General features: G+C 72.1%; 29 protein-coding genes and 1 pseudogene. 11 read left to right on the top strand and 19 right to left on the bottom strand.

What is annotated here, in order from left to right; genetic code table 11:
- The 3 genes from TsocGM_RS21495 to TsocGM_RS21485 form a co-directional block, all read left to right on the top strand.
- Positions 1–1160, top strand: a 1160-nt coding sequence (locus TsocGM_RS21495; RefSeq protein ID WP_233579085.1) for a glycosyltransferase family 4 protein, incomplete at its 5' end; no start/stop codon positions are given.
- 98 nt (positions 1161–1258) lie between these two features.
- Complete coding sequence (locus TsocGM_RS21490) at positions 1259–1729, top strand: GNAT family N-acetyltransferase (RefSeq protein WP_126727521.1); 471 nt, start codon at positions 1259–1261, stop codon at positions 1727–1729.
- A 334-nt stretch (positions 1730–2063) separates the two neighbouring features.
- Complete coding sequence (locus TsocGM_RS21485) at positions 2064–4766, top strand: PAS domain-containing protein (protein WP_126727520.1); 2703 nt, start codon at positions 2064–2066, stop codon at positions 4764–4766.
- 78 nt (positions 4767–4844) lie between these two features.
- On the opposite strand, the gene TsocGM_RS21480 is transcribed toward TsocGM_RS21485, so the two are convergent.
- From TsocGM_RS21480 to TsocGM_RS21450, 7 genes are all read right to left on the bottom strand, one after another.
- Complete coding sequence (locus TsocGM_RS21480; protein WP_126727519.1) at positions 4845–6527, bottom strand: FAD-dependent oxidoreductase; 1683 nt, start codon at positions 6525–6527, stop codon at positions 4845–4847.
- Positions 6511–8565 (bottom strand): hypothetical protein, encoded by a 2055-nt coding sequence (locus tag TsocGM_RS21475; protein WP_126727518.1) that lies wholly within the window; start codon positions 8563–8565, stop codon positions 6511–6513. The genes TsocGM_RS21480 and TsocGM_RS21475 overlap by 17 nt, the downstream gene beginning before the upstream one ends.
- 102 nt (positions 8566–8667) lie before the next feature.
- A complete protein-coding gene (locus TsocGM_RS21470) occupies positions 8668–9942 on the bottom strand; it encodes a Gfo/Idh/MocA family protein (protein WP_126727517.1) in 1275 nt (424 codons plus the stop codon).
- Between the two features lie 259 nt (positions 9943–10201).
- Positions 10202–10675, bottom strand: a complete 474-nt coding sequence (locus TsocGM_RS21465; protein ID WP_126727516.1) for a phage holin family protein — start codon at positions 10673–10675, stop codon at positions 10202–10204.
- A complete protein-coding gene (locus TsocGM_RS21460; RefSeq protein ID WP_126727515.1) occupies positions 10654–10893 on the bottom strand; it encodes a hypothetical protein in 240 nt (79 codons plus the stop codon). The genes TsocGM_RS21465 and TsocGM_RS21460 overlap by 22 nt, the downstream gene beginning before the upstream one ends.
- Positions 10853–11356: a hypothetical protein gene (locus TsocGM_RS21455; RefSeq protein ID WP_126727514.1), complete on the bottom strand. Its 504-nt coding sequence runs from the start codon at positions 11354–11356 to the stop codon at positions 10853–10855. Before TsocGM_RS21455 ends, TsocGM_RS21460 begins: the two co-directional genes overlap by 41 nt.
- 37 nt (positions 11357–11393) lie before the next feature.
- Positions 11394–11840 (bottom strand): hypothetical protein, encoded by a 447-nt coding sequence (locus TsocGM_RS21450; protein WP_126727513.1) that lies wholly within the window; start codon positions 11838–11840, stop codon positions 11394–11396.
- 441 nt (positions 11841–12281) lie between these two features.
- On the opposite strand from TsocGM_RS21450, the gene TsocGM_RS21445 reads away from it, so the two are divergent.
- From TsocGM_RS21445 to TsocGM_RS21435, 3 genes are all read left to right on the top strand, one after another.
- Complete coding sequence (locus TsocGM_RS21445; protein WP_126727512.1) at positions 12282–12698, top strand: CsbD family protein; 417 nt, start codon at positions 12282–12284, stop codon at positions 12696–12698.
- Between the two features lie 277 nt (positions 12699–12975).
- Positions 12976–13530 (top strand): GNAT family N-acetyltransferase, encoded by a 555-nt coding sequence (locus TsocGM_RS21440; protein WP_126727511.1) that lies wholly within the window; start codon positions 12976–12978, stop codon positions 13528–13530.
- A gap of 761 nt (positions 13531–14291) precedes the next feature.
- A complete protein-coding gene (locus TsocGM_RS21435; RefSeq protein WP_126727510.1) occupies positions 14292–14942 on the top strand; it encodes a hypothetical protein in 651 nt (216 codons plus the stop codon).
- 105 nt (positions 14943–15047) lie between these two features.
- On the opposite strand, the gene TsocGM_RS21430 is transcribed toward TsocGM_RS21435, so the two are convergent.
- Positions 15048–15536: a hypothetical protein gene (locus TsocGM_RS21430; RefSeq protein WP_126727509.1), complete on the bottom strand. Its 489-nt coding sequence runs from the start codon at positions 15534–15536 to the stop codon at positions 15048–15050.
- Between the two features lie 467 nt (positions 15537–16003).
- Between TsocGM_RS21430 and TsocGM_RS21425 the strand changes: the two genes are divergently transcribed.
- A complete protein-coding gene (locus TsocGM_RS21425; RefSeq protein WP_126727508.1) occupies positions 16004–17548 on the top strand; it encodes a rhamnulokinase in 1545 nt (514 codons plus the stop codon).
- 245 nt (positions 17549–17793) lie between these two features.
- On the opposite strand, the gene TsocGM_RS21420 is transcribed toward TsocGM_RS21425, so the two are convergent.
- Positions 17794–19749, bottom strand: coding sequence for an alpha/beta hydrolase family protein (locus TsocGM_RS21420; RefSeq protein WP_126727507.1), 1956 nt, complete (start codon positions 19747–19749; stop codon positions 17794–17796).
- A gap of 673 nt (positions 19750–20422) precedes the next feature.
- On the opposite strand from TsocGM_RS21420, the gene TsocGM_RS21415 reads away from it, so the two are divergent.
- On the top strand, positions 20423–21031 hold the full coding sequence (locus TsocGM_RS21415; RefSeq protein WP_126727506.1) for a hypothetical protein: 609 nt from the start codon (positions 20423–20425) through the stop codon (positions 21029–21031).
- A gap of 63 nt (positions 21032–21094) precedes the next feature.
- Here TsocGM_RS21415 and TsocGM_RS21410 read toward each other — a convergent pair whose 3' ends face one another.
- From TsocGM_RS21410 to surE, 4 genes are all read right to left on the bottom strand, one after another.
- Positions 21095–21655: a hypothetical protein gene (locus tag TsocGM_RS21410; RefSeq protein WP_126727505.1), complete on the bottom strand. Its 561-nt coding sequence runs from the start codon at positions 21653–21655 to the stop codon at positions 21095–21097.
- Between the two features lie 364 nt (positions 21656–22019).
- A complete protein-coding gene (locus tag TsocGM_RS21405) occupies positions 22020–23147 on the bottom strand; it encodes a glycosyltransferase (RefSeq protein ID WP_126727504.1) in 1128 nt (375 codons plus the stop codon).
- 192 nt (positions 23148–23339) lie between these two features.
- A complete protein-coding gene (locus TsocGM_RS21400; RefSeq protein WP_126727503.1) occupies positions 23340–23927 on the bottom strand; it encodes a hypothetical protein in 588 nt (195 codons plus the stop codon).
- An 840-nt stretch (positions 23928–24767) separates the two neighbouring features.
- Positions 24768–25541, bottom strand: a complete 774-nt coding sequence (surE, locus tag TsocGM_RS21395) for a 5'/3'-nucleotidase SurE (RefSeq protein WP_126727502.1) — start codon at positions 25539–25541, stop codon at positions 24768–24770.
- 432 nt (positions 25542–25973) lie between these two features.
- On the opposite strand from surE, the gene TsocGM_RS27720 reads away from it, so the two are divergent.
- A complete protein-coding gene (locus TsocGM_RS27720) occupies positions 25974–27227 on the top strand; it encodes a cytochrome-c peroxidase (protein ID WP_199756861.1) in 1254 nt (417 codons plus the stop codon).
- Positions 27228–27300: 73 nt separating this feature from the next.
- Positions 27301–28242, top strand: coding sequence for a DUF1559 family PulG-like putative transporter (locus TsocGM_RS21385; protein WP_126727501.1), 942 nt, complete (start codon positions 27301–27303; stop codon positions 28240–28242).
- A 29-nt stretch (positions 28243–28271) separates the two neighbouring features.
- Here the strand turns inward: TsocGM_RS21385 and TsocGM_RS27985 are convergent.
- The 5 genes and pseudogenes from TsocGM_RS27985 to TsocGM_RS21360 all read right to left on the bottom strand — a co-directional run.
- Positions 28272–28844: pseudogene (locus TsocGM_RS27985) on the bottom strand (pentapeptide repeat-containing protein); the annotation flags it as partial.
- Positions 28790–30796 carry a vWA domain-containing protein gene (locus tag TsocGM_RS21375; RefSeq protein WP_158633691.1) on the bottom strand — a complete coding sequence of 669 codons (2007 nt, stop codon included), beginning with the start codon at positions 30794–30796 and terminating at the stop codon, positions 28790–28792. The gene TsocGM_RS21375 and the pseudogene TsocGM_RS27985, both read right to left, overlap by 55 nt.
- A 186-nt stretch (positions 30797–30982) precedes the next feature.
- On the bottom strand, positions 30983–32878 hold the full coding sequence (locus tag TsocGM_RS21370) for a vWA domain-containing protein (RefSeq protein ID WP_126727499.1): 1896 nt from the start codon (positions 32876–32878) through the stop codon (positions 30983–30985).
- A 347-nt stretch (positions 32879–33225) separates the two neighbouring features.
- A complete protein-coding gene (locus TsocGM_RS21365; protein ID WP_126727498.1) occupies positions 33226–33960 on the bottom strand; it encodes a hypothetical protein in 735 nt (244 codons plus the stop codon).
- The gene (locus TsocGM_RS21360; protein ID WP_233579083.1) at positions 33957–35828 is read right to left on the bottom strand and encodes an alkaline phosphatase family protein; all 1872 of its coding nucleotides are present in this window, start codon (positions 35826–35828) and stop codon (positions 33957–33959) included. Before TsocGM_RS21360 ends, TsocGM_RS21365 begins: the two co-directional genes overlap by 4 nt.
- Before the next feature lie 479 nt (positions 35829–36307).
- Between TsocGM_RS21360 and TsocGM_RS21355 the strand changes: the two genes are divergently transcribed.
- Positions 36308–38281 carry a sulfatase gene (locus TsocGM_RS21355; protein ID WP_158633690.1) on the top strand — a complete coding sequence of 658 codons (1974 nt, stop codon included), beginning with the start codon at positions 36308–36310 and terminating at the stop codon, positions 38279–38281.
- 10 nt (positions 38282–38291) lie between these two features.
- Here TsocGM_RS21355 and TsocGM_RS21350 read toward each other — a convergent pair whose 3' ends face one another.
- A complete protein-coding gene (locus TsocGM_RS21350; RefSeq protein ID WP_126727496.1) occupies positions 38292–39536 on the bottom strand; it encodes a DUF362 domain-containing protein in 1245 nt (414 codons plus the stop codon).
- Positions 39537–41146 lie beyond the last annotated feature (1610 nt).

Raw genomic sequence — 41146 nt, 5'->3', positions numbered from 1 at the left:
CCCCCCCCCCCCGCCGATCGAGACGACCGATGCGGATCGCCCTCATCTCCCGACGCTATCCCCCCCTAATCGGAGGAGCCGAGAAGGCCCTCAGCTACCTCGCCCCCGCCCTGGCCGAGCTGGGCCACGAGGTCGACGTTCTCACCAGCCGGCCCCCGGGCGCCCTCCTGCCGGAGGTCGAGCCGGTGCCGACGGCGAAGGGCTCTTGCACCGTCCATCGGCTGGCGACCTCCCGCCTGCGGTTCGTCGGGACGTGGCTCTATATGAAGAACCTCCGGCGGTGGCTGGAGGAGCACCCGCCCGAGCTGGCCTACGTGTCGATGCTCAAGCACGACGCCTACGTCGCCGTCGACGCCGGCCGGAGGCTCGGCTTCCCCGTCGTGCTCCGGCCCGAGGGGGCGGGAGAGACGGGGGACCTGGCCTGGCAGTCCTGGGGGAACTTCGGCCGGACGATCGGCGAGCGCACAAGGCAGGCCGACGCGATCGTCGCCATCTCCCGGCCGATCGAGGACGAGCTCCGCTCGGCCGGCTACCCTCGGGAGAAGATCCACCGCCTGCCCAACGGCGTTCCCGTTCCTGATCGCATCTGGCAGCGTCGAGAGGGCTGGCGAGACGCCCCGACCGCCGCCTTCATCGGCCGCCTGGCGCCGGAGAAGGGGCTCGACGCGCTGATCAAGGCCTGGCCGATCGTCCGACGCTCCTTCCCAACCGCCCGGCTGGTGATCCACGGCGAGGGGCCCGAGGGCCCGACCTTGCAGGCCGGCGTGGGCAAGCTCGGCCTCGGCGACGCCATCCGCTTCCCCGGCCCGACGGCCGACCCGATCTCCTCGCTCCGAGAGGCGGACCTGTTCGTCCTCCCTTCCCGGGAGGAAGGCATGAGCATCGCGCTGCTGGAGGCGATGGCGCTGGGCATCCCGGTCGTCGCCTCGTCGATCCCCGGCAACCGTCGGCTCATCTCCGACTTCAAGGAGGGCCGCCTCGCCCCGGTCGACGACCCCGAGGGGATGGCCCGGGTGATCGTCGAGCAGTGGACCGAGTTCGACCGAGCCTTCCACATGTCCCGGGCCGCCCGGAAGAAGGTCGAGGGGACCTACGCCGTCCCCGAGGTCGCCCGGCGGCACGACGAGCTGTTCCGGGCGCTGGTCGCGTCTCGGGGCTGAGCCGGCCCTCGGCCTCCTCTCCCCGCCCGGCCCCCGGCCTCGGGGCGCCACGACGGCAATCCGACTTCGAGACGCCCACTGGGAGAGGGGAGGGGGGGATGGCGGCGGTCGTCGCGATCGAGTGGTCCTGGCGGCGGTTCGAGGCGCTGTCGGCGGGCGAGCTGTACGAGCTGATGGGGCTCCGCCAGCGGGTGTTCGTGCTGGAGCAGCGGTGCGCCTACGTCGACGCCGACGGCCTCGACCCGGTCGCCTGGCACCTGCTGGGGCGTCGAGGCGGCGAGCTGATCGCGGCGGCCCGGGTGTTCGACCGCCGGCCCGGGGGAGACGGCGAGGCGTCCATCGGCCGGGTGGTGGTCGATCGGTCGGCCCGGGGAGCCGGGATCGGCCGGGCGCTGATGGTCGAGGCCATCCGCCGGTGCGGGGACGTGGCACCGGGGCGGGACGTCTTCATCCAGGCGCAAGCACACCTAGAGCGGTTCTACGGCGGGCTCGGGTTCCGAAGACGATCGGGCCCGTACCTGTTCGACGGGATCGTGCACGTGGACATGACCCGGGGGCCGGGCGACTGACGCCCGGTTGCCGGCGTCGACGCGGAGGCGTGCGAGGATGCCCGCACGGCGGGGAGGGAGGCGGGGCGGCTCGGCCGATTCGGGCCAATTGTCCTTGCCGAGGGGAGGGGAGGCCCGTAGGATGGGGCCAATGGTCGTGGATGAGGCCGCGAAGATGTTCCCATGCGAATCGACGTCGGGCCCCCTCGAGCTCAGAACGGTGGAGGGGCCCGTGCGTTGAAGCAAGCCGTCGGCATCGCGTGACGATCGAACGGCGTTCGAGTTCTCGTGGCGGCACCCGGCCGAGGGTCGGGGGGTTGTCGACTCGCTTCGAGGCGGTGCGACGTTGGAGAGCATGCAACAGGCCGAGGCCGGCGGCGTGGCCCTGTCGTCCCGTCGGGGCCCGGTGGGACCGGGGAACGGGATGCCGGGCCTGTGGTGGACCGCCGGGCCGGACGGGGCCGTCGACGCCGTGGGGGGCCGCTGGCGCGACTGGACCGGACAGGATCCCGCGCTGGCCGTCGGCGACGGTTGGCTCGGCGCCATCTCGGCCGAAGACGCCTTGCGCGTCCGATCGGCCTGGAGGGCGGCCGTCGCCTCGGGAGCGCCCTTCCGCGAGCGATTCCGCGTCGGCCCCGGGCCGGATGGCGTCCTCCGGAGGCTGGCGGCCGCCGCCGAGCCCATCCGGGATGACGACGGCCGACCCCTCGGCTGGTCGGCGCTGGCGATCCTCGACCCGGACGCCTCCCCCCTCGCCGGGGCCGGACCGGCCACGGCCACGGCCGGGGACGAGACGAGAGGGGAGGACTTCGCCATCTTCTGGATCGCCTCCCGGGACGGCTTCCGGCTGGCGTCGGTCAGCCCGTCGTGCGAGCGTCTCCTCGGCCGGTCGGTCGCAGAGCTGACCAGCGGGCTCGCCTGCTGGGCGGAGCTGGCCCACCCCGACGACCGCCCCCGGGTGCTCGAAGCCTACGCTCGCCGGGCCTCGGGAGAGGAGGCGGCCGTCTCCTACCGGCTGCTCCGGCCCGACGGCTCCTCCGCCCGGGTGCTCGACCGCGTGCTGCCGGCGCTGACCGAATCCATGGGGGACCCGGCCCGGATCTTCGGCGTGCTCGAGGACGTCGGGCCGGAGCCCGACCTCCCGACGGACGGGCCCTCCTCGCCCGACTCCGAGCGGCTGCTGGAGCTGATCGAGGGGCTGGGGGACCTGTTCCTCGCCGTCGATGGCCAATGGCGCTGCGTCTCGGCCAGCGACCAGGCCTGCGCCGTGCTCGGCCGGGACCGATCGGCGCTGGTCGGCCGAACGCTCTGGGAGGCGGTGCCCGAGCTCGTCAACTCGGTCGGCGAGGAGCTTCTGAGATCGGCCCTGGCCGGGAGGACGGCGGTTGAGTTCGAGCAGTTCCTCGGCCCGTCGGGGCTCTGGTTCGAGTTCCGCTCCTACCCGGTCGCCGACGGGCTGGCCCTGATCGGCCGCGACGTGACCGAGGCGAAGGCCAACCGCCTGGCGCTGCTGGAGGTCGAGGAGCGCTACCGGCTGGCCGCCGAGGCGGTCGTCGGCCTGATCTACGACTGGCGGCTGGAGTCGGGCCTGGTCCACCGCTCTCCCGGCCTGTTCGGCCTGCTGGGAATCCGCCCCGAGGAGGCCGAGCCGACCGACGACTGGTGGCGCGCCCGCATCCACCCCGACGACCTGCCCGAGCTGGACCGCCAGCGGGCCAAGCTGCTGGCCGACCCCCGCCGCCAGCACTACAGCTTCGAGTACCGCGTCCGCCACCGGGACGGCCACGACGTCGACGTCTGGGACAAGGGCTTCTGCGTCCGGGACGCCGGGGGACGCCCCGTCCGCATCGTCGGCAACGCGATCGACATCTCCGAGCGCCGCCGCGCCGAGGAGGCCCTCCGCGAGGCCGACCGCATGAAGGACGAGTTCCTCGGCATGCTCGCCCACGAGCTGCGCAACCCGCTCTCCCCGATCCTCAGCGCCGCCCAGGCCCTCCGCTCCGGCAACAGCGACCCCGGCGGCGAGCTGGTGGCGATCATCGAGCGCCAGGCCCACCACATGGGGAGGCTGGTCGACGACCTGCTGGACATCTCCCGGATCAGCCACGGCCAGCTCCGGGTCGAGCCCCGGCCGATGGACGTCGTCGCGCTGGTCCGCCAGACCCTCGGCACCTTCGCCGAGCTGTTCCGGGACAACGGCCTGACCCTCCAGGCCGACTTGCCCGAGGCTCCCCTGGCCATCTGGGCCGACCCGACCCGGCTGGCCCAGTGCGTCGGCAACCTGCTGCACAACGCCGCCAAGTTCACCGAGCCGGGAGGCGCGGTGACGGTCGTCGTCCGAGCCAGCCCCCAGGACCGAGAGGCGCAGATCATCGTCCAGGACACCGGCATCGGCATCTCCCCGGAGGTCCTGCCGACCCTCTTCCGCACCGACTCGCAGGCCGACCGCAACCCGGGCCGGTCTCGGGGGGGGCTGGGCCTCGGCCTGGCCCTGGTGAAGAACCTCGTCGCGATGCAAGGCGGCCGGGTCGACGTCTTCAGCGCCGGCGAGGGCCAGGGAAGTACCTTCACCCTGCGGCTGCCCCTCCGCCAGGACCTGGCTGACCAGGTCGACCCGATCGTGCCGGAGCAACCCCAACCGGCCGAGCCCCCCGCTCCCCCCCGGGCGCTGCGGCTGCTGGTGGTGGACGACCGCCCCGACATGGCCAAAATCCTCAGCCGGATGCTCCGGGCCGAGGGGCACGAGGTCGCCGAGGCTGGTGACGCCGAGCAGGCCCTGGCCCTCGCCCGCCGCCTCCGCCCCGAGGTGGTCATCTCCGACATCGGCCTGCCCGGCCCCGTCGACGGCTACGGCCTGGCCGAGGCCCTCCGCGCCGACCCCGACACCGCCTCCGCCCTGCTGATCGCCGTCACCGGCTACGCCCGAGCCGACGACCGAGACCGCGCCTTCCGCTCCGGCTTCGACGAGCACCTGACCAAGCCGCTCGACTTCGCCGCCCTCTGCCGCCGGCTGGCGGAGATCTCCCCCCGATCCCCGCTCGCCGGCCGCCGCCACTAACCAAGGCCCCCGAGCCTCCCCTCCTCCGGCCGGGAGCCGCCTCCTCGACCGCATCCCCTCGCGAAGGCGAAGGGGGGCTCAGGAGCCCCGCCACGCCCGACGCCGGATCATCGCCCCTCCGGTCACGGTCTTCACCCGGTTGAAGCCGTGCTGCCGCAGGATCCGCTGCGCCACGTGCGATCGCAGGCCCGTTCGGCAGGAGACGACCGTCTCGGCCGCGGGATCGAGCTCGCCGATCCGGTCGCGCAGATCATCCAGGGGGATGTTGATGACCCGATCGACCCCCGGGAACGGCGCCTCGGCCACCTCCGCCGGCGAGCGGACATCGACGAACTGCGGCACCCCGGCCAGGTCGGCGTCGGGCTCAACAAAGTCGGCCAGGCCGTCCAGCTGGTTGCAGGCGGCGAAGGCGGCCAGATGCACCGGATCCTTGGCGGCGCCAAAGGGGGGGGCGTAGGCCAGGTCCAGCCCGGCCAGGTCGGCCACCGTGCCGCCAAAGTGCAGGGCGGTGGCAATGACGTCGATCCGCTTGTCCACCCCGGCGCCCCCCAGCGCCTGGGCGCCCAGCACCTTGCCCGTCCCCGGCTCGTACACCAGCTTCAGCGTGATCGGCTCGGCCCCCGGGTAATACCCGGCGTGGTTGTTGGAGACGACGACCACGCTGCGGGCCTCCCTCCCCAGCTTCCGCGCGAGGGCCATCGTCAGGCCGGTCATCGCCGCCACGCGGTCGAAGACGCGAACGATCGCCGTGCCGAAGACCTCGGCCATCGGCCTCGCCTTGCCCGAGGCGGCGTGCTCGCCGGCGATCCTCCCGGCGCGGTTGGCGGGGCCGGCCAGGGCGATCCGAAGGGGAGAGCCCGTCGGCCCGTAGGCGTATTCGGCCGCGTCGCCGACGGCGTAGATGTCAGGATCACTTGTCTGCATGAACTCATTCGTTGCGATCCCGCCGCCCGGAGGGGGGCCGATCTTCAGCCCGGCGTCCCGGGCCAGGCCGAGGTTCGGCCGCACGCCGAGCCCGAGGATTACCACCTCGGCCTCCAGTTCGGCGCCGCTGGTGAGCCTCACCCCCCGAGCCCGGCCGTCGGGGCCGGTGAGCACCGCCTCGATGCCGTCCCCCAGGCACAGCGCCACGCCCCGGGACCTCAGGTCGTCTTCGATGGGGCGGACCATCTCCGGGTCGAACAGGGGGAGGATCCGCGGCTGAAGCTCGGCCAGCGCGACGCGGAAGCCTCGGCGGACAAGCTGCTCGACCATCTCCAGGCCGATGTAGCCGGCGCCGACGACGGCGGCGGTCTTCGCCCCGGAGGCCTCGACCGCGGCCTTGATCCGGTCGGAGTCCTCCAGGTTTCGCAGCGTGAAGACGCCCGGGGCGTCGGCGCCGGCGATCGGCGGCACCAGCGGCGAGGCCCCGGGGGCGAGGATCAATCGGTCATACGGCTGGACGTAATCGGCCCCCGAGCCGTGGTCGCGCACGGCGACCGTCTTCGCCTGGCGGTCGATCGAGACGACCTCCTGGCGGGTCCGCACGTCCAGGCGGAAGCGGCGCTCGAGCAGCTGCTTCGGGGCGACGAGCAGCTTGGCCCGATCGGCGATCTCGCCGCCAATGTAGTAGGGCAGGCCGCAGTTGGCGAACGAGACATCCTCGTCCTTCTCGAAGAGGATGATCGTCGCCCGCTCGTCGATCCGCCTCGCCCTGGCCGCCGCCGAGGCCCCGCCGGCCACGCCGCCGACGATCACGATGGTCTTACCCGATGCGTTCATCGCCCTGGACTCCTGCCGAGCCGGCCGTTTCCGCGCCCTTCGCCTCCGAGCGATCGGTGCCGGAGGCCGCCCGCATCCCCCATCGTACCGCCCGGCCCATCCCGAGGGATCCCGCCAGCATCGCCAGGCCCGCCGCCTGCAGCGCCAGGCCCGTCCCCAGCCCGATCGGCGCGATGCGCAGCTCCAGCCTCCCGGCTCCGTCGGCCCGGGCGACGAAGGGCCGGCCCCACTCGGCGCAGCGGAGGCCGGCGAAGACGCGATCGCCGTTGACCAGCCACCACGACCCCGGGTTCTGGTTGATGTGGATCTCCTGATGAGGCTCGACCCGGAAGACCACCCGGTTCGGCGTCCAGACCTCCGGCTCGACCGCCCTCCCCTCCGACCACGCCTCGCCGACGTAGTCGGGATGCCCCCGCCAGAGCCGGGCGGTCCCGGCGCCGGTGTCGTAGCCCAGCAGCGGCTGAATCGATCGGATCGTCCCGAAGCCGAGCATCGTGTTCGGGAAGGCCGGCATCGATTCCAGCTGGATCGCCTGGCCGTCCGACGGGCCCGGCGCGTCTTCCGGAGGCGGCGGGCCCAGCGCCACGGGCAGGACCCGGTGAGCGTAGCAGACCAGGTCGGCCCCCATCGCCAAGACCAGCGCCGAGGCCAGCACCCCGAGCCACCGGGGCCGGGCCGACCGCATCCCGGCCACCGCGCTCCCCGCCGCCAGGCCGACCCCCAGCATCCCCACGATCCGCCACCGCGTGACCGCGTGCATCGTCCGGAACACCTGCCAATACGACAGCCAGAAGCTCGGGTGGTACCACCGAGACGCCCCCAGCCCCAGCGCGAAGGCCACGATCGTCAGGGTGTGCCACCACCGCCAGCCCCTCGCCAGGCTGGCCGCCAGCAGCGCGACGCCCACCACGCCGATGTAGCAGTTCGACTCCCAGAAGATCGGGACGGACACCGACCGCAGCCGAGCTTCCGAAGGCCGGACGAGCATCTGCTCGAAGAAGGCGATGGGCCTCAGGTCGATCAACATCCCGACATCTCGGGGGAAGTCTCCCATCACCGCGAGGGTCGTCCCCAGCCGCCAGCCGGAGAGCAGCAGCGTCAGCCCGACCGCCAGCACTCCGTGACAAACGTAGCGCACCCGACGCTCGCCGCGCTCGGCCGACACCCCGCGCAGGCCGACCGCCGCGGCCACGATCGCCGCGTACACCGTCGCGTAAGAGATGCCCCCCAGCAGGGCGAACGCCCCCCACAGGCCCAGCGCCACCCCCTGGCCAGGACCATCGGCCAGCCGGGTGGCGTGGTAAACGAACCAGGGCAGGACGCAAAAACTCATCGTGACATAAATGCCCGCAACCGTGTAAACCGTCACGCCTCCGTTCAGGCCGAAGACCAACCCGGCGGCGCAGGCGGCCCACGGATCGCCCAGCCAGAGCCGGGCCAGCCGCCGGGCCCCCTCGACGGCGATCATCAGCCAGATCACCGCCGCCAGCCGTACCCCGGCCCCGGCCCCCAGCAGCAGCGACAGCGGCGCCGCCGGCGCGGCGAGGCCGCACTGCGGATCTCCGGCCAGCGGAAAGCCTCCCCGGGTCCACGGGTTCCACCAGGGGAACTGGCCGTAATCGAGGACGGTCCTGCGCACCGCCTCGTACAATTGCAGATAGAAATCCCAGTCGCCGTAGCCGATCCCCGGCCGCTGGAGCAGCGGCCAGGCCAGCGAGGCCGTCGCCAGGGCCAGCACCCAGGGCAGGAGCCGGTCCGCCGGCCCGACCGGACCCGGCCCGTCGGCCGGCGACGGCCAGCGGTCCCCCGGCCGGACCCGACACAGCCGAGCCCCCCCCAGCCCAATCAGCCCGATCAGCCCGAGCATGCCGGCCGTCCGCCGCACCGGCCACGGGATGGCGAAGAACAGGTCCGGCAGCAGCGTCATCCCCAGCGCCGCCGGCACCGCCAGCGCCGCCACGAGCCTCGGCCGACGCCTGGCCGCCCGCCACGCCCGTCGCGTGACCTGGCCCGCCCGATGGGGGAGAGATCGGCTCACGATCGACTCGCGGCAGGCATGCACGCCCCCCCTGGGCGGGATCACGAGAGAGATCTTGGGACCGGCCGCCGGGGGACGGGCCGGTCCCTCAGGTCGCCCCGGTCAGGCGATGTCGGTCACGCCCGGCACCGGGATCGGGTCGCTCGGGGCGTCTCCCCACTCGTACGACTCGGGGCCGAGCCGCTCGGGGCTGTTCATCGCCTCCTCCCAGGTGATGGCCCGGCCGGTGTAGGCGACCATGCGGCCGAGGATCGCCAGCAGGGTGGAGGTGGCGGCGTCCTCACCGTTGTTGATCGGCTCCCCCTTGCGGAGGGCGGCGTACATCTCGTCGTGCTCGGTCTGGTACATGTTGTTGGCTTCGCCCCGGTAGCGCCAGCGGTTCTCGCCGCTGATCCGGCTGCCGAAGACGTCGCAGATGCCCTTGGAACCGATGAGGTAGTCCTTCACCTGGTTCTCGCAGTTGGCCCAGTGGCGGCAGTGGTGGTAGCCGCGGACGTCGTCCGGGTACTCGTAGACCACGGAGAAGTGGTCGTAGATGTTCCCGTACTTCGGATCGGTGCGCACCTGACGGCCGCCGACGCCCCAGGCCCGGATCGGGGTGACCCCCTTCATGGCCCAGTTCATCGTGTCGATGCCGTGCACCGCCTGCTCGACGATGTGGTCGCCGGAGAGCCAGGTGTAGTAGTACCAGTTGCGCAGCTGGTACTCCATGTCGCTGGAGCACTCCTCTCGGGTCTTGCGCGGATCCCAGACGCCCTGGCTGTTGTAGGTCGTCTCGATCGCCCGGATGTCGCCGATGGCGCCGTCGAAGACCTGCTGCATGGTGGCCCGGCGGGGGTAGTGATACCGCCAGCAGAAGCCGTGGACGACCGAGAGGCCCTTCTCCTTCGCGTCTCGCACCGACTGCAGGTACTGGCGCAGGCCGACGGGGTCGACGGCCATCGGCTTCTCGACGAAGGCGTGCTTGTTCTGCGCGACCGCGTAGGCCAGGTGCTGCGGGCGGAAGTGCGGCGTGGTGGTGAGCACGGCCACGTCGCAGGAGTCGATCACGTTCTTGTAGGCGTCGAACCCGACGAAGATCGTGTCCTCGGTCACGTCGACGCGGTCGCCGACCCGGGAGCGGAGCAGCGTCTGGAGGCTCGACTCGGCGCGGTCTTGGAACAGTTCTCCCATGGCGACGAGCCGGCAGCCCTCGTCGGCCGTCAACGCCTGCTCGGCCGCGCCGGTGCCCCGGCCGCCGCAGCCGACCACGCCGACCCGGATCGTGTCGCTGCCAGCCGCGTGGGCCACGTGCGCCAGGTTCGCCGTCGCCGCCGCTCCGGCGGCCGCGGCCGAGTTCATCAGGAAGATCCGGCGGTTGGGCTTGCCGTCTCGCATCGGGGGGCTCCTCGGTCCGATCCAGGTGGGTCGATTCGATGCTCCGGGGGCCGCCGCCGGACCCGGGCGATCCGGGACCGCTCCCATCCGGCCTCCCCCGAGGGCGGGAGCCCTCAGCTTAACAACCGTTGCACACCGACGATAGATGGGGACGACCCCGCTCACCCTCTCGGAATCCGGGAGGGGCGGGGTCGTCTGGTCCTCGGAGGCCCGGCGATCCGAGGGCTCCCGCACGCCCCCCGACACCCCGGGGGCCCGCTCAGCGGGATCGGGTCCAGGCCATCGGCTGGCGAAGCCGCAGGCTACCGCCCTCGCTGATGACCCGAGTGACCCAGTCGATGTTGCGCCTCAGCTCCTCCCGGGAGCGCTCGAAGGCCCGCCCGCTTTTCCGCACCGAGCGCAGGCAGAGCCACGACACCAGGCCCGACACCAGGGCGAACCCGCCCGCCACGGCGAGGTAGGCGCCGAAGCGAGGCAGCCAGCCCGCGAAGACAACCCCCTCGGCCACGCCGACCAGGGCGATCGGCACGCAGCTGACAAGCACGGCCAGCCCGATGACCAGGCCGATCGCCGGGACGCGGGCCTCCTCGACCGCCTCGGCCAGGTCGGCCCGCGCCAGGCGGACTTGCAGGTCGGCCAGCGTGCACACGTCGTGGCCCAGCTCCGTGAGGCTGCCCTGCAGGCTGTCGGGCACCTCGATGCCGAAGAACGTCAACGTCTTTTGATGAACCATCCCACCATCGCTCCCAGGGCCAGGGCCACGGCCAGGGACCGGGCCGGGTGCCGGACGATCTGCTCCCGGGTCGAGGCGAGGGCCTGCTCGAGGCCCGCTCGGGCCTGGTCGTACCCTTCTCGGGCCCGGGCCGAGAGCTCCGCCGCGGCCTCGCGCGCCTGCTCGGCGGTCGGGGCGTCAGCGGGGACGCCCAGGTGCTGACTGATCCGGTTGAACACGGCTCCCCTCCTCTGGCCTCCCGCCGGCCGCCCACGGCGACTCGGCCAGCCGGCCTTCGATGAACTGGATCGCGTAGTTTTGCGCCGCCCGCAGGGCGATCGGCGCCAGGAACCCCAACGCCATCGAGAACAGCCCCTTGGTCCGGGCCTTCTCCTCGGCCCGTTCCTCCACGGCCTCTCGGTAGCGCGGTTCGGAATGAACGCGACCGAAATCATCACGTTCGAGAACCTTGATCCGATGCCTCGGCACCAGCAGCCAGGCCGCCAGGAAGCCCACACCGAAGGCGGCACTCACGGCCGGCCAGGGGGCGCCGCGGACGTAGCCCCGCCAGTCCAGCGTGGCCTGGAGATGCTCAGCCGCCACGTTCACATCCGCATGGATCTCGCGGCGGATCTTCCCCATCTCGCGGCGAATCGCGGCGATCTCCTCCTGGTTGGCATGGGGTCGCTTGGTCGTTGCCACGACGGGCCTCCCTCCAGGGTGTTCGCGCGGGGTCCGATCACAGCCCCAGGAAGCCGGCCGCGTCCCGGACACGGCGGACGGCCGATTCGCCCAAGTCGTGCGCCTGGCGCGAGGCGCCCCGGGCCGCCGATCGCCCCATCGCCTCGACCCGGTCCCCCAGCTCCCGAAGCGAACCGGAGAGGTCATCCAGCGACCAGCCCGACCGGCGATCTCTCGGCACCAAGGCCACGATCGCCAGCCCCAGGCCCAGGCCCAGCCCAAAGCTTGTCCAGACCGCGGTCATCGGCCGGCGGCCGACCGCCCCCCGGAACCGGTGGTCCGCCTGCCAGGCCAGGTGCTGGGCTCGATCCGCCAGCTCCTCGGCGTGCTCGGCCAATGCGTCGGCCCGCTCGCTCAGCCGAGCCGCCAGCCGTTCCTGCTCCTGCCGGTCCTTCTGCCCCACGCCCCGCCCGTTGTTCGACGAGCTTTTCTTGCGGGTGGCCATGATCGTCTGCCTCCTCCCGGTTGCCACGGTCTTCATGGCGGCGCCCGGCCCCGTCGCATCCGAAACCGGCACGCTCGACATGAGCGCATGCGTCTTCTGTTCTGAACTCGTTGATCGACTCGAACACGACTCCTCGGGTCGCCAACGAGCCGGCCACGCTCCGGCTCAGGTTGCAAGTATCATGCCGACGACCGGCCACAACGCCACCCGCACGATCGGCATCGGATCGCCGACGTCCCGGCTCGGGAATCCACGACTTCGGCACCACTGTTGCACCATCCTGATTGTCGGAGAGCCCGGCGGCCGTGCCGGGGCGGCCGACCCGCTCGAACCGGCCGTCGGGGCGCCTGATCCGAGGCCGTCCGGGACGAGGACCGCCTCGGACCCCCGCTCCGATCGGGCATCAACCAATCCTCGACCGCCAACACGGAGGCACCTCCCATGAACGCCCAGACCCTCCAGGGCCACTGGAACCAGATCCGAGGCCAGCTCAAGTCGAAGTGGGGACAGCTGACTGACCAGGACCTCGAATTCGTCGAGGGGAACGTCGATCAATTGATCGGCAACATCCAGCGCAAGACCGGGGAGTCTCGCGAGGCCATCGAGCGCCATCTCGACACCCTCATCAGCCAGGGCTCCGCCGGCATCGCCGCCGCCACCGAGCGGCTCCAGGGGGTCGCCCACTCCGCGGCCGAACACCTGCGCAGCGGATACGACTCCGCCCGCGAATCGCTTCACGAGCGGTACGACTACGCCGAGGACCTGGTCCGCACCAACCCGATGCAGTCCGTCGGCACCGCCTTTGGCGTCGGCGTGCTCGTCGGCGTCACCCTCGGCCTGCTGCTCCGCCAGCGCTGAGCCTCCGCCCCGGCCGGCCCGCCTCCTCCCACTCGACTGCGGGTCGGCCCGGGGCCATCGCGACGGAGACGGTTCCCTCTGCCCCTCCAAGGCTCCCCTCGCCGACCGATCGGCCTCCCCTCGTTCCGATCGCCGCCATCCCCCTTCCGGCTTCACCCGGTCGTCGTCCCGCCTCCTCCCCCGTCATCCGGCCGGTTCCCTTGCATTCTCGATTCCGGCCCGACCATGATGGTGACCCACCCGGGAGCAGCCCGACGTCCTCTCGCCGGCCTCGGACATGACCGACCCCCGCCTCTTCCCGCTGCTCACCGATCGCCTCCGGCTCGACCGGCCCTCGATGGCCGACCTGCCCGACTACGTCCGCATGAACGCCGACCCCCGGGTCATGGCCACCCTCAACGGCGTGAAGACGGCCGAGGAAACCCGGGCGATCCTGGCCCGGCTGATCGACCACTGGGACCAGTTCGGCTTCGGCTGGTACACCGCCCGAGACCGCTCCTCCGGCCGGTTCGCCGGCCGAGGAGGCCTGCGCCGGGTGGCCATCGCGGGCCGGGACGAGGTCGAGATCGGCTACGGCTTGCTCCCCGATGTTTGGGGGCTCGGCCTGGCCACCGAGCTGGCCCGGTCCTGCGCCCGGCTCGGCTTCGAGGTGCTCGGCCTGGCCGAGCTGGTCAGCTTCACCCTGCCCACCAACCTCGCCTCCCGACGGGTGTTGGAGAAGGCCGGCTTCACCTTCGATCGCGACACCGAATACGCCGGCCTCCCTCACGTCCTCTACCGCCTGACCGCCGACGACTGGCGCCGAGCCGTCTCGGGAAGCAACCGGGGCTGACACGGCCTCCCCCGGCCTCCAGGCCCTCTCGGCCCTGTTCAATACTTGCATTCCAGCGCCGGCATCCACCCGGTACGCTGACGGCGTGGACCGCTGATCGCCCCTCTGCCGGTTCGGATCCGGGGAGGCGCCGGGCCCCTTGAGGTCGACCAGCTCCGCGATTCCCTGCCGCCGGTCGCCGACCGCTCCCTGGCCGCTCTGATCGACGAACCGCGACGCCCCAGGGCGGCTCGACTCCACCCTGGTGGTCCCCCTTGGCCCGTTCGGCCGTCCCCCGCCGCCGATGAGCCGCACCTTCCCCCTCTTGACCGACCTTCCCGTTCGAGCCCAGTTCTCCTGACCGATCCTCCCCGGCCGGCCGGCCGGCGGCTCTCCCCTCCCCTCGACCCCTGCCGATTTCCCGGGCAATGCTGCCCAAACCGGCGCGCCTCTCCTGGCGATCCCCCGTCGCCCACTCCCCAACACTCGCAGCACAACCACAAAAACCGCAAGAGCTTACGCTATCACCCCCGAAAACGTCCCGGCTCGGTACGCGGCTCGCGTTTCCGGCTGGGCTCCCGGGGTCGGACCGATGTTCGCGGACGCTGGGCGCGGGAATCGACGGGAGGCCCGGGTCGAGTCGATCCCCCTTCCATCAGCCCGCAACGCTCGGGTCGACCCGACCACCGGCCTCTCCAGGATTGGCGTCCTCCGCGATCCGGGCACTCCGGGATCAGACGACCGAGACCGCCAGGCAACACAACCGCTGTGAGGAAGAGACGATGACGGAACGTCCCGGGCTCGAGGGGATGATGCATCGGGTCGAAGCGCTGGAGCGGGCCAACCTCCGGCTCGAGCGAGAGCGCCGACGCTGGCGATGGGCGGGGGGATCGGCCGTGCTCGTCGCCCTGGTGCTGATCGCCGGCGGCGCGAAGGAGGCCGACGAAGCGGCCGACGAAGCGGCCGATGAACTGGAAACCACCCTGGAGGCCGAGCACTTCGTGCTGAGGGACGCCGAGGGCCGCATGCGGGCCGCCCTGGCCATCCGCCCCGACGGCACCCCCGGCTTCGGCCTCTTCGACGAGAACGGCCAGGTCCGCCTCTCGCTCGACCTGGCCACCAGCGGATCACCCGGCGTCAACCTGCACGACGAGCATGGCACGCTCCAGGCCGCGCTGACCGTCCGCCCCGACGGCACTCCCGGCGTCGGCCTCTTCGACGACCAGGGGAGGCTCAGCCTGTCGCTCGACTCCGGCGCGGACGGCTCCGCCGGCATCAACCTCTACGGCGGTCAGGGAGTGCTCCGAGCCGCCCTGGCCGTCCGGCCCGACGGCACGCCGGCCCTCGGCCTCTTCGACGACCGCGGCCAGATCCGACGCTCCTTCGACCTCGACGCCCCCGGCCTCTCCTCGCCGGCGGCCGCCTCCCGCTGACGCCAAGCTCGATCGAGAATCCCGCCGGGGACATCCCCGGCGGGATCCGTCCAGGCGATCGCGCCCGACACTCGAACCAAGCCGAGCCGAGGCGAGACGCCTGGCTCAGCTTCCGGCGGCCCCGGGGATCCAGGGCTTGAGCATCGGAATCCGGCGCCCGGTGCCTGGCTCTCGGTAGCTGCCGCCCTGGGTCCATCCCCAGCCGAGCAGGCGGCCGACCGGGCGATTGGCGGACGGCCTCGGGACCGAGATATAGCCGGGCGTGTAGCCCGACCACGCCTGCACCGGCGCGTACCCGGTCCACGACGCGGCCGGGTTGTAGCCGCTCCAGCCGGCCCCCGGCACCGTCACCGGCTGCGCCGGCATGGCCGCCACGGCCGGGCCGGTCGTCGCGTAGGCCGGGCCGCTCCAGGACGAGCCCGGGGCGTACGTCTGCCACGGGGAGACCGGCATCGGGACCGCGGCCGGTGGGCTCACGTAAGAGCCGCCCCACCCCTGCTGGGCCTCGGCGGCGAGAGGGAAGGCCATCAGGACGAACCCGAGGCCGACGATCGCGAGGCCGCCGTGAATCGCCTTCTGCCGGGGCGTGTTCATGGCTATCCTCCGTGTTCGGTTCGAAAGAATTGTTTGGATGCGTGGGAGAGGGTGCCCGTCTCGACCCGACAGACCGATCGGCCCCCGGACGGGAACCGACCGCCCCCCCGGCCCTGGTCGGGGGGCGTCTGGGGACGACAGCTCGGGCGTCACGACCCGATCGTATTCTAGGAGCGGGGCCCGGAATCGCAAACGCGAAGACGCGGGCGAGCGGGCGCGGCCGGGGGAGCGGCAAGGCCATCGTGATCGTGGCGATCGTCGGCCTACGGCTGGGACGCGACGGGCGGCCGGGGGCGTGCCGACCGGGAGGGCAGACCGGCAGAGGAGCCCCGGGGAGGTCGGGCCGCCCGACTCGCCCCGGGCGCCTCCTCCCGATCCGTTGCCCCCCCCCACTGCGGCCCGTAAGATGGCCGCTCACCGCGAGGCATGCCGACGCCCCCACGACCACGCAGAAGGCCACCGATCCGATGGCGACCACCAGCTATTTCCTCGCCCTGGACCTCGGCGCCGAAAGCGGCCGAGGCCTGCTCGGCCGCTTCGACGGCCGCCGCCTGACGCTCGAGGAGATCCACCGCTTCCCCAACGGCCCGGTCCGGCTCTTCGACACCCTCCACTGGGACCTTCCCCGGCTCTTCGACGAGATCAAGGTCGCCCTCCGCAAGGCCGCCGCCGGCGGCGCCCGGCCCGAGGGGATCGGCCTTGACACCTGGGGCGTCGACTTCGGCCTCATCGGCAAGGGGGACACCATCCTCGGCAACCCCGTCCACTACCGAGACTCCCGCACCGACGGCATGATCGAGGCCGCCTGCTCGCTGGTCCCCCGAGAGCGAATCTACGAGATCACCGGCCTGCAATTCCTCCCCTTCAACACCGCCTTCCAACTGCTGGCGATGAGGAGGGCCGGCTCGCCGCTGCTCGACTGCGCCGAGACGCTCCTGATGATGCCCGACCTCTTCGGCTGGCTGCTCACCGGCCGCCGCGCCGGGGAGTTCACCGACGCCTCGACCACGCAACTGCTCGATGCCCGCTCCCGCGGCTGGTCCGACGAGCTGTGCGCCGGCCTCGGCCTCCCCCGGCAGATCCTTCCCGAGCTGATCGCACCGGGCAGCGTCCTGGGCACGCTGCGGCCCGGCGTCGCGGAGGAGACCGGCCTGCCGGCCAACACCCCGGTGATCGTCCCCGCCACGCACGACACCGGCAGCGCCGTCGTCGCCGTCCCCGCCGCCGGCAAGGGCCCCGGCTCTCCCCCCGACTGGTGCTACCTCAGCTCGGGGACGTGGTCCCTGATGGGCGTCGAGCTCGCGCAGCCGATCATCACCGAGGCCACCTACCGCTACAACTTCACCAACGAGGGGGGCGTCGACGGCACCTCCCGCCTGCTGAAGAACATCATGGGCCTGTGGCTCGTGCAGGAATGCCGCCGCACCTGGGCCCGATCCGGCCGCGAGTATTCGTATGAAGACCTGATCCCCCAGGCCGAGGCCGCCCCCGCCTTCCGCTCGCTGGTCGACCCCGACCACCCCTCGTTCCTCCCCCCCGGCGACATGCCCGCCCGCATCGCCGCCTTCTGCCGAGACACCGGCCAGCCCGTCCCCGAGGGGGAGGGCGCCTTCGTCCGCTGCGCCCTGGAGAGCCTGGCGCTGAAGTACCGCTGGGTCGTCGAGCGGCTGGAGGAGGTCACCGGCACGCCGATCAAGACGATTCACATCGTCGGCGGAGGTGCCCGCAACGCGCTGCTCAACCAGTTCACCGCCGACGCCACCGGCCGCCCGGTGCTCGCCGGCCCCGTCGAGGCCACCGCCATCGGCAACCTGCTCATGCAGGCCCGAGCCCGGGGCCGCATCGGCACCCTGGCCGACCTCCGAGCGGTCGTCGCCCAGTCCTTCCCCGTCACCACCTACGAGCCGACCGACCAGTCCGCCTGGCAGGACGCCGTCGGCCGCTTCGCCGCGCTCGTCCCGGCGGCCGGGTCATCCTCGCACTCCGATCGCGATCGCCCCCCCGCCGGCTGACGCTCGACCCCGCGGCGGGCGGTCGGCCGGCCGACGTTCTCGGCTCCCGCCCCGGCGCCCGCAACCGCCTGCTCTCCCGGCTCGAACGCCTCATCGGCGAGGCCGCCCCCTTTTCCCCCGACAGCGGTGGCGGCGGCAGCAGCGGCCCCGAGCGCCGCGACCACAACCACCTCAACGGATCCCGGAATGTGCAGGTGACAGGCTGTTGACCGAGGTGGCCGGGGTCGCGGCCACCCCGGCCGCGATCAGCCCCCCTCGCCGACCCGAGTCACCGGCCTCGGCGCCACGAGCTCCTCGATCTGAGGCAGGTCGAACGACTCCAGCAGGCCGAAGCAGAACAGCTCGGGCGACTGCTGGAATGGGCGGCCCTCCTCGACGATCTCCTTGAGGCTCGTCATCGGCTGGTGCAGCGTCAGGCCGCCGACCGCCTCCGGGTCGATCGCCGAGGCGATCAGCGCGATCACGCCGGTCCTCGGCCCGATCGCCTCGACCGACACCGGCTCCTCGGACCCCTCGGGCCGGAAGGCGCGACAGGAGGCCAGCAACTGGCCGACCTGCACGCCGATCGGCCGCTCTCCCACCGAGGCGATCATCAGCGCCCAGAGGTAATCCCGCTCGGCCGGCTTCGACTCGCCGAAGTCGAACGGGTCGATCGCCACCACCCGCTTCCCCTCGGCCAGCAGCGAGACGGCGGCGTCCACCGCCTCGGCTCGGCCCCCGTCGGCCAGCAGCACGACGGTCGGCCTCGGCCCGTCTCCTCCGCTCGGTTCCAAAACGACCGCCGGCACGGTCCAGGAATCGGCCAGGCGCAGGCGATGGGTCGTCGCCGACAGCGAGGGGGACGAGGCGTCGGAGACGCGATCGACGGTCGCCTCTGCCTCGATCGGGCGGACGATCGCCCGCAGCGCCTCCCGCCGCTCGTCGGGGTCGGCCGGACCCGACGGGCTCGGCAGCGCCTCGGCCAGCGACAACGCGAGCCGGTGCAGGTCGAGCGTGTCCTCCGGCAGCGGCACGGCCAGCTCCTCGGCGGTCTTCACCTCGTCGTCGCTGGGAATCTCGACGGGATCATACCCCGGGTCGCCCGAGAACCAGTGGTCGCCGATCAGCCGGTAGAGGGCCTGGCGGTTGTCGACCTCGTAGTTGTGCGTCCCCGGGTCGAGGTTCACATGCACGCGCAGGTTCGCTTCCCGGTCGAACAGCGAGTAGATCGGCGCCGCCGCCTGCACCAGCGGAGGCATGGCGTGCGGAGCGGCGAAGCAGCAGTTATCCTCCTGGTTGAAGGTCAGCAGCGCCGGCCGGGGGGCCAGCAAGGCCGTCAGGTGCGTGTAGTCGGCCACGGTGGCCAGGTCGCAGGGGGTCTGCTCCGAGTCCCCCAGGTCCGACAGGTACTCGATCCGGGTCCGGAAGCTGGAATAGCCGGCCACCGGGTCGGTCAGCGTCACCCGGTCGTCCAGACCGCTGACGAAGATCGTCTGCCAGCCTCCTCCCGAGAGGCCGGTCACGCCCACCCGGCTCGGATCGGCGTTCGGCAGGTCGAGCAACAGGTCGATGGCCCTCGTCAGGGCGAGGTAGTGCGTGGCGATCCCTCCCGAGCCGCACAGGTCGATCGCGTTGATCAGCCCGTGGTGGTACCCCGCTCCCCGGAGCTGCCCCATGCCGATCCACTCGGCGTTCAGGGCGATGATCCCCCGCTTCGCCAGGTTGATGCAGCGGATCTGCTTGTAAGGCGCCGCCTTTCCCTGGCCGTCGTGCCCGTTGACGTTCAGCACGACCGGAGCCTTCCCCGAGATCCCCTCCGGCTCGTACAGCAAGGCCGGAATCCAGAACCCGGGCAGGGCCTCGTAGCGCACTTTCTTGATCCGGTAGCCGGGTCCGCCGGCGATCTCCCCCAGCCATTCGACCCTCGTCTCGGCATCCCGCCACCCGGCGGCCTCGCCTCGAAAGACGACGCGGTCGAGCACGTCGGCCCGGATCCGGGCGGCGGCCTCCCGCCACTCGTCCTCGGCGACCACGTCGGGCATCCGAGCGATCTTCGGCTCGACGAACGCACGAGCCTCGTCCATCGCCGAGCCGCGCTCGAGGACCATCCGGCCCATCGCCGCCGCGACGGCCTGGCGATCCGGCACGTCGGCCGCCGGGGAGCGACCCGGCACAACCGCCAGGAAAATCAAGACAAGAGAACGTGGAACGACCCTCGACATGGCGTCCTCCCGGGGCTGGAACCGCCGACGACGAGCCCCGAGGCGCCTCCGACGGCGCCGGCCGGGGCGGCCGCCGCGCCATGATTCCCGATCGCGAGGGCCGACGCCACCCCCGATCGGACCCCCGGACCCGCCTCCGCGGAACGGACGATTCTCGATCCCGGCGCCGTCGAATCCTCCCGGTCGTCCCCGCTCCCGAGTTGCCGGAGAGGGCGACCAGCTCCCGGTCGACGCCACCCCGACCCGGCCGACTCCCTCGTTCCGTTCCCCCGAGGAGATCTTGAGCACCCTCTCCGCGACGCTGGTCCTGCTGGGCCTCGCCCCGAGCCTCAGCGCCCCTGCCGGCGACCCGGGCCCGACCTTCCACCGCATCCCCGCCGCCTCCCCCTGATCGCCCGATCCCCCGGCTCGCCGCTCCCCACCGACGCGGCGAGCCGGGGCCCCTTCCCTCCCCGATTCCTCGCTCCTGCCCTGGCCTTTTCCGCCCCCCGCGCCTATCGTACACGTGTCGGGGCACCCGCGATGGCCGCCCCGGCCTCTTCCCCGATCGGGCCCCCGATCCGATCGTCGGCGGGCACCGGCGCTCCCTTCAACCGGCCGGACCGGCCCGCCCCCCGGGGCGACTCGATCGATCCAGCGATGATCTCGGCGAGGCACGAGAGGAGCGGACGCGATGACCTGGCTTTCCGAGGATCCCTGGACAGCGGTCGGCGCCTGCGCGGTGGCGGCCGCGGCCTGCCTGGTGATGGTGCGCCTCTCGCAGCAGGGCAAGTACCTGGCCTGGGCCGGCGCCGCCGTGCTCGCCGCCGGCCTGGTGCTGCTGGTCGAGCGCCTCTGGGTGACCGACCGCGAGCGCATCGAGGCCGTGCTCTACGACATGGCCGACGCCGTCAAGGAGGGAGACTTCCCCCGCCTCGAAGGCCACCTGGCCCCCGAGTTCGACCGGGAGATCGGCACCATCACCAAGATCGCCATGAGGGGCGCCGTCACCGGCCTGGACTTCGAGTTCATCCGCCTGGCCCAGCTCCAGATCCACGCCGGCCGTCTGACCGGCATGGGCACGGCCAACTTCTACGGCCAGGCCCAGTGGGCCGAGCGCTCTGCCGAGGGCGGCGCCACCTTCGACGCCACTCCTCCCCCCGGCGTCGGCTTCTCCTTCGGCTTCCGAGAGGTCGAGCCCGACACCTGGAAGGTCTCCCGCATCGACGTCACCAGCGTCCCCTACGGCGGGACCCCCGAGAGCGTCACCGGCTATCTCACCCGATACGCCCGATCCCGATGAGGCCCGGCGGCGGAGGATCGCCGGCGGCCGGCCCTCGCCGGCGATCCTCCGCCCTCGGTCCCCTCACGCCGCCTCGGGCCGGAGCGTGATGCTCAGTTGCCCGGTGGCCCCCATCGTCCTCAACCGCGGCTTCAGGGTCATGTCGAGCACTCCGGAGCCCTGGGCCTCCTCGTACGCCCCGGTCCCCGAGACGACCTGGTACCGCAGTCGGGCGGTGGACGAGTCGGGGTCGGTGTCCCCCTCGGCCCGGCCGACCACGAGGTTCAGCGCCCCCCGGCGGCCGGTCAGGGTCATGGCCATCGTCTCGGGGGCCGACGACTGGTCCGCCGCATACGACGCCGAGATCCGGGCCGGGCCCAGCCCCCGGATCGAGCCGATCCCCTGGAGCTGGAACGTGCCGCTCGACCCGTCCGACGCCAGCAGCAGCGTGTAATTGCCCCGCATCGTCCCCGACAGGTCGGGATGGGTCTCCTTCATCGTCGCCGAGGCCGGGGCCATCCGCTCGGCCGCCCGCTGCCGCAGCGCCGCGATCCGATCCGCAACACTCGGATCCATCCCGGTCGACAGGAAGACCAGGGATTCCAGCCCTTCAACCTGCGGCCTCATCGACTTCGACCGTCTCATGGTTCCTCCCGAGCGATCGCTCGTCGTCCGTCCGTCCGTCCATCCGTCTGTCCGTCCGTCGCTCCAATCCGGGGCCCGGGGTCCTCGTCGGGACGCCGATCGCCCCCTCCGCCCTCCGGCCGCGGCGGGCATCGCGCGACGGACTCTATCGCGGAGCGGCCGATGCGTCAACGCAAGTCATGCGAGGGCAACCTCTTCGGCAATCCGGCCGCCCAACTTGAGGGTTTCTTTCACAATCGGCGAAGCCGCCCGCTCCCCCTCCAGGTCCGGACCTCCCCGCTCCTGGTCGCCCCTCGCCTCGGGGCGACGAGCGACGAGCAGCGACGTCGTCGAGGCGGGGGCCCGTCGTCCAGGAGCGTCGGGATCAGACCCCCGCGATCCCCTTCTCCCGGGCGATCCGCTCGTAGAGCGCCGCGAAGCGATCGATCATCACCCCCGCCCGGAACTCCGACTCCACCCGGGCCCTCCCCTGCTCGCCGAGCCGTCGGGCCAGTTCCGGATCGTCCACGACCCGGAGCAGCGCCCGGGCCAGCGCCGTCGCGTCTCCCACGGGCACGAGCAGCCCGGTCTGCCCGTCGACGACCACCTCGGTCGTCCCCGGAGCCGCGGTGGCCACCACCGGCTTGCGGAACCGCATCGCCTCCAGCACCACGTTCGGCAGCCCCTCGAAGGAGCTGGGCAGCACCAGCGCATCGGCCGCCGCCAGCAGCCTCGGCACGTCCTCCCGGTGGCCGAGGAACAGCACTCGGCCAGTCTCCAGCAGCTCCACCGCCCGAGCGAACGCCTCCAGCTCCCCCCGCAGGGGGCCGTCGCCGGCGATCACCGTCCTCAGGTTCGGCCTCACGTGCTGGAGCAGGTCCGCCGCCTTGAGCAGGTCGATCACCCCCTTCTGCGGGTACAGCCGGCCGGCGAAGAGCAGCAGGGTCGCCTCCGGGGGCAGGCCCAGCTCCTCCCGGACGGCCCGACGGTCCACCTCGGGAGGCTCCTCGTCGCCAATCCCCGAGAAGATCCGCTCCAGCTTCTCCGGGTCGATCCCCACCGCGTCGCGGTAGAAATCCACGACCGCCTGCGAGTTCCCCACCACCCGATCCGTCCACCGGGCCAGCCGGCGGTCGATCAGGACGTGTCCCTTCCCCTTCCACAGGTCGACGGCCATCTCCGCCGTCACCACCACCGGCACCCCCGCCCTCCTCGAGGCGATCCGGCCGTACACGTTGGCGGCGAAAATCCAGGTCTGCACGACGTCGAACCGGCGATCCCTCAGCAACCGGGTCAGCCGGCCCAGCGCCCCCGGGTCGACCTTGTGCCGCTTGCCGATCGCGTGCACCGGCACGCCCCCCGCCCTCAGCTGCTCCTCCAGCGGGCCGAGCCGGGTCAGGGCCGCCACCTCCACCCGGAAGCGATCCCTCGGCAGGCCGAGGGCCAGCATCACCATCTGCTTCTCGGCGCCGGAACGGTCCAGCGTCGGGATCACCTGCAAGACCTTCAGCACGTCGGGCTCGATCCGTTCGTTCTTCAGAATGAGGCCGGGCCGGACCCAAGGAACCGGCTCGGCCGGGAGCGAGTCGATCCCAGCACCGGCCTCCCCGGAACTCGCAAGGATCGACGATCGGTGACCTCCGCTCCAGGATCAGGCCGGACCCCGGCCCAGCCCGGCGATCGGCCCCTCACACGGCCCGGCCCCTCAGGGCCGCTCCCCGCGCACCTGGGCTCGCAGCGCCTCCTTCCGGTCGGGATACTCCAGCACCACCAGCTCGTGCGTCTCAGGGTTGTACGCGTACTCCTGGTACCCCGGCAACTGCGGCAAGGCAATCCCATTCGCCTGAATGATCTCACGCATGAACTCGTCGGTATCAGCCGGGTAGCGGTCGTTCATGGCATTGTACAGGTTCAGCGCGTGCTGGATCTGGAGCACCGCCGCCTGGCCGACGATCGACACATACGCGTTCCCCGCATACGTGATCGGCGTGCTGTCCGGCGAGATCGTTCCCGACGACACCCGCACGTTCTCCCCGCCCTGCATCTCGGTCTGGAAGTCGCGCACGTCGGTCGTCTTCTGGCCGATCACCCTCCGGAGCTGCGGCGCCTCGGGCTGCGCCGCCACCGGAGGAGGAGGCGCCCCCTGGCCCAGCCGCGGCGGAGGCGGCGGACTGATTCCCCCGCCGGTCCCCGAGGCCGCCCCCGGATCTCCCGATTCCCCGCCGCATCCCGACACCACCGCGACCGCCATCGCCAGGGCGACCTCGGACGACCAGACCAAGACTCGACGCATGGGCCAAGCTCCTCGGTTGCACGACGCGGCGACGGCTCCGAACTGCCGGGCCACCATCCTCCTCCGGTCGAGTATGCCGGCAGGCCGCCCCCCCCGGCAAGGCCCCTCGGGCCCCTCCCCGACTCGGATCGTCCCTCCCCCAGCGGCGCCTCCTCCCCAGACCTCCGGGAATCTCGGCAGGACCGCGCCGACTCTGACCGGAGTCGCTGACCGCGACCCGGCCAAGGCCCGATGATCTGGGAAGAGAACCCGGCATCGGATCAGGTCGGGAAGGCTCCCGGTCCCCACCTCCCCCCCCCCCGATCGCCGGGGATCGCCGCCGAGTCGAACCCCATGAGCCGCCCCGTTCCCCCGACAACCGTTCCGCTCCTGCCTCCCGGTCCAGAGTCCAGGCCCGGCGCGCCGGGCCCCCCCCAAGAAGACGAGCCCCCAGCCGGCCGGCTCGGAGCACGAACCCAAGAGCAACCCAACGACGCCCGGCGACGGAGCGAACCCAATCGGCCCGCCATCGATCGCCGCAACAGACGACCAAACACCATGTTACGGAACACGCCCTCCATCCGCCGCGCGCGCACCGGCCCGATTCCGAAGCCTTCCGGTACCGCTTCGGCGCGTCGGCCGGTCGTCCGGAGCGGGCCTCCGCAAGCCGCCGGGCGCCGCACCGAAACGAACCCAGCGCGGCGGGCCTGGATCGTCCTAACCGCCGCTTGGGCAACGATCTTCGCCGATCGTTCGGAACGCGAACAAAGCGCACCGAACGCGATCCGGCTCCGCTGGAGGGGGGCCGATCTCCCCGGGGAGGCGGAGGCCCGGGCAGGAGGAGGGGTCGGAAAGGGCGGATCAGCCTCGGTGCAGGGGGGGCCAGTCCCAGGAGCGGACCTCGTCGAGCTGGCCGTGTCGGGTCATGTCGAACTGCAAGGGGGTGACGGTGATGTAGCCGTCGGCCAGGGAGATGACGTCGCTCTCCTCCCCTTCGAGGCGGTAGGGGGGGGCGTAGGTCATCCAGTAGTAGGTGCGGCCCCGGGGGTCCCGGCGGCGCTCGAACCCCTCGCCGTGGCGGCCGACGCCCATCGGCACCACCTTGATCCCCTTCGGCTCTCCCCGGGCGGCCGAGGGGATGTTCACGTTGAACAGGGAGCCGGCCCGGGGCGTGTGGGCCAGGATCGTCTCGATCACCCGCCGGGCGTGGCGGGCGGCACCGGGGAAGTCGAAATGTTCGCCGAATTCAAGCGAGACGGCGATGCTGGTGATCTCGAAGAAGGCCCCCTCGATCGCCGCGGCGACCGTGCCGGAGTACAGCACGTTGATCCCCGCGTTCGCCCCGTGGTTGATCCCCGAGACGATCAGGTCCGGAGGACGGTCGAGCAGCTCGTACACGGCGAGCTTCACGCAGTCGGCCGGGCTCCCCTCGACCGACAGCCCGAGCTGCGAGCCGTCCACGTCGTCCACCGTCTTGACGATCAGGGGGTCGAGCAGCGTGATCGAGTGCCCGACGCCGCTCTGCTCCAGCGCCGGGGCGATGACCGTCACCTCGCCGATCGCCGCCAGCTCCTTGTGCAAGGCCCGCAATCCGGCGGCATAGACCCCGTCGTCGTTCGTCAGCAGGATGCGCACGGTCGCGGCACTCGAGTCGGGAGAGGGGAGGGCAGGGGGGGCCGATCCTGGAGCCGGGGAGGCTCCCTCCCCCCGGCCGATCGGGTACGATCCGGATACCTGGATGGTACCGGCCGCCGCCGACCGTCGTCAATCGCCCCGGACGGCCGTCCCCCGGGAGCGTCTTTCCCGTCGCCGGCCCCGACACGGAGGCCGCCCCTCCCCAGGCGGGAACCGATCGATGGCCGAGGCCGACCCTGTCCCGATCCTCCCCCCCCCCGACACCGGCGCCGGCCGTCGTCGTCGCGATGGTCCTCCCCCTCGCCGACGCCGTGAATGTGAAGGGAGGTGAGCGCGTTGACACTCCGGCTCGGGAATCGGTAAGCTGGGCGTCCCTCGCTGAGATTGAGTCTCAGATTCATTCCTTCTGGCACAGTGACACGGACCTTCGCCATGCCCGCCCCCTCGACCGGCCGGCCGATCGGGCCGTCGTTCCGTTGGCTGGTGGCGGTCGCGGCGGCGATCGCCCTGATGGGAAGTCCGCGATCGGGCCGGGGGTCGGACGACGGGTCCACCGCGGTCGCTCGGGTGGGTCGGCCGGCGCCCCGGCCGGCCGAGGCGCCGGAGGATCGGGCGGCCCGGATCGCCCGGCTGCGGGAGGTCTACGCGGGCCCGCCGTCGGGCTGGCCGACGCCGGAGGTCGACGAGGGGGTCGACTGGGTCGAGCTGGGGCTCTTGCCGACGCCGGCCGATCCGCCGGACAACCCGACCACGGCCGAGAAGGTCGAGCTGGGCCGCCTGCTGTTCTTCGACCCGAGGCTCTCGGGCAGCGGGCAGATCGCCTGTGCGTCGTGCCACGACCCGGATCTTGGCTGGGCCGACGGCCGGACGACGTCCTTCGGCCACGACCGCGAGCCCTTGCGGCGCAACGCTCCTTCGGTCCTGTTCGCCGCGTTCCAGCCCGCCCTGTTCTGGGACGGCCGAGCCGGTTCGCTCGAGGCGCAGGCTGCGGCCGTCTTGCGGAACCCGAAGGAGATGCACGCCGACGAGGAGATCGTCGCCCGCCTGGCCGCCGTCCCGGAGTACCGCGAGGCGTTCGCCGAGGTGTTCGGCCCCGGCGGGGTGACGATCGACCGGGCCTCCCGGGCGATCGCGGCGTTCGAGCGGACGCTGGTCGGCGGCCGGAGCCGGTTCGACGCCTTCCTCAAGGGGGACCGCGCGGCGCTTTCCGACGCCGCCATCTCGGGGCTGGACCTCTTCCGCACCCGAGCGCGGTGCCTGAACTGCCACCACGGGCCGGCCCTCAGCGACGGCCAGTTCCACGACCTCGGCCTGAGCTACTACGGCCGGTCGCTGGAGGACCTGGGCCGCTTCGCCGTCACCGGGGAGCCGGCCGACGTCGGCCGCTTTCGGACGCCGAGCCTGCGGAACGTCACCGCGACCGCCCCATACATGCACAACGGCCTGTTCGAGCTGGACGGCGTGCTCCGCATGTACGACGCGGGCATGGCCACGATCCGCCCGAAGGAGGACCAGCGGGACGACCCGCTCTTCCCGACCAAGTCTCCCCTGCTGAAGCCGCTCGGACTGAACGCGCAGGACCGATCGGACCTTCGGGCGTTTCTCGAGTCCCTGGCCGAGCCGAGGCTCCGGGTCCGCCCGCCGCGGCTCCCCGGCCGGCTCGGCCAGGCCCCGCCGCCCCCCTGACCGATCGCCCGGCCGATCCGCCGGTGCCCAGGCCCCCCCTCATCGCTCCCCTTGCTTCAACCGGAGACGCACCATGCCCTTGCCCCCGAAACGCGGGTTCACGCTGATCGAGCTGCTGGTGGTGATCGCGATCATCGGCGTGCTGATCGCCCTGTTGCTTCCCGCCGTGCAGTCGGCCCGAGAGGCGGCCCGGCGCGCCCGCTGCGCCAACAACCTGCGCCAGCTCGGCCTGGCGAGCCACAACTTCTACACCGCTCACGAGTGCTTCCCGACCAACGAGACCAGCCCGATCCGCTACTGGGGGGCCCAACTGCTGCCCTACTTCGAGCAGGGCAACCTGTTCGACGCCTACAACCACCAGGAGCACTACCGGGTGATGGCCAACAGCACGGCCGTGCAGTACCCGCTCTCGGTCTTCCTCTGCCCGAGCACGCCCGAGTCGCCGCTGATGAACCCGTTCTTCCCGGCGAGCATCCCGACGGAGCTCCGCGGCCAGGTCGACAAGTGGCCGTCCGCCGCGGCCGACTACGCGGCCGGGGCCGGCATCAACTCGAACCTCTGGCGCAGCCCCAACGTCCTGCCCGGCGACCCGCCCAACACCGACGGGGTCTTCCAGGGCACCTCAAGCTCCGGCCGCCGCAAGATCCAGGAGATCCGAGACGGGACCTCGAACACGGCGATGTTCCTCGAAAGCGCCGGCCGGCCGCTCCTGTACCGGGGAGCCAGCCCGGTGCCGGGTGCCGGGACGAGCACCTCGACCAGCGTCCTGGTCTGCGGCTGGGCCGAGGGGAATGTCTTCGTCGCCTGGGGCTACGACCGCTCCGGAGTGGGCAAGGGGCCGTGCATGGTCAACTGCTCGAACCGCTACGCTGTTTACGCCTTCCACCCGGGAGGCGCCCACCTCGGGATGGCCGACGGCTCGGCCCGGTTCATCAAGGAGACGATCGACCCGGGCACGTTCGCCGCGCTGATGACCCGGGCCGGCGGCGAGGTGATCTCGGCTGACCGGTACTGAGCAGACAGAGAGCAGAGCTCAGCAGAGCAGAACGCCGCTCCGCTGAATTCCGCTCTGCAGAACGCTGCTCTGCTGAATTCCGCTCCGCTGAATTCTGCTCTGCAGAACGCTGCTCTGCTGAATTCCGCTCCGCTGAATTCCGCTCTGCAGAACGCTGCTCTGCTGAATTCCGCTCCGCTGAATTCCGCTCTGCAGAACGCTGCTCCGCTGAATTCCGCTCCGCTGAATTCCGCTCTGCAGAACGCTGCTCTACTGAATTCCGCTCCGCTGAATTCCGCTCTGCAGAACGCTGCTCTGCTGAATTCCGCTCCGCTGAATTCCGCTCTGCAGAACGCTGCTCTGCTGAATTCCGCTCCGCTGAATTCCGCTCTGCAGAACGCTGCTCTGCTGAATTCCGCTCCGCTGAATTCCGCTCTGCAGAACGCTGCTCTGCTGAATTCCGCTCCGCTGAATTCTGCTCTGCTGAATTCTGCTCTGCAGAGCCGAGCCGGTCCCGCCTGGGGGACGATCGGGGAGGGTTGGGTTGGGCTCAGAACTCGGGTCAGGTTCAGAAGTTCGGCACGAGCTTGGCGCGCTCGTCGTAGTCGGGGTGGACGCTCCACTCGTTCCAGTCGCAGCCGAGGCCGCGGTCGAGGGTGGTGCGGGCCAGGTCGGCCCAGGGGGTTTCGGGGTGTCGCTCGCAGACCAGTTCGAGCAGCCGGCGGGCCTCGGCGTACTTCTTGTCGGTTTCGGCGGGGGGGGCCTTCCTCTTGCCGGAGTGGTCGATCACCCAGTCGGTCCTCCGCTCGCCGGGGATGGGGGGGTTCTTGGGCACGAGCCGGCCCTGGTTGGCCAGGGCGACCATCTCGGCGAGGCAGGCGCGGTACTCGTAGGCCTTGACCTGGAAGGCGACGATCTGGCCCAGCATCAGGTCGTAGTTGGCCTGCCAGCGGCGGCTGGCCTCGGTGTCCCGGGCCGGCTCCAGGGCGCGGAGCCGCTTCTCGAACTCGAACAGGGCGCGGAGCTGCACGTCGACCTTGGGCAGTTCCTCGGTGATCGCCTTGGCCAGCTCGGGGGGGGCGACCGGGAAGTGGCGGCGGAAGCCGAAGTCCTTGTCGGTGAGCTGGATGATGTCGCTCATCGTCCGCCGCAGCTCGCTCTGGGCGACCCGGGAGGCGTACTCGGCCCGGGGGCCGTAGTCGGGCAGGTACTCCTTGAGCGTGGCGACGGCGAAGGCTTTCTCTCCCCGGGGCCGGTTGCGCAGCTCCTCCTCGTTGGGCAGCAGGAAGTAGATGCCGCCCGTCTCATACGCCAGGCGGGCCAGCTCGTAGGGGGCCAGGCCCGAGGGCTGCTCGTCGTGCCGCTCGGTCCAGAGGCCGTCCCACTGCAGCAGTTCCAGGCCGGGGGCCTCGGGGCCTCGGCGGATGGGGGGCCAGTAGACATCCTTGGTCACGGGGTCGACGTAGCGCAGGTAGACCCGGTCGTAGCCGAACATCGCCTGGCGGCCGAGCACGTAGGCCGTCACCCCGCGGTTGACCAGGGCCAGCCTCGCCTGCTCGACCAGGCTGCCGTCGTCCCCCGACTCGTCGGTGACCAGCACCAGCAGGATCTTGCGGTCCTTGGCGACGGCCCGGCCGTAGCGGGAGATGGCCTCGACGATCGCCTGCATCGTCTGCTCCTCGCCCGACTGGTCGACCGGCAGGGCGTCGATCGCCTGGCGGATCTGCTCCGCGTCGGCCCGGGGGGGGACGGCCTCGAAGTGGATCGTCTTGCCGAAGCCGATGATGGCGTGCTCCAGGTCGCCGGCCTCGCGGCGGTCGGCGGGGACCCGCAGCTTCAGCTCACTGGCGACGCGGTCGAACTTGTCCCGGATCGTCCGCTGGTCGTCCTTCATGCTGCCCGACTCATCGAACATCCAGAGCACCGTCACCCGGCTGTTGGCCAGGTGCCGGAGGATCTCCCGGGCGATCTGGTCGAGCGCCTCGCCGATTTCCGCGGTTTCCCGCCCCGGGTCGCCGGAGATCTTGTTGCCGCCGGCGAGGTCCCGGTTCAGCACGGCCAGCGACGGCAGCGTCAGCGCGCTGGGGGGCGCCACGGCGACATCGATCAGCCCGGCCAGGCTCTTGGTCTCGCTCACCTCGGTCGTCGTGCTCCGGATCGCCGGCGTGGCCGTCGGCGTCCCGCCGGCGGAGAGGGTGCTGGTCGGGTCCCCGACGGCCAGCTCGCTGCGCTCCTCGGCCGGATCGGCGAGAATCTTCACCAGCTCGTCGGCGCGTTCCTCGGAGAGGCTGGTGTCGACCATGCTGGCGTCGATCGAGCCGAGGACCTCGTCCACTTGGGCGCCGACGGCCATCAGCGCCAGGGCCGCCAGGACCGCCGCGTGGACCATCAGGGAGACGCCCCAGCTCGGCGCGTCCCACCGCCAGATGAACGCGCCCCGTCGCCGCCGGCGCTTCTTCTTGGCCGGGGGGGCCTCGGCCTTGGCCGGCTCGGGGGCGGGCTCGCGGTGGGCGGCGGTGGTCTCCGCGGTCATCATCTCCTCGGAGGGTTCGTGGCGGGAGATGTAGGAGCTCATGCGGCCCTCCCGGGGGGGTGCAACTCGTCGGGCCGGTTCGGTCTGGTTCGGTTCGGGCCCCCTCGGGGGAGGGGGGGGAACGGCCCTTCGGTCCTCGACGACGGCAGATGGGGAGCAGAACGCAGCGCAAGCCGGGCAGGCACAGGCCCCGGTCGACGATCCCAGCATACGGCCGGGGGGCCCGGCCTACAACTTCGGCGCGGGAGCCGCCGGCGCCTCTCCGCGCGGCCGGGCCTTCTTGCGGGCGGCGTTGCCGCCGTCGTCGCGCCGCGGGGGAGGCGGGGGCACGTAGGTTTCCACCCACTTGAACCCGAACGGGTCGCGCAGCTCGCGCTGGGCCAGGAGGGCCCAGGGGGTGCCCCGGTGCTCGGTGACGACGCGTTCCAGCAACTCCCTGGCCTCCTCGCCGGCCCGCTGGGCTCCCCGGCTGTAGTGGATCTCGGGGTCGGGCTCCAGCCGCCAGGCGTTGGACTTCTCGTTGGAGAAGGTCAGCGGGTTGACCTTCATCTGGGCGCAGGCCCAGTTGAACTCGTAGCAGCGGATCTTCATCGCCAGCAGCCGGGCCCTGATCAGATCATAGTTCGCCTGCCAGCGGCGCGAGGTCTCGCGGTCGCGGTACTCCGAGGCGGCCTCGATCGGCCCCAGGGCCTCCTCCACGGTGTAGGTCACTCGGGCCACGATCTGCTGGTTGCGCTCCATCGCCTCCTTGAACTCGGGGGTGCCGGCCGCCGGGAAGGTCAGCGACGGCTGGCCCGGCAGGTTCTGCTGGGTGATCCGCGCCGCCTCCAGGACGGCCGACCGCAGTGGGCTTCTCGAGACGGCCGCTCGGTACTGGGCGGCGCTGACCCAGTCGGGGCGGTATTCCCGCATCCCGGCCGGGTTGAAGCTCGGGCGGTTCTCCCCCAGGCGGGTGATGAAGTAGATGCCCCCGGTCGAGGCGGCCAATCGGCTGAGGCCATAGGGGCCGAAGCCGGCGTCCAGCTCGGCGTACTGCGGCCCGCCGTACCAGAAGGGCAGGCGGATCTGCTCCAGGGCCGCGCTCTCCGGCCCCTGGCGGACGGGGAGCCGGCGGTAGAAGCGGCCCGTCTTCGGGTCGGTGTAGTCCATGTAGCCTTCGACCCGGCCGAAGAGGGCCGAGGAGCCGAGCACGAAGACGGGCATCTCCGCGCTTCGGGCCGCGGCGATCGCCCCTTCGAGCTTCTCCTCGTCGTCGCCGACCTCGTCGGTGACGACGATCGCCATCGTCCGGTACCGCTGCTTCTCCCGGGAGAACGATCCCCAGCGCCGGGCCACGTCGGCGACCGTTTGAAACGTCGACTCCTCGCCCGACTCGTCCAGCGGCACGGCGAGCACCGCGTCGGCGATGGCCGAGGTGTCCTCGGTCGGCTCCTCCAGCATCGCCTTGCGGCCCGAGCCGAAGGCGACGACCATCGTCAGCAGCCCGCCATTTGCCGCCGCCGCCCCCTCCGGCCGGCCCAGGACGTTCTCATACACCCGGCCGATGTGCCCGGCCAGCCGCTCTCGCTCCGACTGGAGGCTGCCCGAGGCGTCGAAGATCCAGACGACCAGCGTGCGCCCCTTCTCCAGTTGCCGGAGGATCTCCAGCGCCAGGCGGTCGACCGCCCCCTCCACCCCCTCGACGTGCTCGGCCCCGTCTCCCCGCAACTGCACCCGGGTGCTCAGGGTGGTCGAGGCGGGCAGCAACAGCGAAGGGGACAGCGAGAGCGGGTCGATCTGCAGCTCCGGGTCCGGCTCGACGATGTCCTCGACGATCCGGGGAGAGAACCGGGGCGCCGACCTCGCCAGGATCGGTTCGAGCGTCGCCTCCTGATCCGTCTCGAGCAGCTCGGTCGCGTCGATCCGCTCCAGCTCCGGCAGGGCGGTGTCGACCACGCTCGCCTCGATCGTCCGGGCCACCTCCCGGCCCATGAGCACCCCGGCGATCGTCAGCAGGCCGAGGATCGCCAGGTGGACCGCCACGCTGACCCCGTAGGCCGTCGCCAGGTACTTCGACCGGACGTCGAGCAGGTCCTCCAGCCGATCGGCCCCCCAGGCCCGCATCCTGCTCAGCAGACTGCTCATCCCGGCTCCCCCGACGCGATCGGATCGACCGTCCGACGGCCCGCCAGCTTCCATCGACGACGGCCTCGGCGGCCCCCGTCCTCCCGATTCATTCTAGAAACGTATCGCCACCCAAGGCAACACGCAATTGCCGTTGCTATCTTGGGTTATCGACACAGCTCCGCCCCCCGAGGCGGGGGATCCGGCATCTGTCCTACGGCCGACATCCGCCGCCGTGACGCCACTGCTGCATCCTCGCCTCTGCCGAGAGCCGGCACCGGCCCTGACGCTCCGCCACCGGACGGGGTCGGCCTGCCCTCCGGGCCCGGGGCGAAGCCCCCTGCGATGCGCGATCCGCCTCACCCGCCTCAGAGGTATCCCAGCCCCTGGAGCCGGTCCCGCACCGCCTGCTCGTCGTCCGGCTCGTCGCCGGAGGGGCCGGGGGGGGCGTCGGGGGCCCGGCCGGTCATCGAGGGGGGGATCGGCCGGCCGGCGAGGGCCAGCAGCATTGGGGCGAGGTCGACGAGCCGAAGGCCGGGGATCTCCCCTCCCGGCCCTCCTCCGGTGGTGGCGAGCACGGCGGCCGAGTCGGCGACTCCCCGGGAGGCGATCAGCACGGTCCCCGAGTCTCCCAGGCGCTCGAGCATCGGCGCCAGGGCGTCGTCGAGGCGTCGGATCCAGGAGTCGATCGCCCCCTCGGCTCCCGAGGCCTGGAGGAGGGCCGGGGCGTTGTCGATCAGCCGGGCGAAGGACCAGGGGGCCTCGGCCAGCCGGCGGGAGAACTCGGCGAGCCGAGCCTCGCTCTCGGCGATCGGGTCTCCCCCCGAGCACGACGGGCCGCCAACGAGCAGCGGAGGCTCGTCGCCCGAGAGCAGCCCGGGCAGCGAGGGCCAGTGGGCTCCCTCGCCGTCGTCGTCCGGCCCGGGGAGCCGGCCGAGGTCCAGGGAGCGCCAGAAGGCGGAGGGGTCGGCGGGCCGCTCGCCGGAGAGCCGGGCGAAGCCGCCCGAGGCCATCAGGTGGCGGACGTGAGCCAGGCGGTCGTCTCCCAGCAGGAGGTCGGCCGGCAGCCCGTCGAGGCCGATGACGAGCGTCTTCATGGTCATCGCAGCAGGGACCTCCCCTCCATCGCCGGGCCGGCGGGCTGGCCGAGCGCCTCCAGGATCGTCGGCGCCAGGTCGACCATCGCCGCTCCCTCGTCCCGGAACGGCCGGTTCATGGCCAGCAGGCCGGGGACCAGGGCCGGGTCGACGATGTGGTCGCCGGACCACCTCCTCGTGTTGTCCTCGAAGATCCCGGCCGACACCCCGCCGAGCGACCCGGACCACGACACCCGGTAGCCGGCCCCGAAGCGGACGACCAGGTCCGGCGCCTCCTCGACGAAGGGGCCCGCATAGGCCCGCTCCCGGGAGTCGACGCCCCGGATCGCCTCCCGGCCGGTCCGCGGGTCGACCAGCCCGGAGAGCCCCCGGGCGATCTGCTCCTTCAGCCCCTCGGCCTCGTCGGGGGGGACGATCCCCTGGCCCTCCCGGCCGATCCGGTTCAGGTAGAGCCCGGTCAGGCCCAGGGCGTAGGCCTTCGTCCTCGACCAGTCGACCTGGCGGAGGTCGGGCTCCTGCCCGCCGCCGGGCCCCTCGCCGTCGCGCAGGGCGAGCAGGCCGTGCTCCCGCAGCCAGGCGTTGAGGTTCACTCCCCGGCGGAAGGAGCCGAAGCCGTGGTCGCTCATCGCGATGACCAGCGTGCGGTCGTCGGCGGCCTCCAGGGCGAGGCCGACGGCCGAGTCGGCGCGGCGGTACGTCTCGGCGATCGCCCCGACGAACTCGGGATCCGGAGGGAGGCCGAGGTTGGCCGGGTGGTCGGGCTCCAGGAACCGCCAGAACAGGTGCTGGACGCGGTCCGGGGTGTCGAACAGGCAGTACAGCAAGCCGGCGTCGAGCCGGTGCAGCTCCCGGGAGAGCATCCCCTCGCGCTCCCGCCAGGAGTCGTCGCACTGGGAGAGGAAGGCCGCCTCGTCGATCCGGCCGTTGACCAGCGCCGAGTGGTCCTCGACCATCCCGGTCGTGTGGTAGAGCCCCAGCTCGTCGGCGAGGTCGGCCGCGTAGAGGTCCGGGTGGCTGATCGGGAACGGCGGCGCCATCGGGTCGAAGTTCACGGGAGAGGCGTACAGCTCCAGCCGGCCCGGCTCCAGCCTCCGCAGCAGGAACCGGACGATCCCCCGGGCTCCCTGCAACAGGCCGAGCTTGAACCGCAAGCGGACCCAGGGGCTCCAGGAGCCGGGCCTGAGCTCCAGCTCGCCGGGCGTCCCCGAGGTCCGCAGCAGCACCCTCCCCTCGTCGGGACGGGGATCGATCGTCAGGGGGGTCGTCGCGTCGGAGCGGTCCTTCGGGTTCCTCGGGCCGATGACGACCGACTCGATCGGCCCGGAGCCGGGCCCTGGCCAGTCCAGGGGAACGACCTGCTCGCTCTCCCGCGCCGCCTCGGCCGGGTCGGTGGTGTAGAAGGTGCCGGTGCCGAAGCCTCCCCGGAGGTCGGGCACTCCCATGCCGGAGAGCAGCCGTCCCCGGAGAGGGTCGGGCGGGTAGGAGCAGGGGCATCGGAGGATGACCGAGCGGATCCCGGCCGAGGAGAGCAGGTCCCAGACCGGCTGCCCCCGGCGGAGGTTCACGACCCTGGCCGGCAGGAAGGGGCTGGGCTGCTCGTAGCGGTTCAGGGCGAGATCCGGCCGGTAGGAGCGAGGCTCCCGGGCGATGAAGTCGAAGATGCCGTGGCCGCCGGGGTTGGTGCCGGTGGCGAAGCTCGACCAGGCGACCGGCGTCTGGGCCGGGGAGGTGGTCGCGACCCTCCCCAGGCCGCCCTCCGCCGACAGCCGGGCCAGATGGGGCAGCTCCCCCCTCCTGAGCATCTCCCCGACGAGCCTCGGCTCCAGCCCGTCGAGGCCGACGACGATCACCTTCTCGATCGCGACCCTTGCCACGCCGTCGGCCTCCTTCCCTGGACTGGGCTCCCCGGGACCGGGGGCCGGCCCCGCCGGACTCTCGATCCCGGGAGGAGGCCCGGGCGCACCGGCCGAGAAACCGGGAGGTCTCCCTCCCGACCATCACCCAACGCCCCTCGACGACCGCGACGGCCGAGGTCGGCGGCGGGACCGCCGCCGGCTCGATGTCGCCATAGTCCAGGAGAACAGGCGGTGCATCGTCGTCCGGGACGCGGGGCGTTCCGCTCGGCTCCGATTCGATCCGATTCGATCCGATTCGATCCGATTCGATCCGATTCGATCCGATTCGATCCGATTCGATTCGATCGGGGGCCATCGGCCCTGAGCCGGGCCGAACCGCCGCCCGACATCCTAAGCCAAGGGCGACGAGGGGTTCAATGCGACACGGCGCCGGCCGGATCGGCCCGCCCCCCCTCCCGATCGCCCCGCCCCCGCCGCCACCCCCGGGGAGGAGGACCATGACCTCGACGGCGACCGAAGCGACCCGAACGACCTCGAGGGAGGCCGCACCGGCCCGGGATGACCCGTCCTCCGGCCCGGGAGGCGCCTGGCCCGGGCCAGGGCCGGCGGGCCTGATCGGCCTGGCAGCCTGGCTCGGCCTGCTGGCCGGCTACCTCGAGGTGCTCGCCCTGGTGCTGACCGACCACGAGGCCGGGGCACTCTGGGACAGCGACAACAAGAGCCGGCACTATCCCTGGATGATCCCCCTGGCCGACGCGGCGATGTTCGTCACCCTGGCGCTGCCGGCCTCGGCGATCATGATCGCCTGGAGGAAGCTCGGGGCCCGGATCGGCCTCTTCGTGCTGGGAACGGCCGCGCCGCTGCCGCCGCTGATGGTGCTGCTCTCGAACGTGGGGATCCGGCTCCACCCGATCGCCCTGGCGTTGCTGACCGCGGGCCTCGCCTGCCGGCTGCTGCCGGGGCTTCGGCGCCGGGGTCGTCGGATCGGCCGGGCCGCCCGGCTCAGCACGCCGGCGATGCTCATGGGCCTGGTCGCGCTGGCCGGGTTCACCGCCACCCGGGGCTTGCGGTCGGCGCCGAGGCCCGTCGCCGAGGCGGCCGGCAGGCCCAACGTGCTGCTGATCGTGCTCGACACGGTCCGGGCCGACCACCTCGACCTGTACGGCTACCGGCGCCCGACGTCCCCTCGGCTGTCGGCCCTGGCCGGGCGCGGGGTCCGCTTCGAGCGGGCCTTCGCGACCTCCCCCTGGACGCTCCCCTCGCACGCCAGCCTGATGACCGGCCGCTGGCCCGCCGAGGTCGCCGGCGGCCGCTACGAGCCGATGGACGCCACGGCGCCGACGCTGGCCGAGGTCTGCTCCCGCCTCGGCTACGAGACGGCGGGGTTCGTCGCCAACCTGTTCTACTGCACCTACGCCACCGGGCTCGACCGCGGCTTCTCCCACTACGAGGACTTCCCGGCGACTCCGATGCGCGCCCTGGTGTCGTCGGCGCTGGGGACCTTCCTGGTCGACCAGGCCGACGCCCTGATCCGGAACCTCGACCAGGACCCGGCCCGGCCCTCCTCCCGGATCCATTCCAAGGACGCCGACACGATCAATCGCGACTTCCTGCGATGGCTCGACGGCCGCCGGGGCGACCGGCCGTTCTTCGCCTTCCTGAACTACTTCGACGCCCACGACCCCTACCTCGTCCCCAAGGGGGCCGAGCACCGCTTCGGCCGCCGTCCGGAAGCCAACGACGAGCGGCAGCTGCTCCAGCACTGGTGGTTCTGGCCGAACAAGGACGGGATCACGCCGGAGGACCAGGACGTGCTGGTGGACGGCTACGACTCGTGCCTGGCCTACCTCGACGAGCGGATCGGCCGGCTGCTCGACGAGCTGGAAGGCCGAGGGCTGCTGGAGGAGACGATCGTGGTCGTCACCTCCGACCACGGCGAGGCGTTCGGCGAGCACGGCCTCTACGGCCACGGCGGAAGCCTGTATCACGACCAGATCGACGTGCCGCTGATCGTCGCCGGCCCCGGAGTGCCGGAGGGGACCCGGGTGGCGGAGGCGGTGAGCCTGCGCGACGTGCCGGCCACGATCCTCGACCTGATCGGCGCCCCCGAGCAGGAGCTGCCGGGCTCGTCGCTGGCCCCGCTCTGGGAGGGCCAGACCGACGCTCCCCGGTCCCCCCGGCTGGCGACGGTGGCCGGGGCCAACCCGTTCCCCCCCAACGGCGTCCGCTCCCCGGTCCGGCTCGGCCGGATGGCGGCGATCATCGACGCCCAGGGATTCAAGTACATTCGCATCCAGATGGAGGGCCGGGGCCGACTCGAGGAGCTCTACCAGCTCCAGATCGACCCCGGCGAGGAGCAGAACCTCGCCCGGTTCCCCCAGTTGGCGCCCGCCCTCGATGCCTCCCGACGGGCGCTGGACGAGGTCCTCGGCGGCATCTCGGGCGGGGATCCGGGGGCCCCGGGCGGGTGATCCGGCCGGCTCAGCCGACCTGGATGATCCGGCGGTCGATCGACCGCCGGCGTCCCCGGGGAGACTCGTAGTCGAAGTACCCCAGGCCGAGGTTGCCGGCCAGGGCGATATGCTGGGGCTGGCGGATGTCGAACCCCTCTCGGTGGAACGGGTCGGCGGCCAGTCGGCCGACGGCGCCGACGCCGGGGACCCCCATCTCCTTCCGCTTCGCGTCGACGATGTCCCACTCCACGTGGTCGATCGCCACCGGGTCGGTGCCGACGAGCAGGGCGTTGTAGTCCCAGGCCCATTCGGCGTTCCAGCCGAAGGGGCCGCCCTGCCAGATGCCCCGGATGCCGTCCATGATCTGCAACACGCACTTCTCCCGGATGATCGGGTGCCGGACGACCGAGGGGATGAACATGTTCGTCGCATTCGCCCAGGGGGAGGAGTGCGACCGCTCCACGTTGTTCACCAGCCCGTGGCTCATGTTCTTCAGGCAGCCGGTCACGCCCGAGGCGCCGTGGTCCTTCAGGCAGGGCAGGCAGACGATCTTGTTCAGCCGACGGGTCACCAGCAGGCCGAGGTGCGACCGGTAGGCGCGGTCGTCCTTCGGGTCGTGCCCCCGGCTGACCAGCTCCATCTCGACGTACTCGTCGGGGTCGTAGCCGGAGATCCCCTTGCCCCCCTCGAACGAGAGCTTCAACTGCGAGGGGTCCCCCTCCCGGGCGGTCAGGCCGCCGAAGGCGACGCCATCAGGCAGGATGTCCTGGTAGCCGGCGGCGAGGAACTCGGACTCGTACCGATCGAAGACGACCATGTCCGAGCGCTTCACGCCGGCCGACTCCAGGCCGGCGATGACCTCCAGAACCAGTTCCGGCGAGCTCGGGTGCTGCGGGTGGCCGTTGGGCACGACCTTGATGCCGACCACGTCGCCGGGCTCGAAGAAGGTGCGCCAGGTTTCCACGGCGTCGTCGGCGCCGGTCAGCTCGGTGAGGGCGCGGTCGAGGGTCTGCTTGATGGCCCGGCGGTCCTTCTTGCCCGCTCGGCACATGGCCGGGTTGCGCGCCTCGATCACCCGGCCGGGGTACGGCCCCGGCACGCCGAGCCGGCCGGCCGCCTCGTCGTCCTGCGGGCCAGCCAAGGGCAAGGCCGAGGCCGAGGCCGAGGCGAACCTCGGCGACGCCCCCAGGGCCGGCAGCGCCGAGGCCGCCGCCGCCGCGCTTGCCAGGAATTGCCGACGCCTCACGCCGCCGCAGGGGTGCTGTTCGCGCATGACCGGAACTCCCTTGTCCTGCGAATCGATCCAGAGTGGGGGAAGGACGGGCCGACCCGGCGCAGAGGGCTCGGGCCGATCAAGACGGGAAGGGTCGCGGACCCCGGGCATGCCGTCGCCCGAAGGCCGACCACCAGCCCCCATTCTATCGGCACCCGCCGCCCTCGTCTGCTCTGGACCGGCCCCCCGGCCCCCGACCGCCGAGAGGCCGGAGGGAGGTTGGCCTCGGAGCTGGCGAACCGATGGTGTGCGGATCCGCGCGGCATCTCGACCGAGGCGTCCCTGCCCCCCGCCCCGAGCCCCCCGCCGGAAGGGTCCGGATCGGGCCGTTCCGGCAATTCGCCGGGATCGAACGCACAACCAGCCGATCCGCGTCGTAATGGTCAGAACGGGCGGGATTGGATCCCAGGACCCAGGATTGTGGTGGAACGGCAGCGCATTTGCCGAGTCGGAGGGACCGGGGACTTGATCTTTTCGCCCCGGCGTGCCAGAGTAAGGTCGAGGACGGCGAGTTCCGCCCTCATCTCATGAGCGATCGGACTGGTCGCCGCCGATCGGCGACGGCCGAGCGCGTCGAGTCGAGCTGACTGACCTGAGGATCACGATCCGACCGATTGCATCCCCCGGGGTTTCGGGCCCGGCACCCGCCGGATGACGCTTCGAGGACCGAGGGGGGGGCCGTGCTGATCCCGCCGCGCCGGGCCACCGGCGGCAGGAACTGGGCTTGTCAGGCGGCCCGAGATGGTCACAATCCCCCCGGGAGTCGCGGGCCGGCCGGCACCCTCGTCGGGGGGCGGCCTCGGGCCTCACCCCCGCGGGCAGGTTTGCGCGGATCGCCCCCCGGCCTGAGTGGGAGCGGCGACCATCTCGGCCCCCTTTGCGATCGCCCCGGACCCGGGCCCGGTCGTGGCCCCGTCCGATGGCGGCCCCGCCTGCGTCGAGGGCCTCGGCCGCGCCGCTGCCCGGTCGGTACCGCCGGTCCCCGTCCAGCTTCGCCTCATCCCCGGACGGTTCCCGCATCCAGCGGCCCGCCGCGAGGGGTAGGGCCCTGGAGTTCCCGATTCGGCTGAATGGACGTCGCGGAACGCGAATTGCATTACGAACTCCCCCGACGCCGATGGAATCTCGTCGCCGCCTCCGGTTTCCCGGAGCGGACCGTGACGCATGCCCCCGGGGGGGGATCCGGATCGCCCCGCGCTGCCGACGGAACCGAAACCAGGGTGGCTCGAGCGGCTTCGACGCCTCCCCGACCGCGAGGCCCCATGCCCGCCGGGCCGCCGATCGGCCGGGCCGGCGGGTGGGCCCATCTCCGGCCCCTCCCCTCGGCCCACGGGGCCGGGCGCTGACAGGGCCCGGCCCGGCCCGGCCCAATGACGGGGCCAGGCCGCCGATCGCGAGCCCCGACCACCGATCGCGAGCCCCGACCACCCAAGACGAGGCAAGACGAGGCGAAGGTCAGGTCAGGCAAAGCAAGGCAAGACGAGGCAAGACGACCCGATTCCCGTTCCCCCACCCCGATCCCGACCCCCAAGAGCCGCGACCGACACCCGAGACCTCACCGGCGGGGCCGAGCCCCGGGGCCGCCTCCCGACCGGTGCCAGACCCGACCC

It is taken from the genome of Tautonia sociabilis (assembly GCF_003977685.1).
Classification (GTDB): Bacteria; Planctomycetota; Planctomycetia; order Isosphaerales; family Isosphaeraceae; genus Tautonia; species Tautonia sociabilis.
The sequence above is the reverse complement of the archived record's forward strand: the minus strand, read 5'-3'. Positions and strand labels throughout refer to the sequence as shown.

What these genes read in the sequence shown, in the direction of transcription:
- TsocGM_RS21490 (WP_126727521.1), top strand. Translation starts at nt 1,259, where the DNA reads ATGGCGGCGGTCGTCGCGATCGAGTGGTCCTGGCGGCGGTTCGAGGCG.
- TsocGM_RS21485 (WP_126727520.1), top strand. Translation starts at nt 2,064, where the DNA reads ATGCAACAGGCCGAGGCCGGCGGCGTGGCCCTGTCGTCCCGTCGGGGC.
- TsocGM_RS21480 (WP_126727519.1), bottom strand. Translation starts at nt 6,527, where the DNA reads ATGAACGCATCGGGTAAGACCATCGTGATCGTCGGCGGCGTGGCCGGC.
- TsocGM_RS21470 (WP_126727517.1), bottom strand. Translation starts at nt 9,942, where the DNA reads ATGCGAGACGGCAAGCCCAACCGCCGGATCTTCCTGATGAACTCGGCC.
- TsocGM_RS21465 (WP_126727516.1), bottom strand. Translation starts at nt 10,675, where the DNA reads ATGGTTCATCAAAAGACGTTGACGTTCTTCGGCATCGAGGTGCCCGAC.
- TsocGM_RS21450 (WP_126727513.1), bottom strand. Translation starts at nt 11,840, where the DNA reads ATGGCCACCCGCAAGAAAAGCTCGTCGAACAACGGGCGGGGCGTGGGG.
- TsocGM_RS21445 (WP_126727512.1), top strand. Translation starts at nt 12,282, where the DNA reads ATGAACGCCCAGACCCTCCAGGGCCACTGGAACCAGATCCGAGGCCAG.
- TsocGM_RS21440 (WP_126727511.1), top strand. Translation starts at nt 12,976, where the DNA reads ATGACCGACCCCCGCCTCTTCCCGCTGCTCACCGATCGCCTCCGGCTC.
- TsocGM_RS21435 (WP_126727510.1), top strand. Translation starts at nt 14,292, where the DNA reads ATGACGGAACGTCCCGGGCTCGAGGGGATGATGCATCGGGTCGAAGCG.
- TsocGM_RS21430 (WP_126727509.1), bottom strand. Translation starts at nt 15,536, where the DNA reads ATGAACACGCCCCGGCAGAAGGCGATTCACGGCGGCCTCGCGATCGTC.
- TsocGM_RS21425 (WP_126727508.1), top strand. Translation starts at nt 16,004, where the DNA reads ATGGCGACCACCAGCTATTTCCTCGCCCTGGACCTCGGCGCCGAAAGC.
- TsocGM_RS21420 (WP_126727507.1), bottom strand. Translation starts at nt 19,749, where the DNA reads ATGTCGAGGGTCGTTCCACGTTCTCTTGTCTTGATTTTCCTGGCGGTT.
- TsocGM_RS21415 (WP_126727506.1), top strand. Translation starts at nt 20,423, where the DNA reads ATGACCTGGCTTTCCGAGGATCCCTGGACAGCGGTCGGCGCCTGCGCG.
- TsocGM_RS21410 (WP_126727505.1), bottom strand. Translation starts at nt 21,655, where the DNA reads ATGAGACGGTCGAAGTCGATGAGGCCGCAGGTTGAAGGGCTGGAATCC.
- TsocGM_RS21400 (WP_126727503.1), bottom strand. Translation starts at nt 23,927, where the DNA reads ATGCGTCGAGTCTTGGTCTGGTCGTCCGAGGTCGCCCTGGCGATGGCG.
- TsocGM_RS27720 (WP_199756861.1), top strand. Translation starts at nt 25,974, where the DNA reads ATGCCCGCCCCCTCGACCGGCCGGCCGATCGGGCCGTCGTTCCGTTGG.
- TsocGM_RS21385 (WP_126727501.1), top strand. Translation starts at nt 27,301, where the DNA reads ATGCCCTTGCCCCCGAAACGCGGGTTCACGCTGATCGAGCTGCTGGTG.
- TsocGM_RS21375 (WP_158633691.1), bottom strand. Translation starts at nt 30,796, where the DNA reads ATGAGCTCCTACATCTCCCGCCACGAACCCTCCGAGGAGATGATGACC.
- TsocGM_RS21370 (WP_126727499.1), bottom strand. Translation starts at nt 32,878, where the DNA reads ATGAGCAGTCTGCTGAGCAGGATGCGGGCCTGGGGGGCCGATCGGCTG.
- TsocGM_RS21365 (WP_126727498.1), bottom strand. Translation starts at nt 33,960, where the DNA reads ATGACCATGAAGACGCTCGTCATCGGCCTCGACGGGCTGCCGGCCGAC.
- TsocGM_RS21355 (WP_158633690.1), top strand. Translation starts at nt 36,308, where the DNA reads ATGACCTCGACGGCGACCGAAGCGACCCGAACGACCTCGAGGGAGGCC.
- TsocGM_RS21350 (WP_126727496.1), bottom strand. Translation starts at nt 39,536, where the DNA reads ATGCGCGAACAGCACCCCTGCGGCGGCGTGAGGCGTCGGCAATTCCTG.